Genomic DNA, 57,671 nt, shown 5'->3' with positions numbered 1-57,671 from the left:
AACGAGGGCCGGCGCATCCGTCCGCTGAAAGGTCCGTATCCCCGAAAGGGGATCTTCCCAGATCAGTAGTTCGGTTTCGGCCACAAAACCCTCGTGAAACCATGCAGTGAGAAAAGAAAAAGGCCCGCAGACACACCACGGACCCAAATTCGTGTTGAGAGACGCACCACTTACACAGTGATCGGATTCGCCACCAGATTCTATCCTGCCAGAGTTCCCAAACGCGGCTCAAGCCGCCCTCGCAGCTCGGTTTCTCAGCTTATGGACGACGGCTGGGGTCGTTACTGTTTGGCCCACCGTTGGGTTCACTCCGACGTCCCGATCCACCCGCGGTCTTTGCGCTGACAGACCCATAGACCTTCAATTTAGGCTTTTCGTAGCGCTGTGCCGTATTGGGCTTTTTCATTGTCAACTTCCTTACGTAAATCTCTGCCCGATCATATGCGCCATGCGGTCGGAAAGCAATCTCAACGACTGCGAAACACCACTATTCGGTGCGAAATCGCCGTCTCACCCGTTAAGGTTGACACCCAGCGATTCCATTCGCCGTTTTGACACTTGCATAACCGCTTAGAGAGCGGCCTGAAACGCCTCCGCGCCCCGAGAACACAGGCACGTGCCGCCAAGTCATGCGTCTTGGCTTACCGAGCCATGTCTGCCGAGCCGGCGACCCGAGCCGCCCAGATCAGCAAGTACGTGGCCTCGTCCGCCACGCCGTCAGACAGGTCAACGCTCTGGTCGCCGAGGGCTTCCGCGGCAACAGGATCAACCTGCCTCAACGCGTCGACAGGGTCAAAGAGGCCACGATTGTGCATATGCTGCAAAACCGCCCCCGTGAACGATGCGCCGAGGTGATCAAACCCTTTTCGCCACCGCACGGCATCCGGCAAGATGCCACGCATCGCGTTGCGCTGGATCCATTTGGGAAATCCGTCGCGCTGCAACTGAGAGATCGGAAGAGACAGGACAAACTGCGCGAGACGCGGATCGGAATAGGGATCTCGCGGTTCAATCGCCAACTGGCTTGCGACGCGATTGTATCGTTCGCGCGCGACTATCCCCAGCAAGCCACCGATGGTTCTGGCCCGTCGCACCTGATCGGGCTCGATGTCGACATCGCGTGCGGTCTTTTCCGCCACCAACTCCGCCCAATACCCGGTTCGCCCGAGGAATTTCGGGCTTGCAAGGCTGCGCGCGTGATCGGGTTGCCACGCGCGGTTCAAGCGTCGCGCGCGCGCGGACCGAATCCAGGTCGGCATCCAGGCCCGCCACATGTTCTGAAGGAGGGTCCGTCCGACCGGCAGGGCAAAGTGATTGGCCCAATGCTCTTTTTCAGCTTGAAGCTCCCGCCATGCGGGCAACAACCGTCCAGAGCGCAAATGCGCCGCCACCGGAGAGCCGCAGGCGAACAGCAAGTCTCCCCCGGCACCGTCGAGCACCACCTTGTGACCGGCCCGATGCGCCTTGGTGTAAACAGCGCGCAGCAAAGTCATCGGGCCATCAAACGGATCCTTGAGGGACAAGGTCTGCGCGCAGAGGTCATCGATGATGTCCTCCATGGCATCGAGCCGCACACAATCGGATGTGATTCCCCTCATCGTCAATGCCTGATGAATCATCCAGGTCTCGCGGCACTGTGCCGGGTCCGGACCCACCGCGGAGACTGTGGCCAGAGGCTCCTGACCGGATGCGATCCGTTCACGCCCGATCAGCCCGGCAATGGCGCCTGAATCCATTCCGCCGCTCAACATGCAGGCCACCGGTTTGACCCCCCGCAATCGCGGGCGCAGGCTGGCGTTCAATGCGTCCCTGAAGGCTTCGGCATAGGCGTCGTCGGACGGCAGCCGGAGCGGGTCAACAGGGGATAGCGCCCAATAGCGCGCCATCTTCAGACCGGTGCGGTCCACGCGCAACCAATGTGCCGCGGGCAATCGCCGGACCGTTTCGAAGAACGTGTCTTCCGCGTTGCGGTATTCATACTCCTCGAAAAGCAGATCCCCGATCCGGCGCACATCCAAACGGCCCGACACACTCGGCAAGAGTGGCAAGCTGTCTTCCTCGGATGAGAAGGCAAAGCCGCTGCCTGGCGCGTGACTGTAAAGGAACGGGCGCATGCCCATACGGTCGCGGGCGCAAAACAGCCCCCCTGCGCGCGGATCCCAGATGGCAAATGCGAAATCCCCTTCGAGCCGCGCGAGGCAGTCTTCTCCCCACCGCAGATACGCCGCAAGCACAAGCGCACCGTCGCCGGTGCCGCCCTCTGCCAACCCCAAAGCGGGCAAGAGCCCGTCGCGATTATCGAGACGGATATCGCCGGTGATCACGCAGCCGCTTTCCGGCTCCTTCAGGGGCATCATTTCCCGCGCGGCCTCCGGCGTCGTGATCAACCGCGTATGCCCCAGAGCGATGGGACCGTCTTGCCACTGCGCCGATCCGTCGGGGCCGCGCTGCCGCAGAGCGGCCATCACGGGCGCAAGTGCATTCTTGGGAAGGTCCTGCCCGGTCAGGTCGAGCCAGCCGCAAAGCCCGCTCATGCGGTGCTGTCCATCGGGTCTGCGCCGCGCTTGTGGGTCTCGATGATGCGCCCCTGATCAAGCTGCACCACGCGATCCGCCAAAGCGAGGCTCGCCGGGCGATGCGTGATCAGGATCACCGTGCGCCCGGCCAACGCCTTGCGCGCAGCCGACACGAAGGCCGCTTCGCCCTCCGGATCGAACATCGCTGTCGGTTCATCGAGGATCACGATCGGCGGGTTCTTGAGCAACGCCCGCGCCAGGGCGATGCGTTGCCGCTGGCCGCCCGACAGACGCACGCCACGTGGTCCGATCGGCGTGTCATAGCCCGCGGGCAATTCGGCGATGAACCCCGCCGCCTGCGCCTGCGCGGCTGCACGCGCAATCGCTGCGTCCTCGGCCTCCACATGCCCAAAGGCGATATTCTCCCGGATCGTGCCTTCAAAGAGCAAGGTTTGCTGCGGCACGACACCGATCGCGGTCCGCAGCGCCCGGAGGGTCAGCGACTGACAGTCCCGACCATCCAGCGTGATCCGGCCGGCGTCAGGCGTCAGAAATCGCAAGAGCAGATCGACCATGGTCGATTTCCCCGCGCCATTGGCGCCGGTCAAGGCTGTCACCTTGCCCGCAGGAATATGCAGGCTGAGATCGCGCAAGGTGCCGTTGCGTCCGGGATGCGAAAAAGACACGGCCTCAAAGCGGATATCGCCTTGGATATGCTCCGGCGCGATCCCCTCATCGAGCTGTTCCGGTCGCTCGTCCAAGACGTTCTGCAACCGCTCCAAAGCGCCTTGCACGCTCTGGGTGCGTCCCCAGATCGACGCCAGCGATGACAGCGGCGCCGCCAGCATGCCGGCATAGAGCAGGAGGCTGACAAGCCCGCCGATGTCCAGCGCGCCGCTGGCAACCCGGTCCTGCGACGCCCAGAGCACAACCACGATGGCGCTGGCCGCGCCCCATTGCACCACCGGCGAAACCGCCGTTTCCAGTCGCACCAGGGCGAGGTTCTGATCGCGCAGCACCCGCATCCGGTCGCGAAAGCGTTCGCGTTCGGCCTCCTCGCGCGTGAAGGCCTTGATCGCAGGGAGGATCCCGAAGTTTTCCTCGGCAAGCGAGACAACCGCCCCGTAGCGGTCGCGCGCTGCGCGCGACATCGGGCGCAGCCGCCGGGTCAGCAGTTTGGAGAGTATCACGAAAAAGGGCACCCCAAGCACCAATGGCAGCGCGAGGGACGGATCGAGCGCGATCATCACCGCCGTTGCCCCGACAAGCACCAAGAGAGACGGGACAAGACCGATCACATCTTCGGTCAGGTAATCGCCCACGTCATCCACGTCCCGTGTCAAAACCGCGATCTGTTCACCCGCCGCGCTTGACTTGAAATAAGTCAGTGGCAGCGCCTGCAGGTGCGCGTAGAGGCGGGTGCGCAGATCGGCCGTCATGCGCTCGAACGTGGAGGACAGGATAACGCCGCTGAGATAGGAGACCGCGGCCCGCACTGCGAGAAGGCAGATCAGCCCCATCGCGAGCCCGGCTGTGCCGACGGCCTGTGCCGCGGCTGCAGCTCTGTCGAGCACGCCTTCCGCGAGCGCACCCAAAAGCCATGGCGCCAGGAGGGTGAAACCGGTCTGCAACAGCAACAGCCCCAACCCAAGGGCAAACGCCCCGCGATAGGGCACCGCAAACTCAAGGATCTGACCCAGTTTCATCGCGCCTACCCCCGACGCCGCGCCATCTTGGCGGCACCGCCGAACGCCCGCCGCAGATAGAGCGTGCCAAGCCATTCGCGCCGCTGATCCTGTCCGAAATGCGCCCGCATATAGGCTTCGGGCGGAAAACCGAGCTGCTTGAGGAAAAGAAGCTTGGCTTTGGCGCCACGAGCGGCGCACCAGTTCATCCAGAGTTGCCCCCCGGCGGAGGCTGCAAAAAACCGATCGACCGGGCCATCCGGGCGAGCGGCGCCGAGCCGGTCCAGAACGGGATCGGGGATTCTTGCCCCAAGCAGGTCCCGGGCCACGCGCAGTGTCTGGTGACAGACCGACCCGAACCCCATGTCGAGCGCGCGTTCACACAACATGCGCCACTCCGCATCGGTCAGCCGTTGCGCGATCTTGACCACATCCATCAGCCAGATCAACCGCGTGTCGCTCTCATGCTCAACCCCGCTCACGGCGATGGCGCGCCCGAGATGATCAAACCGGTGATAGCAGGCCATCAGAAGCGCATCCACGAGATGCGGTCGCAAGAGACCCTCGGCACAGGCATCCAATGGCACCGCCCGGTCAAAAAGCGCCTCGCGGGTCAGTCTCTGGCTCAGAACCATGTGATTGCTGGGCCGCCAATGCAGGTCGATGACATGGTCCAGGCCGTGAGCGTCCTGTTTGGAAAAGGTCATCTCTGCAAGGCGTATCTCTCCGCCTGTGGAGGACCACGCGTCATATCCCTGCGTCAGGAGAATTTCGGTGACGGCCGCGACATCGTCCGGGACCACTAGCAGATCCGTATCGCCCCGCGCCCGGCTGGCCGGACGGTCGTAGACCGAATAGGCAAGCGCGGTGCCCTTCAGCGCCAGCGCCTTGATGCCCTTGTCGCGAAGCGCGCCCATCAACCGTCTGAGGGCGGCGTGATGGCCCAACTCCCAGAAAGCCTGACCGCGCGCGGTCTCTTGCATGCCGGCAAGCAGGGCCGTGGGAAAAACCGCATGGGCATCCGCCCGCGCAACCAGACACCCCAGCACCCCATGATATACCATCCTGTCGATCAGCCGGTCGGGATCGCATTCCGACGGGATCGGGTCAGAAACGTTCTGATCACGCAGGCAGGCCGCGATCCAGGCATCGACTCTGTCCCAGTCTGGAATGGGATGCGACACGGTGAAATCGTCCTTTCAATTTGCTGCGGGCATCCTGCCAGGTCTGCGGAATCGGCGCCCGCCAATCGGCTGCGGCACATGCGCCGTCACTATGCAGAGCGCGACAGTCACAGGCAACGGCGGCTCCGAAAGCGCTTTGCGCCATGATCCTCGCGAGCACAAGCACCTGGATGCGCCGTGGCCGCGACAGGCTGGGCCCTGCCCGCCAACCAAGCGCAGCCCGTTGCGGATTGCGACGCCATGACTGGCCCTTGGCGCGCGCCATGCGGCATGAGATGGAGCCTGTGGTCGTGCCGGAACGCCGTTCATGTAGCCGCTTTGGTGCGGGTGGCAGGATGGCGGGCAAGACGCCCCGCCAGATAAAAGATTGCACCGACGCCGCTCAAAAAATACGAATATTTTTATTCAATTTCAGACCTCTAGCATTCACGGCCTTTGTCGGACCTGCGCCTATCTCGCGACACTTTTCCGCCCCATTGCACCGCCTTTTTAGACAGGACGCGCAGGCACGAACTGGCGACCGGTTTCATGATGAAAGGAGGCGACGGAACAATGCAAGACTTGGCGGATCCCGAATTCAACGCCCCACCGCCGGTCGGAGACGAACTGCCCGCGGGAACGGTGTTGTGCCAGGGCCAGTACACGATTGTCCGCTACCTCAATTTCGGCGGTTTCGGCGTCACCTATCTCGCCCATGACAGCCTCGGCCGGAAAGTGGTCATCAAGGAGTGCTTCCCCGGTGCGATGTGCTGCCGTGCGTCCGGGACGGTGCGTTTGCGCTCCACCTCGCAAGGCATGGATTTCGACCGTGTCGTCGAACTGTTCGAGCGCGAGGCCCGCGCGCTGGCACAGCTTGAGCATCCCAACATCGTCGGGGTCCACCAGATCTTCAAGGATAACGGCACCGCTTACATGGCGATGGATTTTGTCGAAGGGCCTGACCTTTTCGATGTGCTGGAGAGCCAGCCCGAACTGCTCGAACCGAAAGAAATCCGGCGCATTCTGCATCACCTGCTCGAAGCGCTGTCTTATGTGCATCGCAACGACATGCTGCATCGTGACATATCTCCGGACAACATCCTGTTGGCGCCCGGCGGCATGCCTGTGCTGATCGATTTTGGTGCCGCGCGCGAAGATGCCGCGCGCACGACCCGCATGTTGTCGCGGGTGCACACCGTCAAGGACGGGTATTCGCCGCAGGAGTTTTACCTGATGGGCAGCACGCAACAGAAATCCAGCGATCTCTACGCGCTCGCCGCGACCGTGCATCACCTGATCGTCGGGCGTGCGCCGCCCAACAGCAACATCCGTCTCGCCGCCGTCGCCCAGGACGAGCGCGATCCGTATCAACCATTGCGCGGGCGGGTATCTGGCTATGACGACGCGTTTCTCGGGGCAATTGATACCTGTCTGGCCCTTTTTGCCAAGGATCGTCTGAGCACCGCGGAGGAATGGCTTGACGTCATCGCCGGGCGCAAGACCAGCACCGCGCCGTCGCACATGCAGGTGGAAGAGGGCGAGATCAGCGACGACCTGAAGCTGCGGATCTCGGAACTGGTTTCTGAAACGACCAACTTCATCCGGGCGGCACAGAAGGACGCGCCGCGCGACCCCGAACAGACAGAAACACCTCCCGATCCGCTTGCCGCCAAACGCGAGGCCGAGCGCCAGTATTGGGCCATCCTCAATGAAGACCCCGATGAAATCCGCGCGGAGATTGCACGGGTGCAGGCCACGCAGACAAAGCGGCGCTTTGGGTCGTCTCAGGGTTTCGGATCGCACGCCTCCGTCTTGGCCGGGTCTGACACAGAAATCCTTCTCGACCCCGAAGCCGATCACGGCGCGCCCGGCGAGCGGGGCTCCCGTTGGACCGGGTGGCTCGGCGGGCTGTTTTCGCTCCGGAAATCCCCCGACAGCCGACCCGGCGGCGCCATGCATCCAGTCAAGGAGTAACCATGTCGACGTTTCGCAACATCATCGCCCGCCGGCGCCCTTCGCGTCAGCCAGAAGAGACCGCCAAACATGGTGTTGAGCCTGTGCCGCCTATGGAAGACATCTTGCCGGATCGCATGTCACGGCTGCGCGAAGAGCGGGACGACCCGCCGCCACCGCCGCTTGAGTTGCCGAAATGGGAGCTGCAGGCCCCACCTCCGACCATGCAGTCGGGCGCGGCGACGGGTCCTGAAGGTGTGGCCCTCGACGGAATGGCCGATCTCGGAGACCGCGACCGCGGCGGGATAGACGCCGACATGGAACCTGCACGCACGCCATCGCGCCGCAAGATCTGGGATCTGGAGCCGGAGTGCGCATCCGAACCAACCCGGCCGGCAAGGCCGACAACAGAGCACGAAGCGTCCCACTCGGCGTCAACGGTCCAGCCTCCGCAAACGCGGCTGGTATCATCGCTGCATGCGCTCGGCACATCGCAGACCGACGACCTCGGAGCCGTGGCCAGAGAGGCGCTCGCCCGCGCGGGAACCCAGACCGCCGCACCCGGCATGCCCGCCGCATCGCCGCCCTTAGCGGCAGAGCCGCCAGAAGCGACCGCGCCGGGAGCGCGCAACGCAAGGGTAAAGACCCGCCTCCTCGGGTTTCATTCCGACGACCTGATACCCGATGCCTTTGCCGCAGAGCGCGCCCCGAGCGCCGCCGAGCCGGTCACCTGTCCGGTCGGATGGCTCGTGATCGTTGACGGCCCTGGGCGGGGTGCGTCCTTTGCCTTGGTCGCAGGCTTGTCGACCATTGGCCGCGGCGCAGATCAGACCATCCCGCTCAGCTTCGGCGATGACAGCATATCGCGCGATAACCATGCCTCCATTGCCTATGACGAAGAGGAAAACGAAGTCCTGATCGGGCATGGTGGAAAATCCAATCTTGTGCGCCTGAACGGCAAACCGCTCGTCTCGTCAGAGACCCTCAGCAATGGCGACCAGATCCGCGTGGGCAAGACAACGCTGCGCTACGTTGCGCTCTGCGGACCCGATTTCAGCTGGGCACAGGACGAAGACACCCCGGAGCATGACCGTGGCTGAACCGCTGGCCGATGTGGCAACGGCCGTGGCCCTTGGGCGGCGTGACCGGCAGGAAGATGCGGTAGTGGCGGATTTCGCCGATGGCGCGGAGACTGGCCTCGCGGTGTTGTCGGACGGTATGGGCGGGCATGACGATGGCGACCTCGCCTCGCGGATCATCGTGTCCGAGGTGTTCGGCGCGCTGTGCGTCTCCGGGCGGCCCGATGCGGCGCTGCGTGGCGACGTCAGCGCGCGGCTGCACGACGCGGTGCAAGCGGCGAACCGAAGCCTGCATCATCAAGTCGCCTCCGGCACCGGTCAGCCGGGCATGGGGGGCACGCTGATCACCACGGTGATCGAAAAGTCCAGCCTGCGCTGGATCTCGATCGGCGACTCCGGGCTCTATCTCTTCCGCGATGGCACCCTGACCCGGCTCAACGAAATCCACTCCCTCGCGCCGCAAATCGACAAGCTGGTGCAGCAAGGCGCGATTGATGCCGAAACCGCGCGCACGCATCCGCAACGCGCATGCCTGACGTCAGCGCTGGTTGGGTCGGCCATCGCACGGATCGATTGCCCCGCTGACCCTGTCCCCTTGTGCGGCGGAGACATCGTTCTGATGGCGAGCGACGGGCTGGACGTGTTGGAGGACCGGGACATCGCGGCGATTCTCGACCGTGGCCAAGCCAGACCAAGCCAGCATATCGCCCGTGCCCTGATCGACGCCGTTGCCGCGCGCGATGCGCCCGATCAGGACAATGTGTCGATCGTGGTCATCAAACCCGCGCTGGACGCGCCCGCGCCAATCACGGACATGTCACACCATGCCCGCCACGCCCCGCGCACGTCCCTCGCCGGACGGATCGGTGAGCGGGTCCTGCACGCACGTGACGCGATACTTGCCTCCTTTGCCAAGAAGTCAGTCCGATGAGCGAAACCGCCGACATGCTCGAAGGTCTCGACGCCTTGCGGTCCCGCGACGGGCTATCGGGACGGGTCGTCAAACGCTGCGTCAAACTGATCGAGCGGTTGCAGACGCCGGTGCGTGTCGCGGTGTTCGGCCTGCCCGGTGCAGGCAAGGCTCCGGTGCTCAATGCGCTGGTCGATGCACAGGTGCTTGCTCCCGATCACCAAGCCGCTCCGGCCCGGATCAGCCATGCGGCCGCCCCCCGGATGACGGTCACGACGGAAGCGGGAGACACGGTCTCCGGCGACGCGACGCTGCCAATCGCTCTGGGTGCGGATCTCTTGTACGCCGAGATCGGGTTGCCCTTGCCGACACTCCAACAGATGTCGCTGCTCAATGTCGTGACCGAACCATCGCCAGAAGAGTGTCGTGCCGCGTTGCTGTGGGCGGCGCAGCGCTGCGATATTGCCATCTGGTGCACGCGGACCTGGTCGGCCCCGGAACAGACCCTGTGGCAATCCGCTCCGGATGCGCTCAAGAACCACGCACTGCTGGTGGCAACAAACGCGGCGGAGGCGACACGGATCGCGCAGACCGACCAGACCGGGCTGTCGCATGGCCTTTGCGCCATCGCGATGGAGAGGGACATGGCGATGGTATCGACGGAAAGCGCCGAAATGCTTCGCCAGAAAATCGCCGCGATGATTGCCGAGGCACGCCGCGAGGACCTCGACGCCGCCTATGTCTTGCTCGCGCAACAGGGTGCGGACGAGCCGCGCCTCCAGCCTGTGTCGACCCCGGAGTCGCCGGCCCGCCCGGATTCGCCGGAGTTGCGGCTTGTGACCCGCAACGACCCTCCGGCACCGGGGTCGGCGTCCTGCGGATCTGCGCCGGACAGCGCATCGGCTTCCCCCATGCCATATGGCGCGCGTGAGGCGCTCCCGGCCATAACGCCGGAGGCGCCGGACTTGCCCGCGGCCGCGCGCGCAACGCTCTCTCGCATGCTGTTTCTCATCCGCGCCGCCGCGCGGGACCTGCTCTCGGATGCGCCCCAAGACATGTTGGAGGATGCGGCAGCATCGGCCTCACTGGTCCGGCTCGAAGAGGCTTTCGAAGCGCTTCTCGAACGCGCCGAGGACGAGCCGGCCATCCGCGACACCTGTCCCGGCGTCGTCGAGATGCTCGAGGAGGCCAACGAGTTGATGTTGCTTCTGCGGATCGAGGGCACAGCCACGGAGGCTGCCGAAGCCGCCGTCCTTTTGGCGCAGGTGCGCGACGATGTTGTCCGGGCACTGGCGGCATGACCCGATCGCCCCGCAAAGCCCACGCCTTGACCGGAATCCAGGAGTAAAATGATGCCATCCCCAGAGACGACGCCATCCGACCTTCTGACCCGGACCTACAGCGGGCTCGATCCGCTCGCCGCAAAACTCGCAGAGCTCGATGCACGTCTGGTCGACGCCTGCGCGTCGCCCAACCCTTCGATTGTCGCTAAGGCGCAGCAATTGCGCCGCAAGATCCGCGATTTCGAACCGAGCGTGACCATGATCGGACAGGTCAAGGCGGGCAAGACCACGCTTGTCAATGCCATGACCGGCTGGAACGACATGCTGCCCGCCGATGTGAACCCATGGACCTCCGTGGTCACCTCCCTGCACATGCAGCCCGGACCCCGGCGCAGCACCGCGCATGCCTCTTTCCGCTTTTTCACCGAAGAGGAATGGAGCCACCTCGTAACGCGCGGCGGCCGTATGGGCGAGCTGGCGGGACGCGCCGGTGCCGATGATGAACTCGACAAGGTGCGCGCACAGCTTGAAGCGATGCGGGAGAAGTCCCGCGACCGCCTCGGACGGCGCTTTGAAATGCTCTTGGGGCAATCGCATGATTACGAGAATTTCGATGCTGCATTGATCGAACGTTACGTGTGCATGGGGGACGATTTCTGGGAAGAGGCCGGCGGTGACCGCGACAAGGGCCGGTTTGCCGATATCACGCGCACCGCCGATCTCTGGCTCCGGCAACCCGAGTTGCCGGTGCGGCTCTGCCTGCGCGATACGCCCGGCGTCAACGACACGTTCATGATCCGCGAGCAGATCACCATCAATGCGCTGCGCGGCAGCCGCCTGTGCGTGATGGTGCTCGCAGCCAGCCAGGCGCTCACATCCGTCGACCTTGCGCTGGTGAGGATGATATCCAACGTGAAATCCCGCGACGTGATCATCTTTGTCAATCGCATCGACGAACTGTCCGATCCGGGCCGTGAAGTGCCGGAGATCCGCGAAAGCATTCGAGAAACGCTGCGCAAACATGACGGCCCCACCGATGCCGAGATCATCTTTGGCTGCGGCTACTGGGCCAGCGAGGCGATGGCGGGCGGGGTCGACTCTCTGGGGCGAGACAGCGCGGAAGCGCTGCTGAGCTGGGCACGCGCCACGTTCGGCACGCAAAGCCCCTTTGATACCGTCGAGGAGATGGTCTGGAACCTGTCCGGCATGGAAGCGCTCGGCAGCGCCATCGCGACCCGCATCGAAGCCGGAGCCGGATCACAGATCTTGCAGGAAATCGCGGTCGAGATCGGAAACCTTGATCAGAGTGTCACCGCATCAGACGCCATGGCTTCGGCTATCGCCACCGGCGGCAAAACCCTGTGCCGCCTCTCGGAAGCAGACCTCACCGATGCGCTGGACAGCATCGAACAGGCGGCACGGAGCCGGTTTCTGCACGGGCTCGCGCCCTTGCGCCATGGGCTCATGGAGCGGATCGAGACCTCGCGTCAGACCTTTGTGAACCGCGCCACCGCAGCCCTGCTCAAACATCTCGAAGCCTATGGTGAACTGGAGGTCTGGTCCTATGACCCGTGCGGTTTGCGGGTTCTTCTGCGGTCAAGCTTCCAACGGTATGTGCGCTCGGCATCCCGCCACGGATCCGACTGCCTCAACCGCGCCGCCGCGGATCTCAACGCCCTCTATGAACAGGCCTTCGCGCTGGACAGCGCACGCCCGACGCTGGAGCCGCCCCCGGTGCCCACACCGGAACCCCCGGTCGTGCTCGGGCAGACCATCGCGCTGGATCTGCGCAGCACGTGGTGGTCGCGTTTCTGGCGCCGCCGCAAGGGATACCAGTCTTGTGCCGATGATTTCGCACATCTGATCCGGCAGGAAACGCAGCCGATCCTCGACACGCTTGTGACCGATCACGCACAGGGATTCGAAGCCTCCCTGCATCACGCCCTTTCGGAGTTCCTCGCCACGAACAGGAGTATCCTGCTCGACATCGCGCGGACGCATGGCGTGCATGCAGACCCATCGGGCGTCCAAGCCGAAGCGACACAGCCCAATGTTCCCGGGGCGGACCCCGCCCCCTCGGCACCGGTCCGTCCGGTCCGCCCCGTCAGACCCAGCCCCGCAACATCCTCGCGCGCCGTTTCGGGCCCGCAAGACAGCCTGGAGGTTACCACATGAGCGCAGAACCGATGATGGCCCCCGAAACAACCATCCTTGTGAACCGCCGACCCCGCATTGCCCTTATGGGCGAGTTCAGCGCGGGCAAGAGCACATTGGCCAATCTTCTCCTTGGCCAGAGCGTCTCACCGGTCAAGGTCACGGCCACCCAATTGCCGCCGGTCTGGTATCAACACGGGCCGGAAGCGGTATGCAGGATCGACAATTCCGGCGCGGAGATCCCCATCGCATCGCAAGATCTCGATACGGTGTCGCATCGCGAAACGCAGGCCGTGCGCATCTGCCTGAACGCGGAGGTTCTCGAATTCTGCGACGTGATCGATATGCCCGGCACGTCCGACCCGAACATGCCGTCGGAGATCTGGGAAAGGATGCTGACGCGGGTGGATGGCGTGATCTGGTGCACCCCCTCGACCCAAGCCTGGCGTCAGTCGGAAGCCGCGCTCTGGCAGTGTCTGCCCGCGCGATTCCACAACCGGAGCCTGTTGCTCATCACGCGCATGGACAAGCTTCTGAGCGAAAGCGACCGCAAACGGGTTGTCGCCCGTGTCACCCGCGAGGCCGATGGGCTTTTTGACAAGGTTTTACCGATTTCCCTGACAGAAGCGATTGCCGCACGTGACAATCCTGACGTGTTGCAACGCTGCGGAGCGGATCAATTCGTCGAAAGCCTGATTGAGCTTGTTGAGTCCTTTGGCACCCCAAAGGCAGATGAGCGCCTCGATGCCTTCGGCCCTGTCGGCAAGGCTGCAAAGCCCGCGCCACCCATTGTCCCGGTGCCGACAGCGCCAAAGCCGGGTGCCGCCGCATCGGCAGATCAAAATGACGGTCCACGCAATGGAGTCGTGCCCCGACGCGTGATCCCGAAACGGATCAAACGTGCCGATGCCCGGCGCCCACCCACCTGACGAACGACGTTTTCCAAAGCAAAACTAACGCGGTTTTAACCGCCCCTGCGTCATGGTCACATCTGGCAACTTTGAAAGTCAGATGTCGACCAAGCCTCTCCAGATGTTTCGCTCTGCGCTGCCCGGCTGTGAAATAGCCGTGCTGACCGATGTATCCACCGGAACGGTTCTGGCCTGGGACGGATCCGTAAAATGGCCGCAGGAAGCGCTGGATGCGCTTTGCGCACAAGCGCGACAGGTTCTGGCTCTGGGCCAGCGCCGTGCGCCGCTCCACGAACCGCAAACTGCGGTTCTGGCAACTGCACTAGGGGTGCAGTGTTTCTTGCGCGCGGCACCGGGCGCTCAGGAGGTGCTCTGTTGCGTTCTGGCGTCCGGAAGCGACGTGGATGCCGCCCTTGACGCGGGTGCCGCCGCCTGCGCGATCCTGCTTGACGGGCCTCTGCGTGCGGAGGGCGGTGCATGAGCCACAACGATCCCATCATCGCCTTTCGTTCGGCGCTATTCGACTCCGCGGCCTTTGGCTCGGGCGAGGTCATGCCGCAAGCGATCCGCACGCCAGAAGAGGCGCACCGCTTCTTCCAGACACAGATCGCCAGAACGATGCTCGCGCGGCGGCTCGTGTTCCTGATCGACGGGGTCGAACGGTTGTGCTGCGAGGTTGCCGGGCGGCGGCTCCTGAGCGCCACGCCCTGCGCGGAAGACGATGATGACAAAAGTCTCTTGGCCTTTGACGCTCTTGATGATCCGGGGACAATCCAGCCTGCGCTGGATGCGCTTGCCGCCGAGATCGGCGGTTGGCCTGCGCAGGGGGCCACCGTGGCGGTCCGGATTGGCCCGACAGCCTTGGCCCAAGCCGCACCCAGGGGCGGCCTTTCTCCGGCACGGCTCTCGGCGGCATTCGGGTTGCAAGCCGCCCCCGCCGAACCAAGCGACGCGCTCACCGCATTCGTCGACATGGCAGGGACGGCGATCGAGGCTGCCGCCTACCTGACCGGGGACATGCTCTACGCCCTCAAAGGCGAGGAACCTCAGATCGATGCGCTTTCCGGATTTCTGGAAGACTGCCTGACGGAAATTGACGCGCTGCCAGACGACTTTTTCTGCCCGCCCGGACAGGGCGGGATGCTCGTTCTGCGGGGATCTGACGGGGACGCACCGGCCGTTGTCATCGGGGTCCTCGAAGAGTTGACCATCCTTGCGCACGCCGCGCCGCAGGCCGTATCGACCCTTGTCGCGGCATGGGCGAAGACCGCACTCAGGCAGTGATGCGCCAAGCAGCCCCGCGAGCAAGTGTTGGCCACGCGCGACGCAACCAGCGGGATACGCCACAACGCGAAGCGCTGTAGACGACATGGCAGGCGGACAACGACAGACAAGACCGCGGCGCCACATGGCACATCGCGACATGGCACATCGCGATATGGCAAAACGCGATACGGCACATTGCGATAAGGCATATGGCGGCATGGCACAACGCGATACGGCACAACGCGACACGGCACATCGCGACACGGCACATCGCGCTACGGCACACCGCCACCAGCAAACCGGCGCGCCATGCGCTTGCCACGGTTGCATCCCCATCCCGAGCCGGGTCACTCTTGGCCTGAAGCGCCAGACACGATTCCGGGACCACCGATGCACAGTGAGCCGACCCCAAACCGGCAGGCCGCGCGCCTGCGCCAGCTGCTGGATGGCAACAGGCTGATCATGATGCCGTGTTGCTTTGATGCCCTGTCGGCCCGGCTGATCCAGCAAACCGGGTTCGACCTGACGTTCCTGTCCGGCTTTTCGGCCTCGGTGAGCCGCATCGGTGCCCCTGATGTCGGCCTGATGAGCTATGCAGAGGTGCTTGATCAGGCCCGCAATGCAATGGAGCGGCTCGATATCCCCATGATGGTTGACGGTGATACCGGCTACGGCAACCCGATGAATGTGGAACGGACCGTCGAAGGCTTTGCCCGCGCGGGGTGTGCAGGCGTGATGATCGAGGATCAGGTTGCGCCGAAACGGTGCGGCCATACGCAAGGCAAGGCCGTTGTCGACCGCGAAGAAGCCTATGACCGCATCCGCGCCGCTGTTGCCGCCCGCGGCCGCCATGACATCGTGATCAAGGCGCGCACCGACGCGCGCCGCGACCATGGCCTTGCGGAAGCGATCGCGCGCGCGCAGCGTTTTGCCGAGCTGGGCGCCGATATCGTCTTCATCGAAGAACCTTTGAACCGCGAGGAGATGCGCACCATCTGTCGCGAGATGCCCGTGCCAACCCTCGCCAACATGCTCGAAGGTGGTCAGACCCCGATCCTTTCCCCGGCTGAGCTGGAAGACATGGGTTTTGCCATCGCGGCCTACCCGCTGACCTGTCTTGCCTCTGCCATGCGCGCGATGGTGTCCACGCTGACCGATCTGCGCGCCGGTCGCGACCACGGCGGGGCGTTGATGCCGTTTTCCGAATTGCGTGAAAGGGTGGGCTTCGACGCCTATTTCGAGAGCGAAGTGCGCTACAGACGCGACACAGGGCCCGGCTGATTGTCTACCGGGAGGTGATTTTCACCATGCCCGGCAAGGCTGCGCTGCATCAGGACGGTGTCAACCCATTGGCCATGCTTGAAACCGACACGCTCAAGCGTGCCGACCATCCGAAAGCCCAGCGCCTTGTGCAGCGCGATCGAGCCGTGGTTGCGCGCATTGCCAATGACCGCGATCATCTCGCGCCAAGGGCCCGCCTCACAGGCGGCAATCACGCCATCCATCAAGGCGCGCCCCGCCCCTTGCCCCCGCGCTTCGCGCCCGACATAGACGGAGCTTTCCACCGTGTGCCGGTAAGCCGGGCGAGGCCGATAGGAGCCCGCATAGGCAAAGCCAATGACTGTGCCGGACCGCTCGGCCACCAGATGCGGCAAGCCCATCGTAAGGATGTCCGCCCGGCGAGCGCCAAGTGTGGCCGCGTCCGGCGCCGTCTCTTCGAAGCTCGCCAGACCGTGACGCACTTCATGGCCGTAAATCGAGCAGATCGCATCGAGATCAGCGTGTCGCGAAGGCCTGACGAGGACGGTCATACATCACTCCGCTTGAGGTCACGCGCTGCCATCACCAGCCGCAATATGCGCCGTCGCCTCAATCTCTATCAAGGCCTGATCCTCGATCAGTTCCGAGACCACGACCACGGACATGGCCGGGAAATGCCGTCCGAAAATGCGCCGGTAGGCTGCGCCCACCTCCCTTTGATGCGCGAGGTATTCGGCCTTGTCGGTGATGAACCACGTGAGCCGCGCAACATCGGAAGCGGTTCCTCCGGCGGCTTCGACCACGGCCAGCACATTGGCCAGCGTCTGTTCCATCTGGCCGATGAAGTCGGTCGCCTCGAATTCCTGCTGCGCCGTCCAGCCGATTTGCCCGCCAACATGCAGTGTTCCGTCCGGCGCCAACATGCCGTTGGCATAGCCGCGGGCGGGCGCCCAGCCTTCGGGGTGGATGGTCTTGAGTGTCATGGCCGGTTCCTCGTCAGCTCGTTCAGCGTGCGCAGCAGCGTGTCGGGCCAGGGATGCGGTCGCATATCGGCCCCGACATGCACAAGCGTCGCCTGCGTTGTAAATCGCGCGTCCCCGTTGCAGCTGGCCGTGAGGCAATAGCCCAGGCTGGTGCGTCCGGGCGGGTCGATGGCCAGATCGAGACCAAGCACATCCCCGTGGCGGCTTGGTGCGTGAAACACCGTTTCGATCCGGACTGTCGGCACTGCGGCAGCCACATGAAGGGTTTCGAACGGCACGCCGAGCGCCTCGTCGAAAAACGCCTCGATGCAGTCATTCACCATTTCGAAAATGCGCGGATAGAAGACGATGCCGGCCGGGTCGCAATGCTTGAACAGCACCTTCTGCTCCATCCGGAAAACAACGGGCCCCATGCGTTCACCCCTTGAGCCGGAAGCGCTGGACCTTGCCGGTCGCGGTTTTGGGCAGGGTCTCGACGAAAACGATGCTGCGTGGGTATTTGTAGGGGGCAATCACCGCCTTCACATGCTCCTGAAGCGTCTTGACCATCGCGGCATCCCCGTCGAGGCCAGCGCCCAGCACCACATGCGCCTCGACGATTTCACCCCGCTCCGCGTCCGGCGCGCCGATCACCGCGCATTCAGCCACCGCATCGTGGGCGAGCAAGGCGGCCTCGACCTCCGGCCCGGCAATGTTGTAGCCCGCAGACAGGATCATGTCGTCGTTGCGGGCGGCAAAATGGAAATACCCGTCAGCATCCTGCACAAAGGTGTCGCCCGTGATGTTCCAGCCATCCACCGCATAGGCGGCTTGTTTCTCGCCGCGCAGATAGCGACAGCCCGTCGGCCCGCGCACGGCCAGCCGCCCCATTTCGCCGCGGGGCAGTTCCGTTCCATCCGGACCCACGACCTTGGCTTCGTATCCCGAAACCGGCTTGCCGGTGCAGGCCGGGCGATGATCGTCGAAGCGGTTCGAAATGAAGATGTGGAGCATCTCCGTTGCGCCGATCCCGTCGAGCATCGGTTTGCCGGTCCTTTCCTGCCACTCGTCATAGACCGGCGCGGGGAGCGTTTCTCCTGCCGAGACAGCGGCCCGCAAGGAACTGAGATCCGCGCCGTCTTCCATCGCGCGCAGCATCGCACGGTAAGCGGTTGGAGCCGTGAAACAGACCGTCGCGCGGTATTTCTCGATGATCTCGATCATGTTTGGCGGCGATGCCGTTTCAAGCAATGTCGCCGCGGCGCCAAAGCGCAGCGGGAAGATCGCAAGACCGCCGAGCCCGAAGGTAAACGCGAGAGGCGGCGATCCGACAAACACATCCGAAGGACGCACGCCCAGGACTTCCCGCGCATATCCATCGGCGATGATGAGAAGATCTCGGTGGAAATGCATCGTCGCCTTGGGATCGCCGGTGGAACCGGAGGTAAAGCCGAGCAGGGCCACGTCATCTTGCGCCGTGTCGACCGCATCGAAACTCACGGGTTTTTCAAGCGCCAGCCGGTCAAGCTCGGCATCGTGGTTCGAGGTTCCGTCAAAACCAACCACCGTTTTCAGGAAGGCGCTGTCCTTGGCGGCCAGCGCCATTTCGTCCATCAGACGCGTGTCGCAGAGCGCGAATTGGATCTCGGCCTTCTCGATGTATTTCACCAGTTCACCGGCACGCAGCATCGGCATGGTGTTGACCACCACGGCGCCCGCCTTGGTGGCCGCCAGCCAGCACGCCACCATCGCCGGGTTGTTGGCGGACCGGATCAGCACCCGGTTTCCGGGCTTGACCCCCAGATCATCGACCAGCGCATGGGCGAGCCGGTTCGTCCAGTCGGTGAGCTCCTTGTAGGTCCGCCGGCGCCCGTTGCCGATCAGCGCCGTGTTATCGCCGAACCCGCGCGCGACCATCGCATCGGTCAATTCCACAGCCGCATTCAGTCTTGCGGGATAATCGAACCCCTGCAAGAGAAGCTCCGGCCACAACTCGGGCGCGGGCAGGTTATCGCGGGCGAATGTGTCCTGATGGGCGCTTGGGTGCATGGCTCAAAGCTCCGTTCTGACGTGCCACAATTCGGGAAACAGTTCGATGTCGAGCATCCGGCGCAGGTAAGAGACCCCTGCCGTTCCACCGGTACCGCGTTTGAACCCGATGACGCGCTCGACAGTGGTCACATGGTTGAACCGCCAGCGCCGGAAGTAGTCCTCAAGATCGACCAGTTTTTCGGCCAGTTCATAAAGTGGCCAATGCGCCTGCGGGTCTTTGTAGACAGTCTCCCATAAGGCGACGACATCCGGGCGCGGCTCCCATGGCGTGTCTCGCGGCTCGCTGTCGAGTCCCGGCTCCAACGCGATGCCCTGCCTGCGCGCATAGCCAAGCGCCGCCTGGTAGAGCGACGGAACGTGCAACTCCGCTTCGAGCCGGGCCGCATCGGCCGTATGCGCATGCGGGCGGATCATCGCCCGGTTGCGGTTTCCAAGCGTGAATTCGATGAGGCGGTATTGCAGCGACTGAAAGCCCGAGGATTGCCCGAGCTGATCGCGGAAAGTCGTGTAATCCGCCGGTGTCATCGTGCGCAACACATCCCACGCCGCATTGAGCTGCTCCATGATCCGGCTGACCCGCGCCAGACGCTTCATCACCTCGGGCAGCACACCGTCGAGGATACCGGCCCGCGCCAGCGCCAGCTCATACAGCATGAGCTTCATCCAAAGCTCGGATGTCTGGTGCTGGACGATGAAGAGCATCTCGTCGGGTGCGTCGGAAATCGGGTGCTGTGCATCCAGCAAACTGCCAAGCGACAGGTAATCGCCATAAGACATGCGCCCGTCGAAAGACATCTGCGCGCCTTCCGCGCCGGGATCGACGGGATCAGCCATCCTGCGCCTCCGTGTCATGCGCCGCCATGGCCTGTCGCGCGATGATCACGCGCTGCACATCCGAGGCGCCCTCATAGATGCGCAAGGCCCTGATCTCGCGATAAAGCCGCTCTACCACGGATCCGCTGCGCACACCGTCCCCGCCATGCAATTGCACGGCCATGTCGATCACCTTCTGGGCGCCTTCCGTGGCGTGCAGCTTGGCCATCGCGGCCTCGCGCGTGACACGCGCCGCGCCCATATCCTTCGCCCAGGCGGCGCGATAGACGAGGAGAGCCGCGGCGTCGATTTCGAGCGCCATGTCGGCGATATGGCCCTGCACCATCTGCAAATCGGCAAGCGGCGCGCCCTGCACATGGCGGGCCTGCACCCGCGCGAGGCTTTCATCAAGCGCCCGCCGGGCAAACCCGAGTGCCGCGGCCGCAACCGTGGTGCGGAACACATCCAGCACCGCCATAGCGATCCCGAACCCGCGCCCGGGCGTGCCCACAAGCGCATCCTGCGGCACGCGGCAATTATCGAATTGCAACCGGGCGAGAGGATGCGGCGCGATCACCGCCAGCCGCTCGGCAACCTTGAGACCGGGTGTATCCGCCGGCACGATAAAACAGGACAGCCCCCTCGCACCCGGCGCTTCGCCCGTGCGGGCAAACACGGTATAGACATCGGCGATCCCCCCGTTGGAAATCCACGTCTTCGCCCCATCGAGCACAAAGTCGTCGCCGTCCCGCATCGCGGTCATGGTCGACGCTGCCACATCGGAGCCCGATTGCGGCTCGGTCAGGGCAAAGCCGGCGATCGCAGTGCCAGCGCGCGTGCGCGGCAGCCAGCGCGCCTTTTGTTCATCGCTGCCAAAGAGCGAAATTGCCCCGGTGCCAAGCCCCTGCATGGCAAAGGCGAAATCCGCCAAGCCGTCATGGCGCGCGAGGGTCTCGCGCGCGAGGCAGAGGCTGCGGACGTCGAGCCGCCCCTCCTCGGACGCGGTCAATTCCAGAAACCCGGCCTTGCCCAGGGCGGCCACCAGATCGCGACAGGCCGCGTCCACGTCATCATGTGCCACGGCGCCAAGCGTTGCCGCCGCCCAAGCCTCCAGCCCCTCGGCCAACGTGGCATGAGACGCCTCCAGAAACGGCCATGAGAGATAGGTCTTGTCGCTCACCGGCGCCTCCTTGCTTCCTTGATTTCCAGACACGCAAACACGCCCTCAATCTCCGCCGAAGACCGGGCGGCGCTTGTCGACAAAGGCCTCGTAAGCGCGTCTGAAATCGTTTCCCTGCATGCAAATCGCCTGCGCCTGCGCCTCGGCTTCGATCGCTTGATCGAGGCTCATGGACCATTCCTGCGCAAGCATCGTCTTGGTCATCGCATTGGCAAAGACCGGGCCATCCGCAATGCGTTTTGCAAGGGCCAACGCCTCATGTTCGAGTTTTGCAGGCTCGGCAATGGCATTGAAAAACCCCCATTGCGCGCCTTCCTCGGCACTCATCGACCGCCCCAGATAAAGCAACTCCGCCGCGCGCCCCTGCCCGATGATCCTCGGCAGGATGGCGCAGGCGCCCATGTCACATCCCGCCAGCCCAACGCGGTTGAATAGGAACGCCACCTTGGCATCCGGCGTCGCGAGGCGCAGGTCGGAGGCCATGGCCATGATGGCCCCCGCCCCCGCACAGACGCCTTCCACACCGGCGATGATGGGCTTTCCGCAACCGATCATCGCTTTGACCAGATCCCCCGTCATCCGCGTGAAGGCCAAAAGCTCCTTCATCGACATGCGGGTGAGCGGGCCGATGATGTCATGAACATCGCCGCCAGAGCTGAAATTGCCCCCATTTGGCAGGATCACCACCACCTTGACCTCGTCATCATAAACCAGATCGCGGAACCAGTCGCGCAGCTCGGCATAGCTCTCGAAGGTCAAAGGGTTCTTGCGTTCCGGCCGGTTGAGGCGCAGCCGCGCGATACCGTCATCGATGTCGCAAAGAAAATGCTGCGTATCACTGCGCATGGGCGGTCTCCTCCTTCTGCGTCTGGGCTTGGTATTCGCGATCCGTCGAAGCTCCGCGCATGGGATGCGTGATCGATTGCAGAAGCGCGGCAAACATGTCGATTTCCGATTTGTCCAGTCCCCCGAGCGTCTCGTTGAGCCAGCTCTCATGCGCCCGCGCAAGCTCCGCGAACCGTGCATGTCCCTTCGGGGTCAGGCGGGCCAGCGCCGCGCGCCGGTCGTTCGGCACCGCCACCCGTTCCGCGAGACCTTCGGCCGTCAACCGGTCCAGAATGCCTGTGATATTGCCGTTTGACACCTTCAGCGCGGCGGAAATCTCCGACATCTTCAGCCCGTCTCGGTGCCGTGCCAGCGCGCTCATCACGTCGAACCGGGGCAGAGTTGTCGCGAATTCATCCCGCAGCTTTCGGCGCAACGCCGCCTCGATCGCGCTTTGCGTCTTGAGCAGCTTGAGCCAAAGACGCAACCGGTCCTTCGACAGCCCGTCTTCGATCATGTCTCGCCTCCCGATACGCTCAGCGCGTGCCCGTTGACCATGGAGGCCCCTGCGCTTGCAAGGAAGGCAACGGCGCTCGTCACCTCCCCGGTCGAGATCATCCGCGCCATGGGATTACCGGACACGATCATCGACAGCGCCTTCTCACGCGGGATCTCAAGCCTGGCCGCGAGCCCATCCACGGCTTTCTCTGACATCGGCGTGTCGACGAAACCGGGGCAGACCGCATTGCAGGTTATCCCGCGCTTGGCGACGTCCTGTGCAACGGATCTGACAAGGCCCAGCACACCGTGTTTGGAAGCCGCATAAGCCGGGATCGTCGCTCCGCCCTGAAGCGCGGCCGTGGACGCAATGGCGATCAGGCGCCCGCCCTCCGGCATGTCACGCAGAGCGGCCCGGAAGGTCAGGAACACGCCGGTAAGATTGACCCGCAGGGTGCGCTCCCACATCTCCAGCGACGTCTCCGTGATCTTGGCCGGCCAGCCGGAACCCGCATTGGCGACAACCACGTCGAACGGAGCGGCAAACACCGCGTCAATCGCCGCCTCGTCTGTCACGTCGGCCTCGACACAGGTCATGTGAGTGCCCTTTGCGGTCTCTTCGAGCGCCGCCATTCGGCGCCCGGTGATCGTCACCGCGTCCCCTGCCTGCGCGAAGTGGCGCGCGACGTCCCGACCGATGCCGGACCCTCCGCCGGTGACAAGGACACGGCGGCTCATACCCGGATCTCCGCTTCGGCGTCCTTGTCGGCCAAACGCCAGAGCTGGTCCCGCCCGGCGAGATAGGGCAAGGGCCAGTCGGTCGCAGACCGGTCCCCGATCCGCGTGGCTTCGTGGAAGGTCCAATAAGGGTTCGCGAGATGCGGACGCCCGACGGCCACGAGATCGGCACGCCCCGCCATCAGGATGGAATTGGCATGGTCTGCCTCGAAGATATTGCCAACGGCCATGGTCGGCAGGCGCGCCTCGTTTCGGATCCGGTCCGAAAACGGCGTCTGGAACATACGCCCATAGACGGGCTTGGCCTCTGGCGTGGTCTGTCCCGCGGAAACATCGATGAGGTCGACCCCCGCCTCGCGGAACAGCGCGGCGATATCGACGGCATCTTCCGGCGTTATCCCATGGTCGCCCACCCAGTCATTGGCGGAAATCCGCACCGACATGGGCTTTGCCTCCGGCCAGGCGGCGCGCATGGCCCTTGCGATCCTCAGCGGGAAGCGCATGCGGTTCTCCAGGGCGCCGCCATGGGCGTCTTCGCGCCGGTTCGACACGGGCGAGATGAAGGACGACAGCAGGTATCCATGGGCGGCATGAAGCTCGATCATGTCGAACCCGGCCGCCTCTGCCATGTTGACCGCGCTGACAAACTGGGCCTCGACGGCATCCATATCGGCCTCGGTCATCGCGCGCGGCGTCGGGTTGTTCGGGGACCACGGGATCGCCGAAGCGCTCATGGTCTCCCAATTGTCATCCCGCAACGGCGCATCCATCCTCTCCCATCCCAGCTGTGTGGAGCCCTTGCGCCCGGAATGGCCAATCTGGCAGCAAATGCGCGCATCGGTATCGCGATGCACGAAATCGACAATGCGCCCCCATGCCTCCTGATGCTCCGGCGCGTACAGCCCCGGACATCCCGGCGTGATCCGGCCTTCGGCGGACACGCAGGTCATTTCCGTAAACACAAGCCCCGCGCCGCCTTTGGCGCGCTCGCCGTAATGCACGAGGTGCCAGTCGGTCGGACAGCCATCCACCGCCTTGTATTGCGCCATCGGGGACACAACGATGCGGTTCTTGAGCATCATGTCGCGCAGCCGATAGGGCGTCAGCATCGGCGGGCGCAACAGTGCATCCGGACCCAGGCCGGCCTGCCACATGAACCACCGTTCCGCCGAGGCAAGCCATTCCGGGTCCCGCGCGCGCAGGTTCTCGTGGCTGATCCGTTGCGACCGTGTGAGCATCGAATAGTTGAGCTGCACCGGGTCGAGATGCAGATAGCGCTCGACCTCCTCGAACCATTCCAGAGAGTTGCGCGCCGCCGATTGCAGACGCAGCACTTCGACCCGTCGCTCGTCCTGATAGCGCGCAAAGGCGGCGTCAAGCGTCGGCTCCGACGTCACGTAATCGGCCAGGGCCACGGCCGACTCCAGAGCCAGTTTCGTGCCGGACCCGATGGAAAAATGCGCGGTCGCCGCCGCATCGCCCAACAAGACGACGTTCTCGTGGTGCCATGTTTCGCACAGCACACGCGGGAACCGGATCCAGGCCGAGCCACGCAGGTGCTTTGCATTGCTCATCAGGCCGTGCCCGCCAAGATGATCGGCGAAGATGGCCTCGCAGGTCGCGATGCTCTCCTCTTGGGTCATTTCGGCAAAACCGAAATTGTCATACGTCTCTTGAGAGCACTCGACGATGAAAGTCGCCGTGTTCGCATCGAATTGATAGGCATGCGCCCAGACCCAGCCATGCTCGGTGTTCTCGAAGATGAAGGTAAAAGCATCCTTGAATGTCTGATGCGTCCCAAGCCAAACAAATTGGCACAACCGCTCGTCGATTTGCGGCTGGAAGCTGTCGGCATAGAGCATCCGGGTCTTGGAATTCAGGCCATCGCTGGCGACGACCAGATCATACTCCGCCCGATAAGCCTCGGCGCTGTCCACCTCGGTCTCGAAACGCAGATCGACGCCAAGTTCCCGGGCGCGCTCCTGCAACAGGATCAGCAGCCGCTTGCGCCCGATACCGCAAAAGCCATGCCCGCCGGAGACAAGCCGCTCGCCTTTGAAATGCAGCGCAATGTCATCCCAATAGGCAAAGTCCGCGGCGATGGCTTCGGCGCTTTGCGCGTCGTTCTTTGCCAGGTTCTGCAAGGTTTCTTCGGACAGAACCACACCCCAGCCAAACGTGTCATCGGGGCGATTGCGCTCGATCACCGTGATGTCATGGGACGGATCCCGCAGTTTCATGCTGATGGCAAAGTAGAGCCCCGCCGGCCCGCCCCCAAGAACGGCAATACGCATTGAAGCCTCGATTCCGATGTCATTGAGTCTCAGAGTGTCGGTGGCACGGATATATTTCAAGTATAAAATTTCATGCTTAAAGCTTTATCGCGATGACACACGCGAAACGGGCAACTGCAAGCCGCAACGCATCCACCCTTTGGAGCCCCGTATACGGGCTCGGCGCGGTGGACGCATGCCGCAGACGGGGTGAGGTGCCGAGGTGCGGGCGCAAATGCACGCGAATGCATGTTTGGCCCGACGGCGCGCGCCGCGCTTGCGGCGCTTACAGCGAAGCGGCGTTCCCCCAATCCGCGATAGTCACCCCCGCCACGGGACCACGATCCACCCGCCAACATCCCGCATTGCGCGTGAAATCGCGTGTCATATGGCGATGGGCCGCGATAAGGTGCAAAGGATGATACGGGCGATTGCATTGCTGGTTCTTGCTATCGGGGCGTCCATCCTTGCGACGCTCTATTTCGGCAATGAAGTGCTGATTGCGCTCGGGTTGATCCTGACGCAGTCGAAAGTCCTGCTCCAGAAGATCGTGTCGCTCAAACCGGCGCTGGTGCTTGCCTGGATCAAGGCGCACGGCATCGTCTTCTTCAAGAAAGACCTGCCCTATCGGTGGGTGTCGTCGGTGCTGGTTCCGCTCGTGCTTGGCAAAGCGCTCGCAAAACGCATCGGCCTGATTGTCGACCGGCTGACCGCTCCCATCGTTCAACAACGCGCGCTTCTGATGGCGTGGTATCGAGGGCGTTCCGGCCTTGAAAAGGGCCTTCTGACCGTCGCGCTGGTGGCCGCGACACTGGCATTATCCGTCACCACAATCGGGCTTTGGCTGATCCTTTTCTCGATCAGCCTGCCGCTTTGGCTGGTGTCGACGGCGCTCGCACTCGGCAAGGCGCTCAGTCGCACGGTTCAGAAGTCCCTCTTTCGGGCGGTGGCATTCCTGCAGCTCAAATGGGTGTCCCGGCTTCTGGTGCGGATTCTGCCCAAGCAATGGGTGGCGCGCAAGAGACGCTTCGATTTTCGCATGGCCCGCGCTGTGGTCCGACGGCGCCGCATGACGGTGGAGCAACTCGCCGCCCGAAAGGACAAGCTGCCGTTTCAGGCAGGCGTCTTCCTCGAATTTCTTCTGATCCCACCGAAGCGGGACAAGGACGGAAAGCCGGAAGGCTAAAGCGCTTCCGTCATGGCCATACCATCAAGCGCCTTTGGCGTGTCCCCGTCGCGTCGGCGCGTCCCCCCTCGCGTCGGCGCGGCATCGGCTTGGTGCGCATGGCGGAGGGCATTCCTTGAGACCAAGCCCTGCGCGCATCGCATCGGCATGACCGACGTCAACACCCGCCGGAACCGCGCTCCGGGACGGTCGGTCTCGCGCTGACATGCCAGGCAGGCGCGGCGCAGGTCAATTGCTCGCGGCGGCCTGTTTCTCCAACACGCGCGCGATCAACGCTTCAACCTGCGGACCGATCACCTCGACGATCTTTTCGACGCCCTGTGCGTTCGGGTGGATGCCGTCGGATTGCATCACCTCCCGAAGCGCCTCGGGTGCTGGCAAGGCTCCATCAACCATCAGACCGGCGAAGAAGCTGTCGAGGTAAAGCGTGCCATAGGCTTCGGCGAGTTCGGGATAAAGCGCGTCGAACGCCGCCTTGTATTCCGCGCCGTAATTTCCCGGCGCCTGCATGCCAATCAGCAAGACATCTAGATCATTCGCGTCGGCGACCTGTAAAATGCCGTCGATATTGTCACGCGCCACGTCCGGGGCGATCCCGCGCAATAGATCGTTGCCGCCAAGTGCTACGATCATCGCGTCAATCTCGGCGGTCAGCGACCATTCCACCCGCGAGAGTCCCCCCGCCGTCGTATCACCCGAGACACCGCCATTGACGATCCGCACGTCGTGACCGCGTTCGGCAAGCCATGCGCGCAGTTGCGGAACGAAGCCCTCCTGCTCGATCAGCCCGTATCCCTGGGTCAGACTGTCGCCCAACGCAAGAATGTCCACCTGCTCCGCGTCGGCCGTTGCCGGGGTGCCGAGCGCAAGCCCCATGGCCATACAAAGCGCCAACGCCTTGTTGCGCGCCCGGCGCGGCCCATATGTAGTCAAATCTCTCATCGCGGATGACCTTCTTTCATGACCAATCCCGTCCTTCACCTTAAAGATGTCACCCTCAGCCTTCAGGGCAATGCCGGCCCGGTCGAAATTCTTCACGGAATTTCGCTCGACGTGGCAAAGGGCGAAACGCTGGGCCTGATCGGGCCTTCCGGTTCCGGCAAATCCTCCTTGTTGATGGTGATGGGCGGCCTTGAAAAGGCCACCGGCGGGTCGGTCATCGCGCTGGGGCATGACCTCACGGCGCTCGATGAAGACGGGTTGGCCCGCGTGCGCCGCGATCACATGGGAGTCGTGTTCCAGTCGTTCCACCTGATCCCGACGATGACCGCGCTTGAAAACGTCGCAACACCGCTCGAGCTTGCCGGCAAGCGGGACGCGTTTGAACGGGCCGAAGCGGAGCTTGAGGCCGTCGGTCTCGCCCATCGCGCCAACCACTACCCCGCCCAGATGTCCGGCGGAGAGCAACAGCGTGTCGCCCTTGCGCGGGCGCTTGCCCCCAAGCCCCAGCTTCTGCTCGCCGATGAACCGACAGGCAATCTCGATGAGGCAAACGGCACCGCGATCATGGACCTGCTGTTCGGCCTGAGCGAAGCACAAGGTGCCACCCTTGTGCTCGTCACGCACGCACCGGAACTTGCCGCACGCTGTGACCGGGTGATCCGTCTGCGCGATGGCGCGATTGAAGGACAGGCGTTGAGGGCCGCGGAATGAGCATTGGCACCGCGGCCAAACTGGCCAGAAGAGAGCTGCGCGGCGGTTTGTCCGGGTTTCGCGTGTTCCTTGCCTGTCTCGCCTTGGGCGTGGCGGCGATCGCCGGCGTTGGCTCGGTCCGCTCCGCGATCCAGGCCGGACTTGAGGATCAGGGCGCCGTATTGCTCGGAGGCGATGCCCAAGCCCGGTTCACCTATCGGTTTGCAACCGAAGAGGAGCGCGCTTGGCTCGACGGCGTCGCGGAGGCAGTCTCCGAAGTCACGGACTTCCGCTCGATGGTCGTCGTTGACACCGCCGATGGCCCCGAACGCGCTCTGACACAGGTGAAATCCGTGGACGCCGCCTATCCGCTTCTGGGCACTGTCACTCTCGATCCGGCGATCCCCCTGCCAGACGCCTTGGCCAACCGGGGCGCCGTCATGGCGCCGGTTCTGGCCGATCGTCTCGGGCTGGAGACCGGCGACAGTTTCCGACTGGGTGAAGCCGAATTCACCCTCACCGCCAAGTTGGTGACCGAACCGGATGACGCGGGCGACGGGTTCGGCCTCGGGCCTCGCACGATCGTCCGCACAGCGGATCTCGACGGGTCCGGCCTGCTGGCATCGGGATCGGTCTTTGACACCGAATACCGTCTCCGCCTGCCGCAATCGACCGATCTTGATGCACTTGCCGCGCGGGCCCGCGCGCAATGGGAAGAAACCGGGCTCAGCTGGCGCGACTCCCGCAACGGTGCCCCCGGCATCGCGCGTTTTGTGGATCGGCTCGGCGCGTTCCTCGTTCTGGTCGGCCTGTCCGGCCTTGCCGTGGGAGGCATCGGCGTTTCCGCCGCCATTCAGGCCTACCTCGCGCGCAAGACAGCCGTGATCGCCACTCTGCGCACGCTTGGCGCCACGCGCTCCGTGATCTTCCTGACGTATTTCTTCCAAATTGGGGTCCTGGCACTGTTCGGGATCGCGATGGGCCTCGCGCTCGGTGCAGCCGTGCCGATCCTGCTCGGCCCGTTGATCTCTGCATCCCTGCCGGTTCCGGCGTTGTTCACATTGCACCCCGCGCCTTTGGCCGAAGCCGCGCTTTACGGCATTCTCACAGCGCTGGTTTTTACGCTCTGGCCGCTTGCGCGAGCCGAGGATGTGCGCGCTGCGACCCTGTTCCGCGATGCGCTGAGCACAACCGGGGCGCTGCCCGCACCGCGCTATCTGTTGGCGATCGGTGTCCTGCTCTGCCTTTTGATTGGCGCTGCCGTGCTGTTCTCCGGAAACGCGTTTCTCACGCTGTGGACGGCAGGCGGCATTCTGGGTGCGCTGGTGCTGCTTGCCGGTGCAGCGATCGCGATCCGCGCCCTTGCACGGCGCGCTAGCGGCGCCGCGCGCGGAAGGCCGGTGCTGCGTTGGGCGCTCGGGGCCATTGGCGGGCCGCGCGAAAACGCGGGCGCCGTTGTGCTGTCGCTCGGGCTGGGCCTTTCGGTGCTGGCCGCCATTGGCCAGATCGACGGCAATCTGCGCAATGCCATCAACGGCGATCTCCCCGATGTGGCACCGTCCTATTTCTTTGTGGACATCCAGCGTGACCAGATGCCCGGATACCTCGAACGGCTGGAAAACGACCCCGCCGTGAGCCGTATCGACAGCGCACCGATGCTGCGCGGGATCGTCACCCGGATCAATGGCCGCCCGGCGCGCGAAGTGGCCGGCAACCACTGGGTGGTGCGCGGGGATCGTGGCATCACCTACTCTGCAACGCCGGATGCGCGGACGACCGTTGTGGCGGGCGAATGGTGGCCAGAGGACTACAGCGGTCCGCCCCAGATCAGCTTTGCGGCCGAAGAAGCCGAAGAGCTCGGTCTTTCGCTGGGGGATGAGATCACGATCAATATTCTCGGGCGAGACATCACCGCGACAATCACCTCCTTCCGCGAAGTCGACTTCTCGACCGCCGGGATTGGCTTCATCATGACGCTCAACCCGGCGGCTCTCGCCGGTGCGCCGCATACCTTCATCTCGACGGTCTATGCCGAGCCGGAAGCCGAGGCGCAGATTCTGCGCGATCTGGCCGGGGCTTATCCGAACATCACGGCAATCCGCGTGGGCGATGCCATCGAACGGGTCTCCGAACTGCTGGCCGGGATTGGCGAAGCCGTCCGCTGGGGCGCGGCGGCGACATTGTTGACCGGGTTTCTGGTGCTGATCGGTGCGGCCGCCGCCGGCGAAGGGGCACGCCGCTACGAGGCCGCGTTGCTCAAGACCCTCGGTGCCAGCCGCGCGCGCATCCTGCAAAGCTTTGCTCTGCGCTCGATCCTGCTTGGTCTCGCGGCCGGCACAGTGGCCCTCGCAGCGGGGATCACGGGCGGCTGGGCGGTCTCGACCTTCATCATGGAGACAAGTTTCACCGTGATCTGGTCCTCCGCGCTTGGCATCATCGCCGGGGGTATCCTCGCAACCTTGTTTGCGGGGTTGGCTTTTGCGCTGCGGCCGCTCGCGGTGCGGCCCGCCCGCGTGTTGCGCGCCCGGGAATAGGCCGCAGCCTGCGCCCCTTGTATCCCCGGCGGAGCAATGGCACCTGACAGGCCACGCAACCCCGTGCCGAAGAGGCTGAGAGATGACCGATACGAACGCAGAAGCCGCCAATAGCGACCCATCCCTTCCCGTCGCCGTCACGGCACCCTTCAGCCAAGCCCAGCGCAGCCAATTGCTGACATTGGTTCGGCGCGTCGGCAAGGCCGAGATCATGCCGCATTTCCGCAATCTCGATCCCAGCCAGATCGGTACGAAATCAGGGCCACAGGATATCGTGACCCATGCCGACCGCGCCGCCGAGGCGATGCTGACCCGCGGCCTGCTCTCGATGTTCCCCAATGCGCTGATCGTCGGGGAAGAGACCATCACCGATGCCGTGCTCGACAAGATCGCGGATGCCGAGCTTGCCTTCACCATCGATCCGATTGACGGAACATGGAATTTTGCCCGCGGGCTGGCAACCTTCGGCACGATGATCTCCGTTCTGCGTTTCGGTATCCCCGTGTTCGGCCTGCTCTACGATCCGATTATGGGAGACGCCATTCTTGCCGATACGAACACGCCGAGCGAATTCCTGTCTCCGCGCCGCGTTCGTCACCGGGTCTCCACGCGACAGGGCGGCGCATCGCTCGACACGCTGACCGGGCAGGTGCCACTTGCCATGTTGCCCGCCGAGCATCGCCCCGCCGCTGCATCGCTCATGCCTGCCTTCGAGCGGGTGACCTCGCTGCGCTGCACCTGCCATGAATTCCGACTGCTGGCGCAGGGCCATATCGACTTCGTGCTGTCTGCCCGGTTGACCCCGTGGGATCACGCGCCCGGTGTCATCACCACGCAACAGGCCGGCGGGCATGTTGCCATGCTGGATGGCCGGGATTTCCGTGCGCATCATCGCGACGGATACCTGCTCTCGGCCTGCGACGAGGAAACCTGGAACCGCGTTCGGGACGCCTTCGCGTTCCTGATCACCGATCCGGACTGACCCTCAAGACGGCGTCCGCTTCTTGTCGCGGCCCGACACCAGGAACACGGCTGCCGCGCGTTTCTTTGGGCCAGAAATATCCTGCGGGGAGCGCGAGGGGTGCAAAACCCCTCGCTTCCACCATTGGATCGTCACTCGGCCGCGTCGGCGTAATCGCTCATCGGCGGACAGGTGCACACAAGGTTCCGGTCGCCAAAGACGTTGTCCACGCGGTTGACGGGCGGCCAGTATTTGTCCACGCGGAACGCACCGGGCGGGAAGCAGCCCTGCTCGCGCGAATAAGCCCTGTCCCAGTCCTTCACCAGGTCTTCCATCGTGTGCGGCGCAAATTTGAGCGGGCTTTGTGCCCGGTCCACGCGGCCTTCCTCGATATCCCGGATCTCCTCGCGGATTGCCAGCATGGCGTCACAGAACCGGTCGAGCTCCGCCTTCGTCTCGCTTTCGGTCGGCTCGATCATCAGCGTCCCGGCCACCGGCCAACTCATGGTCGGCGCATGAAACCCGCAATCGATCAGGCGCTTGGCAATATCCTCGACCGTGACCCCCGCGCTCTTCTCGAACACCCGCGTGTCAAGGATGCACTCATGCGCAACCCGTCCCTCGGCGCCACGATAGAGCACGTCATAGGCACCCTCGAGCCGCGACGCGATGTAGTTGGCATTCAGGATCGCGACCCGTGTCGCCTGCGTGAGCCCCTCCCCGCCCATCATCAGGCAATAGGCCCAGGAAATCGGCAAAAGCGATGGCGAGCCAAAGGCCGCCGCGCTCACGGGGCCGGGACCATCACCCGCAGCCAGCGGATCACCGGGCAGATGCGGCACCAGATGCGCCTTCACGCCAATCGGCCCCATGCCCGGGCCGCCCCCGCCATGCGGAATGCAGAACGTCTTGTGCAGGTTGAGATGGCTCACATCCCCACCCAGATCGCCCGGCCTGCTGAGACCCACCATCGCGTTGAGATTGGCCCCGTCGATATAGACCTGACCGCCATGGCGATGAGTGATCTCGCAGACAGCCTGCACGGTCTGTTCGAACACGCCATGGGTCGAGGGGTAGGTGATCATGCAGGCGGCAAGCCTGTCGCTATGTTTTGCGGCTTTCGCCTCGAAATCCGCGAGGTCGATGGATCCCTGCTCGTCGCAATTGACCGCGACCACCGTCCATCCCACCATTTGTGCCGAAGCCGGGTTTGTGCCATGCGCGTTGGTGGGGATCAGGCAGACATCTCGATCGCCCTGTCCACGCGCCTTCTGCCAGGCGCGAATGGTCAGAAGCCCCGCATATTCCCCCTGCGCGCCGGAATTGGGCTGCATCGAGATCGCGTCATAGCCGGTCACGGCACAGAGTTTTGCACTCAGGTCGTCGATCAACGCCGAATAGCCCCGCGCCTGATCCTTCGGCGCATAGGGGTGCATGTCGGCAAATTCGGGCCAGCTCACCGGCATCATCTCGGCGGCAGAATTGAGCTTCATGGTGCACGAACCCAGCGGGATCATGGCCCGGTCCAGAGCAAGGTCACGATCCGCAAGCCGGCGCATGTAACGCATCATCTCGGTCTCGGCGCGGTTCATATGGAAAACATCGTGCTGGAGATACTCGGTCTGGCGCAGAAGAGCGTCCGGCAGGCAGTATTCCGGCGCAAAATCCACGTCTTCGCGCACCAGCCCGAAAGCCCGCCAGACCGCTTCGATGATCTCCGGTGTCGTGCGCTCGTCGAGCGTGATGCCCACCTTGGTCTTGCCGACCCGGCGCAGGTTCAGACCCTGTTGCACAGCCGCCTGAAGCACCCCGCGCTGCAACAGGCCCACATCGACCGTCACCGTGTCAAAGAAGTGCTCCGGTTCGACCCGGAACCCGGCCTCCTGAAGCCCCTTTGCCATACGCACGGTCTTGCGGTGGATGCGCTGCGCGATCGCCCGCAACCCCTTGGGTCCATGAAACACCGCGTAAAACCCCGCCATGACGGCCAGCAAGGCCTGCGCGGTGCAGACGTTGGACGTCGCCTTTTCGCGCCTGATATGCTGCTCGCGCGTCTGCAGGCTGAGCCGGTAAGCACGGTTGCCGTGGCTGTCGATGGAGATCCCGACGATCCGTCCCGGCATCGCCCGCTTGTAGGCATCGCGGCATGCCATATAGGCCGCATGCGGACCCCCATAGCCCAATGGCACGCCAAAACGCTGGGTCGATCCGACGGCAATGTCGGCCCCCATCGCTGCCGGCTCTTTGAGAAGGCACAAGGCCATCGGGTCGGCCGCCACGATCCCCACCGCCTTCGCCGCGTGCAGCGCCGCCATCTCCGCGCTGAAATCCCGCAGATGTCCATGGGTCCCGGGATACTGGAACAACGCGCCGAACACCGCACCCGCATCCAGCGTGTCCGGCGCGCCAACAACAACCTCGATCCCAAGCGGCTCGGCGCGGGTCTTGACCACCGCAATATTCTGCGGATGACAGTTCTCATCGACAAAAAACGCCTTGGCCTTGGACTTGGCGACCCGGCTGGCCATCGTCATCGCCTCTGCACAGGCCGTTGCTTCGTCCAGAAGCGAGGCGTTGGCGATCTCCAGGCCGGTCAGGTCGCAAATCATTGTCTGATAGTTCAGCAACGCCTCGAGCCGGCCTTGGCTGATCTCGGGTTGATACGGGGTATAGGCCGTGTACCAGGCCGGGTTCTCAAAGATGTTGCGCTGGATCGCAGGCGGCGTAACCGTTCCGTGATAGCCCTGCCCGATCAGCGACGTGAGCACGCGGTTCTGCCCGGCCACCGCGCGCATGCGCTGCATCAATTCCCGCTCACTGAGCGGCTTGCCGAAATCGAGCGGCTCGCTTTGACGGATCTCTTCCGGAACGGTCTCGTCCATGAGCGCGTCCAGCCCATCGACACCAAGAGCCTGGAACATCTCCTGCATTTCCTGCGGCGACGGGCCAATGTGACGCCGGTTTGCGAAATCGTAAGGCAGGTAGTCTGTCGGCTTGTACGTCATTATCGATTTCCCTTGGGCAAGAAGGACCCTGTTTCTTTTGTCCAAAAATACTCCGGGGGACTCGTGGCTCTGCCACGAGGGGGGCTGGCCCCCTCCCCCCTGCGTCACGATGCGCCGCACCGACGGCATCGGGCGCGCGCGCTGTCGTCAGTCGGCGATGAAGGCCTTGTAGGCCGCCTCGTCCATCATGTCGTCCAGGGCGGAAAGATCCTCGACGCGAAGCTTGAAGAACCACGCCGCGCCCTCGGGGTCTTCATTGACCTTTCCGGGTTCCTCGACAATCGCCTCGTTGACCTCAACGATTTCGCCATCGACCGGCGCAAGGATATCTGAAGCGGCCTTGACCGACTCGATCACGACGACCTCGTCATCTGCCACAACCTCCGTGCCCACCTCGGGCAACTCGACAAAGACCACATCGCCCAGCTGTTCCGCGGCGTGCGCCGTGATCCCGACCACCACAACATCCCCATCGACCATCAGCCATTCATGCTCTTCGGTGAATTTCATGTCCCTGTCTCCTCGTCGTTACGTGCTGTAGATCAGCGTTTGAAACTCGGTGCCACAAAGGGCAGCGCGACCACGTCGACCGGCAGGCGTTTTCCGCGCACATCCCCGAACACACGCGTCCCCGGCTCCGCAAGGTCATCCGCGACCAGGCCCATGGCCACCGGCGCGCCAACACTGGGGCCAAATCCGCCAGACGTGACGACGCCGATCTGGGTGCCGCCCTCGGCCTGTGCGAACAATGGCACGCCCTGCCGCATCGGCGCACGCCCTTCCGGGCGCAGACCAACGCGACGACGATCCACCCCATGCGCGAGCGCTTCGAGGATCGGCTCCGCGCCGGGAAAACCACCCGCCCGCGCACCGCCCCTGCGGCGCACTTTCTGAATGGCCCAGGACAACGAGGCTTCGACCGGGTTCAATCCGTCATCCATGTCCTGCCCGTAGAGGCAAAGCCCCGCTTCGAGCCGCAGGCTGTCTCGGGCGCCAAGCCCGATCGGCGCCACCGCATCATGGGCGAGCAAACTGCGCGCCAGCGTCTCGGCCGCCTGCGCGGGTACGGAAATCTCGAACCCGTCCATCCCGGTGTAACCAGAGCGCGAAACCCAGCACTCCGCACCCGCCAGGGGCACGGTGGCCACATCCATGAACCGCATCTCCGCCACCGACGGATGATGCTCCGCCAGAACCGCCTCCGCCTCCGGCCCCTGCAGGGCGATCAACGCGCGATTTTCAAGCTGTTTGACGGTGATGCCCTTGGGCTCAAGCCCCGCGCGCAGCAGCGCGATATCGGCATCCTTGCGCGCGGCATTCACCACGAGGAACAGGTGATCGCCGCGATTTGCAATCATCAAATCGTCCTCGATCCCGCCTGTCGCGTTGGTCAGCAAGCCGTAGCGCTGCCGCCCTTCCTCAAGCCCGATCACGTCCACCGGCACGAGTGTTTCGAGGGCCTCGGCCACGCCCGCACCGCGCAGGATAACCTGGCCCATGTGGCTGACATCAAAAAGCCCCGCATGCGCGCGGCAATGCAGGTGCTCCTTCATCACGCCCATAGGGTATTGCACAGGCATGTCATATCCGGCGAACGGCACCATCTTGGCGCCCAAGGCACCATGCAGCCCGTGCAATACCGTGGATTTCAGCTCATCTGCCAACCGATGTTCCCTTCACGGCGGCCCGGTGTCGCTTCTTTCGAGAACACGCAGGCATGTCACAACGCACAGGACATCCCGTGCCGTTCCATGCCCCCTCTGTCCTTTCGCCTGAGATCGTTATCCCTTCGGCGAGCGCGGCTCCGCGCTTCTCTCCAGAGTGTCTTGCCCGCGACGGTCCCTTTGCCTGAGAGTTTCCGGGGCGGTTGCTCCTTCGGCACCGGGTCAAGCCCGGTTCTCCCATCGCGTGGCGGCGTTTTAGCCCGCGTTGCCGACCTCGGCAAGCGCTGCTTGCGCCTTGATGCTGTCGCATGTCTCCGTTGGCGCCAGGATCCGCATCAGGTCGACATTGTCACAGACCAGAGCATCGAGCGTCAGGGGATCCAGCGTCGCATAAAACGCATTAGCCGCATCGGTCAGAGCGAGACGCAACCGGCAGGCTTTCGTCAGCGGGCAGGTGTTGTCGCGATCGGCAAAGCACTCCGCCAAAGGCACCGGCGCCTCCAGAAGCCGGAACACATCGCCAATCCGGATCTCCGTCGCGGGCCGGCCCAACTCCAGCCCGCCATTTCGCCCGCGCTGGGTGTGAAGATACCCTTGTTGCGCCAGATGGTTGATAATCTGGGCCAAGTGGTTTTCAGATGCGTTGCACACCTGCGCGATTTCATGCTTTGTCACGAGGCGGCCGGGATTGGCCGCACAAAACATCAAAACGCGCATCGCGATATTGGTTCTTTTTGTCACGCGCATGCGGACTCTCCCTCGCTTGCTGACTTATAGCTTAGGCGATTTCTGAAAGCGGAGTTTGACTTACATCAACCAACGGCAACAAAATCGGGTATGAAAGACACGTATTTCTTCGGATATGGCTCATTGGTCAATGCCATGACCCATAGTTTTGCCCCTGTGCACACGGCTCGGCTCAACGGATGGACCCGCTCCTGGGTCGCCACGCGGGAGCGCCGGGTTGCCTATCTCACGGCGATTCCCTCACCTGGCGCCTCGATTGACGGGCTTATCGCGCCGGTTTCAGGGCCCGATTGGCACAGCCTCGACGAAAGGGAGCGCGCCTATGCCCGCCATGCCGTCGCAGCGCAGGTTGAAACCGGCTGCGATACTGCCCGGACCATTGCGGTCTATGCCATAGAGCCGGACAAGCGCTTGCCGCCATCACGCGATCACCCGGTCTTGCTGAGCTATCTCGACGTCGTGATCCAGGGATATCTGCATCGCTTCGGACCGGATGGCGCCGCACGTTTCTTTCAAACCACCCAAGGCTGGGATTCCCCCATCCTCGATGACAGGGCCGCTCCGCAATACCCGCGGGCCCAAACCCTCACCGCCCCGGAACAGGCCTTTGTGGACGCGCATCTGACGGCGTTGAAGGCGCGCATCATCACGGATTGAGCAAGCGCCCCTCCGGTTGGATCGTCAGTGCCTCAGCGTCGATGCATGAAGAGCGAGAGGATCCGGCCATGCCGCCGCTGAAACGGCTCTTCGTCGCTCGCTGTCTCAGGTGACGGTGACGTCGTGTTGGGGATCACACGGCGCAAAAGCCCCCAGGCCACGGCACCAAAAAGCACACCGCCAACCGCCTGCCCGATCAGAACCCCCGGCGCCCCGAGCCACCATGCGCCCAGCATGACAAGCGGGACCGTTCCAAGCGTATGCCGGCCCCAGTTGACCAGCGTGGAATAGAACGGCTTGCCGAGATTGTTGAACGCCGCGTTGCAGACAAAAAGCAGCCCGTTGAAGAAAAAGACCAGCGCGAGCGGGCCGCAGAACAAAAATACCAGGTCGCGTGTCACCCCTTCGGCATCGAACAAAGCGGCAATCGGGCCGCGCAACCCAAAAAGCAACGCGGTCATGCCGCCCACGAACAGCGCCGTGAAAAGGATCGCGGCCTGCACCGCGCCCCGCACCCGTGCGCTGTCTCCCGCTCCCGCGTTCTGCCCGATGATTGGGCCGACAGCGCCGGACAGCGCAAAGATCACCCCGAAGGCGAGGGGCGTCAGGCGTCCGACAATGGCCATGCCCGCCACAGCGGCTTCGCCAAACTCGGCCATGGCCCGTGTGACAAAAGCCTGTCCCACCGGGGTTGCCAATTGCGTCAGGATCGCCGGAACGGCAATCGCCGCCACCATCCGCAAGTCGCCAAGCATCGCGCCGAGGGACGGCCTGTCCAACCCGCCATGCTTGCGAAAAATCGGCACAAGCGCGGTCGCGGCGATCACGAGACGCGCGGCCACCGACGCCAATGCCGCCCCGGTGAGTTCCAGATCGAGCCCGAAGATCAGAATCGGGTCCAGCACCGCGTTTGTGGCCCCGCCATACAGCGTTGCCATCATGGCCCCTCTTGCATCCCCGTGTGCCCGGAGGATGGCCCCGCCCATCATGCCGACCATCAGCGCCGGCAAGGTCGGCACGATGATCTGAAGATAGAGCACGGCAAGATCCGCCGTTTCGCCCTCTGCCCCCAGCAATTCCACGATCGCACGCAGGTTGAGCCAGACGACCGCCGCAAAAACCGCACCAAACACAACACCGAGAGCCAGCGCATTGGATGCCTTGGTGCGTGCGGCTTCCTCTTCACCGGCCCCGAGTGAGCGCGCCACAAGCGCACCCGCCGCGATGGCCATGCCGATCCCGAAAGAGGTCGTGAAAAACAGAATCGCGCCCGCATAACCAATGGCGGCGGCAAGCTCTGCCTTGCCGAGCATGGCGATGAAGATCATGTCGACGAAATCGACCGCGAAAATCGCCATCAGCCCGACCGAGGCGGTCAACGACATCACCGTGACGTGGCGGAACAGGTTGCCCGTCAGGAACTTCGCTTGATCCGCCATGGTCGTCTCCCGCTGCTGCGCGCAGAAAACGCGCTGAAAAATTCACAAGGTCAAAACCTGTGTCGCCGCGCGGATCACGGCGAAGCGGCGCAGGAGCCGCCGTTTCCACAACACCGCAAAGACCAGCCTACCAACAAAAGGCGCCGCCAGTTTCCTTGTATGCCTGCAAAACCCTCCAAGGGCGAGAGGTTCACCACACCCCACAAGCGCCGGCCCCCGTCAGCACGGGGTCACCTCTGTCTGCACAAGCGCGCGCCCGGCCGGACGGGCTTGCTCCTGCCGCAAAAATGCGGACAAGAGCGCCCCCGGCACAGGACGCGATCAGCGCAAGCCGGGCTTGACCTGCAGGAGCGGCATGAGCTCCGCCATTTCCGGGCCGCGCTGGCGCCCGGTCACCGCCTTGCGCAACGGCATGAAAAGCCCCTTGCCCTTGCGCCCCGTTGCCTCCTTCACCGCGGAGGTCCACGCGCTCCAGGTGTCGTCGGTATAAGGCGGATCGCCCAGCATCTCGAAGGCCTGCTCCACGAAGGCGCGGTCGTCCTCGTCGACAAGCGGCTCTGCACCCTCGCTGAAGAGCGTCCACCACGCCGCAAGATCCTTGCGCGTGGTGATGTTTTCGCGCGTGACCTTCCAGAAGAGCGCGGCCTTGTCCGCCGGCACGCCCAGCGCTGCCACGTCTTCGGCCACCGCGTCGAGTTCCAACCCGTGCAATTTCCGCGCGGTCAGCGGATAGAGGTCATCCACATCGAATTTCGTCGGCGCGGAGCCGAATTGCGACGGATCAAACCCGTCCGCGATTTCATCGAGGCTCATGCGCAGTTCCACCGGCTGCGACGAGCCCAGCCGCGCCATCAAAGACAACAGCGCTTCGGGTTCGACACCCGCCTCGCGCAGGTCCCGCAGCGACAACGTGCCAAGCCGCTTGGAAAGCGACTCGCCCTGTGGACCGGTCAGCAACGAATGATGCGCAAATGCCGGTGGCTCACCGCCCAGCGCGCGGATCATCTGGATCTGCGTCGCGGTGTTGGTCACGTGATCGTTGCCGCGCACCACATGAGTCACGCCCATCTCCATGTCATCGACGACGGAGGCCAACGTATAGAGCACCTGCCCGTCCGCGCGGATCAAAACCGGGTCCGACACGGATGCTGCATCAATGGAAACGTCGCCCAGAATGCCATCGTCCCATGTGATCCGCTCATGATCGAGCTTGAAACGCCACACCCCATCGCCACGCTCCGCCCGCAGCGCAGCCTTTTCGTCCTCTGACAAGGCCAGCGCCGCCCGGTCGTAAACCGGCGGCTTGCCCATGTTGAGCTGTTTCTTGCGCTTGAGATCAAGCTCGGTCGGCGTCTCGAACGCCTCATAAAACCGCCCCATGCCACGCAACCGGTCGGCGGCTTCCGCGTAACGGTCAAGACGCTGGGACTGGCGCTCCATCCGGTCCCATGTCAGGCCGAGCCATTCAAGATCTTCGCGAATCGCATCGACATAGGTCTCTTTCGAGCGCTCCGGGTCTGTGTCGTCGATCCGCAGGATAAACGTGCCGCCGGACTTGCGGGCGATCAGGTGATTGAACAGCGCGGTGCGCAGGTTACCCACATGGATATAGCCGGTGGGCGATGGCGCAAATCGGGTCACGGTCATGGGCTGGGCTCTCCTTGGAGGTTGCGTGTTTTCACAGCCGCGCCGATTTGTCCAGTTCTGCCCCTTCCCCTGACCCGTGGTGCCGATCATCATCGCGGCAAAACGGAAGGCCACACAGCTCATGAGCCAAATTCTGACACTGACCTTGAATCCGGCGCTCGATCTCGCGACCGAAGCCGCCAGCGTCCTGCCCGGGCCAAAACTGCGCTGTGCCGCGGAACGCGCGGAACCGGGCGGCGGGGGCGTCAATGTCGCGCGGGCGATCAGGCACCTCGGCGGCGCGGCGCTGGCTGCTGTGGCGCTGGGGGGCGCGCGGGGCGAGGCGCTCGCGGCGCTGCTTGCGCAGGCAGGGCTGGATACCTTGCGACTTGATGGGCCGGGTGAGACGCGGCTCAGCTTTGCCGTGACAGACCGCGCGACACACGGCCAATACCGCTTTGTGCTGCCCGGCCCGGTCTGGAGTGATGCGGCTATGGATCAGGCTACAGAAACCCTGTCGGCCGCCGCTGACCCGGAAGCCATCGTGGTCTTGTCCGGCAGCATGCCGCCCGGCGCCGATACCGGGTTCTGCACCCGCATGGTGGCCGCGCTGGGCCCGGGGCGTCGGGTTGTGATCGACACCTCCGGGCCGCATCTGGCCGCTCTTGCCGCCGGTCCGCAGCCGTGTCCGGAGATCTTGCGGATGGACAGCGAAGAAGCCGAAACGCTGACAGGCCGCGCGCTTCCTTCGCGCGGGGACAGCGCAGACTTCGCCGAAGCGCTGCGTGCCGGCGGGGCCGCGCGGTATGTGATCGTAGCGAGGGGGGCCGACGGGTCGGTGATGGCGGGTCCAAATGGGCGCGTGCATGTGAGTGCCGCGGATGTCCCGGTGCAATCGAAGATCGGCGCCGGGGACAGTTTCGTGGGTGGGTTTGTGCTGGCATTGTCGCGTGGTCAGCCGGCCCGGGAGGCGCTCCGCATGGGCGCGGCAGCGGCCTCGGCAGCCTGCATGACCAAGGGGACCGAACTATGCCGCAAGAGCGATGTGGCGCGCCTGCTGCCCGACACGGTTCTGACATCGCTCTGAATTGAACCTTTGCACCGCACAGCATGCGCCGCATGTCTGGCTAGGCTCAGCCCGTGGCGCGCTGCGCGTCAGTGGCGATCTCTTTCGGCCAGACCCACGCAGCCATCAGGACCCCCGCCGCGCCAAGCCCGCTCATGACGCACAAGGCCCATCCAAAACCCAACGCCTGGCCGGCCCAGCCCGCCAGCGGGTAGGACAGAAGCCAGCATGCATGGCTGAGGGCAAACTGTGCCGCAAAGAGTGCGGCATGGGTTCCCGCTTGTCCGGAGCGGCGGATCAACCGCCCCGACGGGGTCATCACCGCAGATTGCAGCGCGCCTGCAAGCATCAGAGCGGCAAGGCCAGCCAACACCGGCGGCGGCCCCTGTAGGGCCAGCAACAGGCCCGCCACAAGCCCCAGCCCGGCCAGTCCCGCCCCCGCGCGCAGCATCACCGTTCGGTCGGCGACCCGCTCCAGCAGGGCAGGAAGTGCAAGCGCGCTGGCCATGGACCCGGCACCGAACACCGCCATGGCCAGCGCGAGACCGCTTTCGCTGCTGCCATAGACGCCGCGCACGAGAACAACCGTGTTCACCAGCACAAACGCACCCACCATCGCCACGCAAAAGTTGAGAGACAGCAATCCGCGCAGGCGCGGCGTCAGGAGATATCGACTGATCCCCGCCGTCACCCGGCGACGAAACGACCCTTCCACCGCGCGCGCCCTTGGCACCCGCGCCAGAGCGACCAGACAGGCCGAGGCCAGAAAACCGAGCGCGGTGCCCGCAAACAGACTTTCGAACGGCACAAGAAGCAAGGCCAGACCGGCAAGTGCCGGACTTGTCAAATTCTCCATGTCATAGGCCAGTCGCGACAGGGAAAGGGCACGGGTGTACTCCCCTTCATCCGGCAGGAGATCCGGCAGAACCGATTGATAGGCCGGGGTAAAGGTTGCCGACGCGGCCTGAAGCACAAACACCAAAGCGAAGACCTGCCAGAGTTCGCTGACGAAAGGCAGGCACAGGGCGGCCGCCGCCCGGACCAGATCGGCGGCTATCAGAACGGTCTTGCGCGGGGCGCGCGCCACAAGGGCCTGCGCGATCGGCGACAGCCCGACATAGGCGATCATCTTGATGGCAAAGACGGTGCCAAGCACGCCGCCTGCCCCCTCGCCCGCGATCTCGAAGGCCAGAAGCCCCAGCGCGACCGTCATCAGACCCGTTCCAGTCAGCGCGACCACTTGCGCTCCGAAAAGCCGTGCATAATCGCGATTGTGTCTCAGCGGTCCCATGGCGATCAGCCTAGGGGCGACAGCCTGCCCTTGTATAGGGTCCGGAAGGGTTTCAGCGGCCGTTCACGCGCAGCCACGCTCGCACCGGCCCTGCGTCGCGGGCGCGGCCTGCGCGGCGCGGTCTTTTCAAGCCGGCGCGGTTATGGCAGGTCGCTGCCATGCGCCTCTTTATCGCCTTGCCTCTGCCAGACGATGCCCGCGCCGCCGTCACGGCGCTGCAAAGCCGCCTGCCCGACGGGCGGCCAGTGCCGGAGGAACAGCTGCATATCACGCTCGTTTTTCTCGGCGAACAACACGGCGATGCGGCAGAGGCCTGTCACGAAGCGCTCGAAACCCTCATGCTGCCCGCGTTTGACATCCGCCTGACCGGCCCGGTGCTTTTCGGCGGTCGGCACGGACGCGCGCTGGGGCTTCATGCCGATGGCGGCGCGCCTCTGGTGGCGCTGCATGACCGTATCCGATCCCGCCTGCATGGCGCAGGGGTCGACGTTGAAAGACGTCGGTTCCGACCGCATCTGACACTCGCGCGTCTGCGGGCGGGAACGGACCCCGCTGCGGGATACGAGACGTTGATCGGACATGACCTGCCGCCATTTGCGGCGGAACGCTTTTTGCTTGTCCATTCGACCCTCCGCCCCGAAGGTGCGCTGCATGAGACACTGGCCGAGTATCCGCTGGGGCTTTGCTCCGCATGACCTGACCATCCACGCCGGTCCCCTTGCCACGGGCCGCACCCCCGCTCGGGCGGTCATGATGTGGGCGTGGACCGGCGGCACCAACACCGGGGACCCGTGCCCGTGACCACGACAGACACCTCGTCCTCACGCTTTGAAACCGTTGCGCGCGCCACGGTGAGCGGCTTCCCCGAACCCTTTGCGGGGGCGGCGCGGCACGTTCTCTTGCGCGTCGAGGACATGCCCCCGGCGGAAATCCTGGCGGAGTTCGAGATGGACGACCCGCTCGAATTGACCGGGCTTTATGATGGCATTCCAATGACGGAAAAGAGCGTTTCGGACCCGTCTCCCTTTCCGGATACGGTCTGGCTGTTCCGGCAACCCATCCTGGCCGAATGGCGGGACAGGGGGGACGTTACACTCGACGAGTTGATCGCGCATGTGACCGTGCACGAATTTGCGCATCACTTCGGCTGGTCGGATGACGACATCGCCACCATTGACCGTTGGTGGGAATAACCGGCGGCCGCGAGCGGTCAACGCCCGGTCCGACGCTCAGCCAGGCGTGTCACCCATCGCCTCGCGCCAGTGCAGACGGCACAGGCTGACATACGTCTCGTTGCCGCCAATCTGGATCTGCGCCCCGTCGCGCAACACCGCCCCATCGTGCCCTTGCCGCACCACCATCGTTGCCTTCTTGCCGCAATGGCAAATCGTGCGGACTTCGCGCATCTCGTCCGCCAGTGCCAGAAGCGCGGCGGAGCCCGGAAACAGTTCACCCCGAAAGTCGACACGCAGACCGTAGCACATGATCGGCACGCCAAGGTCATCCACCGCCCGGGCGAGTTGCCATACCTGCTTGGCGGTCAGGAACTGCGCCTCATCGATGAACACACAGGCCACCGCCCCCTGTTCGAGCCGCGCAGCGATCTTGGCAAACAGGTCCGCATCCGTCTCGAAGCCGTCTGCCTCCCGGCCCAGCCCGATCCGGGACCCGATACGCCCCTGACCCGCACGCGTGTCGAGCGCGGCGGTCATGAGATAAGTCTCCATCCCGCGTTCGTTGTAGTTATGCGCGGCCTGCAAGAGCAGGGTCGATTTGCCCGCGTTCATCGTGGAGTAATGAAAATAGAGCTTGGCCATGGCGCGCTGATGCCCCAGACGCGAGGCTGAAGGCAAGGGCTCGGCGTCGGGAAACGTGGCATTTGTCGGGTTGCAGACAATAGCGCGGCACCGGAGCTCACAAGGGGGTTGGAACTCCGGCGCCGCAACAGGCCTGCAAGCACTTTGCCCGGATTTTGGACAAAACCCGCCAGACCCTGTTCTCCGGGGAGAAAACGGAGCCTGGCGGGGCCACAACACCGCCAGCGGTGTGGGCAAGCCGGTGCCCGTCTCGCTGCGGGCTTGAAAAGAGACATGACATTGCGCTGCCCGACCTTTAAGGGGAATATCGGCGCCCGGTTCCCGCTGGGGCATGCGCCGGCGGAAAAGCGAAGCAAGATGCAAGGGATGGCATGTCGACAGTCGGGCGGTATCTCAAGAAACACACCGAAGCCTTGGTCAAGGATATCGGGGTCGAAGCAGCCTGTGAGTTGACGGGCAAATCCAAGGCAACGCTTGGCCGCTATTATTCGGATTACGACGAGCACGCGGACAGGTTCATGCCGATCGACGCGGTGGCTGCTCTCGAAGAGGCGTCGAGCTATCCACATGTCACTTCGGCGCTGGCCGAACTCAAGGGCATCTCGCTGCAATTCGATGAACGGCGCCGCAATGAGAAAACGAGCGGTGGCGTGAATGCCGATGTGATTGCCCTGTCACAGAGATTTGCGATGCTGATGGCAGAATATCATCAATCCATTGCAGATGGCGTGATCACGGCCAATGAGGCCAAGCGGCTCCTCAAGGAAACGCTCACGATCCAGCAAGTGCTGATCGACATGAAGCTGCACCTCGAAGACGAGACGCAATAACGCACCGGACAGTCCGGGCCAGATCCGCACGAAACGCATCGCGATCAAGGCAGCAACCGCGAGCCTTGATGCGTTCTTTTTCGGATGGCACCATGTTGCCATTCTCGGAAAGGAGTTTTCATGCAGGACGATTTTGACGCTCAGGGCGCGGACGATCCCGGCCCCGCGGACGCCGCCCAGCCACCCTTTCTCACCGATCCCTATGAATTGCGGCAGCGCATACAGCAGCAGGGCCTGCCAATGCTCCATGCCATGCGGGACATCATGCGGCAGGTTCCTCCGGACCAGATGACCCTGTCGCCCTTCGGTGCAAAGGGTCTGGCAGAAGATGCGATGGGTGCCATGGCAGCGGATGCGCGCGCCTTTCTCGAAGAGCTGCCCGATCCCTTTCAGACCCCCGACGATCTGGACAGCATCGGCCTCGCCATTGCCACAAGCCGGCAAGACCGTGAGGAAAAACGCGAAGATCCGCGCCTTGGAAAGCTCATCTCGGTCTGGGCCGCATGGTTTGGCGGGTTCGCCCCAACCGGTCGCGACATGGGCAAACCCGTTGTCGTGCATGTGCCAATTTTTGATTACGTGGTCGATCCGTGGGTGGAAAAGGCGCTGACCGTGCAGGTGGATGCCGAGAACGAAACCGCGGGGAAAGCGTCTTTCGCGCTCAAGATCCGGGGCGTGGGGCTCTCAGGCTCCAGAAACTACGCGATCACCGATACGCGCTCCGGCGCACCGCGCGATCACAGCTTTCAGGTGGCTGTCCCCGTGTCTCTCACGCTGACGGAATATGAAGGGCCGATGCGGGGCGCCTATGTCTATACTGCCTGGCCAGGCGCACCGGAACCGCCGCGCACGCAACGCCCCCCGGACGCGCCGAATGGTGATGCGAGCTATGTGCACGTCACACCACCAGAAACCGCAAAGCCGCAGGTCGTTCCCTTTCTCAACAACGACGCTTTGGCGGAACCGACAACTCGCGCGATCAAGCGCGGGCATAGCCTGTCGGTTTCCGTGCCTTTCAAGATCGAGGATTGGCTTGAACTGGGGATCGACTGCGAGGCCACCGCGCGCATGGATATCGCGGTGACCGCCACCAAGAAAAAAGCTGATGCGCTCATGAAGCGGCAATTCAGGCTCGATGGGTTCAGGAAACCAACCATGATGGCCAAATGGGAGGTCTTTCCGGCCTCCTAGCCTCCGGCTCATCTGGATCCGGTGCGCATGTGCTGACCGGCAGCGCTGAACGGGCAGGTTCTGACCGACATCAGCGTGGCGCGGGTTGGAGGCCCAAGGCGATCCGTGCCGCGCCAAGACACCGGCGCAAACGTCAGATCAGGCGCCCCCAGAGATCGTATTCTCCCGCTTCATCCACCTCGACGGTCACGATATCGCCCGGCGTCAACGCTTCGAAGCCTTCGTCGATGAAGAGGTTGCCATCAATTTCCGGCGCGTCGCTCTGGGTTCGGCATGTGGCGCCATCGTCTTCGACGCTGTCCACGATCACCGGAATGCGGCGTCCGACCTTCGCTTCAAGCTTGGCTTCCGAAATGGCCTGCGCTTTCTGCATGAACCGCGCCCAGCGCTCCTGCTTGATTTCGTCGGGCACGTGATCAGGCAGCGCATTCGACCGCGCGCCATCCACGTTTTCATATTGGAAGCACCCCACACGATCGAGTTGCGCTTCGTCCATCCAGTCCAGCAGGACCTGGAATTCCTCTTCCGTCTCGCCGGGGTATCCAACGATGAAGGTGGAGCGCAGGGTGATATCCGGACACGCTGCGCGCCAAGCCGCGATCTCGTCGAGCGTGCGTTCGGCAGCCGCCGGTCGGGCCATACGGCGCAATGTGTCTGGATGCGCGTGCTGGAACGGGATGTCGAGGTAGGGCAAGACGCCGCCATCCGCCATCATCGGGATCAGGTCCCGCACATGCGGATATGGATAGACGTAGTGCAGCCGGATCCACGCCCCGAGCGACCCCAAATCCCGCGCCAGGTCCAGGATCGGGAATTTCGCCTCCCGATCCTTCCAGTCAGTCCCGTAGGCGGAGGTGTCCTGACTGATCACCAGAAGCTCGCGCACTCCGGCTTCAACCAGCTTTTCCGCCTCGCGCATCACCGCCCTGTGCGGACGCGAGGCGAGCCGACCGCGCATATCGGGGATGATGCAGAATTTGCATTTGTGGTTACAGCCCTCTGAAATCTTGAGATAGCTGTAGTGGCGTGGCGTCAGGCTGACGCCGGTCGCGGGCAAAAGGTCGATGAACGGGTCGGGAGCCGGGGGCACCGCCTTGTGCACCGCATCGAGAACCTGCTCGTATTGATGCGGTCCCGTCACCGCAAGCACCTTGGGGTGCGCTCCCGTGATGTAGTCGGGCTCCGCGCCCAAACAGCCGGTGACGATCACGCGGCCATTTTCGGCCAGAGCCTCACCGATGGCATCGAGGCTTTCCGCCTTGGCGCTGTCAAGAAAGCCGCAGGTGTTCACGATCACCGCATCGGCGCCGCTGTAGTCGGGCGAGATGCCATAGCCTTCGGCGCGCAACCGGGTCAGGATCCGCTCGCTGTCCACAAGGGCCTTGGGGCAGCCAAGGCTGACCATGCCGATCGTGGGCTGGCCGACGCGCGGACCGTCCATCGTGATTTTCGGAGCCGGGGCGAGGTCAGGACGGATATTTGGAGGATTCTGCGACATGGCTTGGGCTATACGCGCTGCCGCGCCGCACGAAAAGAGGCAAGCGCGATGCTGCCGGCGACCGGCCGCGTAGTCACATGCGAGATGAGACTGCGTGCGGTCCGTGAAGTCTGATTGCCATGTGTTGCCCTGATGCGGGGTCGGCATACCGGAGACCGCCCGGTGGCCTGCACGCATCCCGGTTCGGGTGCGACAGGCCAGGCGGCCGTTCAGCGGCGGCGATCACGCCGCGAGGACATGGGCTGGAACGCCACGCCCACATGGGCTTCGCAATAGGGCTTGCCCTGTTGCGTCGGCAAGCCGCAAAACCAGAAATCCGGCGTTGCGGGGTCGCCAACCGGCCATTTGCAGGTGCGTTCGGTCAGCTCCATGAGGCCCAGCTTCTTGGCTTTCTTTTCGATCTCGTTCACCCGGGCCAGCGCCTCGGGGCTGATCTCGTTGGCCGAGGGCTGCGGCGGCAGCGGCTGGCCTGCCGGAATGATTTGCTTGCGCGCGGGTGACGTGGCGGGCGGTTGCGCGGACTGGGTCTGCAATTCCGGGCGCGGTTCGGGCGTCGGGGCCGCGGCGGGCGGCGCTGCGGCCGGTTTCGACGGCTTGGCCTTGGGTTCCGCCTTCGGCTTGGCTTCGCTCTTTGCCGGTGACGCGGCGGTTGCGGCGCCGGAGCCCGCACGGTTCGAAAGCCCGAGACGGTGGACCTTGCCGATCACCGCATTGCGTGTCACGCCACCAAGCTCCTTGGCGATCTGGCTGGCGGACTGGCCTTCGCCCCACATCTTCTTGAGCAGCTCGACGCGTTCATCGGTCCAGGACATCGGTGTTCCTTTTGGATAAGCCGGCGCGACATGGCCGACGATCTGATCGAAAAAGGCGACCCCGGTTGCGGGCCGCCTCAACATTCCGGGTTAGCGCCCTATTCTAATCATCCATTTCTGAGTTACAAGGCGCGGCAAAGGCCGCAAGCGCCGAAAGGATCAATACTGGCATGAGTGAAACACCCCAATTGAGTGATGACCCCGCCACGCGCACCGGCTTCGCCCCGGGAGATCGCCGGTTTGGACGGGTTAACTGGCTCGGCCTCTATACCTTGGCCGCGCGCGAGATCATGCGCTTCACCAATGTCTGGACGCAGACGCTTCTTGCGCCTCTGGTCACCGCGGGGCTGTTCATGGTGATCTTTACCATCGCGATCGGCCCAAGGCGCGGAGATGTCATGGGCGTGGATTTCACCACCTTCATCGCCCCCGGCATCCTGATGATGACCGTGATCCAGAACGCCTTCGCCAACACCTCCTCTTCGATCGTGATCTCAAAGGTGCAGGGCAATATCGTCGATACGCTCATGCCGCCGCTGTCGGGAGGCGAATTGGTGCTGGGATATCTCGCCGGTGGCGTGGCACGCGGCGTTCTTGTGGCGATTGCCATCACGCTGGCGTTCTGGCTGTTTCTCGGGATCGTCCCGGCACATCCTCTGGTGATGCTGGCCTTTGTGGTGCTTGGCGCCGCGTTCCTGTCGTCGCTTGGCATGGTCGCGGGGATCTTTGCCAACAAGTTCGACCAGATGGCGGCGATCACCAATTTCATCGTCACGCCGCTCGCCTTCCTGTCGGGCACCTTCTACTCGGTCGAGGCACTGCCCGAAGGTCTCTACCAGATCACGCATCTGAACCCGGTCTTCTACCTGATCGACGGGGCGCGCTTTGGCATGATCGGGGTGTCGGACAGCCCGCCGTTGCTCGGCTTTGCGGTGGCGAGCGCGGCGACGGCGGCTGTATGTGCGCTGGCGTTGTGGTTCTTCCGGACGGGGTATCGGCTCAAGGCCTGACCCGGACCTGCCCGCCGGATCGAGGGGGCGTTCTGCTGTTCCACCGCGGCCGCCGCCCCCCTTTTGGACCCGTGGACGCAAAATCCGCGCGGCGCTTCAGACGCCGTGCCACCCCCCCGCACGCCAAGCCGCGATCCGGCCAAAGGAGGACCGGACCGCTGGCCAGACCCGCTCAGCGGACCTGCGCCGCCCCTTCGGCAAGCGCGCCCAGCTTGGCATAGGCAATTTCCGGATCGACCGCGCCGAATCCGGCGAAGGTTCCGAATCCGCAATCGGACCCGGCAATCACCCGGTCGTGGCCGACGATATCGACGAAGCGCTCGATTCGTTGCGCCACAAGGTCGGGATGCTCGACAAAGTTGGTCGTCGTGTCGACCACGCCCGGCACCAGCACCTTGTCTGCCGGGATATCCGCAGCGCGGTCGCGGAACACGGTCCATTCATGGCCATGCCGCGGATTGGATGTCTCGAACAGGGTGTAGCGCGCCTTGGCGGACATCAGCGTGTCGAACATCGTTGCCATCGGAATGTCACAGATATGCGGGCCCTCGTAATTGCCCCAGCAAATGTGGATCCGCACTTGCTCTTCCGGCACATCGGACAGGGCATGGTTGAGCGCCTCGACATGGCTCGCCGCGACCTTCAAGAACTCCGCGTCGCTCAGATCCGTAAAGAGCATGTGCCGTGACAGCGCGAGATCGGGGCAATCGAGTTGCAGATCCAGCCCGGAGGCGACGATGGTTTCGTACTCCTCCTTCATCGCATCGGCGAGCGCGGCAAGATACGCCTCCCGCGTCTTGTAGAAATCGTTCTGCAAGAACAGCGAAATGACACCCGGCGAGGCGGCGTTCATGAAACCGCGCTCGGCGCCATGCTCGGCCATCGCGGCCTTGAGGTTGGCAATGTCCTTCTGCAACTCGCCCTGCCCCTTGGACTTGACCTCTCCGACACACATGGGACGAGCGTATTGCGGTGTGCCGCCATCATCGGCGAGGCGCTTCAGAAAGCTCGGGAAGCGCTTGAGGTCCGCGGGCGCGTTGCGCGGGCTGTCGCCATCAAACCCGGTGTAGCGATCCTTGACATAGGTGGCATAGCTGATCTTGGAGGTCTCGCCATCGGATACGATATCGATGCCCGCCGCGCGTTGCTTGCGCACCGTTTCCGATACCGCGGCGGTCATCGCCGCATCGAATGCGGCCGGGTCATAGGGTTTTCCATGCTCGCGCGCAAAGATGAAATCGACCACCTCCTGCGTGCGGGGGAGTGATCCGACATGGGTGATCTGAATGGTCATGGTCTTTCCTTTGTCCTTGCCCTTGTTCTTGCGCAGCCCGCCCCGTGAGCCGGCCTATCCCGCTTTCGAGTGTGCTTTGTCGGCGTCTGGCCAACGCGCCGCGCACCGATGGTCGAGTGTTTCTTGCTTTGGGTTGGCGATCAAGAGGTCAGAGCTTGATGCCCATGAGGATCGAATGGCCGGCGCAATCCGGATCGTCGGCCAGAAAGGCGCTCATCCGCATCCCGGCCTTCTCGAGGCTTGCGGCGTAGTCGGCCGGTGACAGGCTGGCATGATACACGGTCTCGCCCTGCACCGTGCCGGTGACCTCGCCCGCCATTGGCCCGACCGTCACCATAAGCACACCGCCCGGCCCAAGGTGCTTTGCCAGACGCGGCAGGCAGGCGCGTTGTTCATCCGGTGTCAGGTGGAAGAAGCTGTTCCAGCCGACAATGCCGTCGAAGCGCTCCGGCAGATCCAGAAACCGCATGTCGCCCTGCCGCCAATCACCATCCGGCCAACGCCGCCGCGCAATGTCGAGCATCGCCCCGGCGTAATCGACACCCGTGAGCCGGAAGCCCTCGCCGATAAGCCATGCAGAGATCGGCTGACCGCTGCCGCACCCCAGATCGAGCACCCGGCCACCGCGCGGCAAATCGCGGGCAAAACGCGCAAGCCAGCGCGCCTCGAAGAACGCCCGGCTGCGATGCCGGTCAAACCCTTCCGCGTGACGCTCGTAAACCGCCCGTGTCTCCTCCGGCAGACCGGGATGGCCCAGCGCCGTGCCGGGAGGGTCGCTTTGCGACCCGCTCATCCGGTCCATGTCGCCCCGGCCGGATCGCCGGTTGCAACCACGTGGTAAAGCGCCGCGTCCCCGGTCATCGCGGGATAGGCCGTGTGCGCGAGCCCCTCCGGAACGCTCATCGTGTCGCCCGGTGCCAAGACCGTTTCGCCGCCATCCCAGACGACGCGCCAATGGCCGGTCACGGGCATCAGCACCGAGGGGTGATCATGGCTGTGCATCGCCTCGGTCGAGGACCCGCGCGTCATGAAGGCCACCTCGAATCCGGGTTTGTCGCGCAGCACGCCGGTCTCGCCGATCACCAGCACCGGCTTGCGATCCGCGAGCGCGTGCAGGTCCCAGTAGCGCGCCACATATCCCGGGACCACGTCTGTTGTGCTCGGTTCGGGATACCCCGCCAGATCCGCTTCGCTCAAAAGCGGCATCGGACCAACATCGTTGGGCAGCGCCTCGCCCTTCTTGGTGTCGTAAAGGCGGCCGTTTTCACCCAGAACAAGCCCGTGTGCGCCCGCCTCCTCGATCACCTGCGGCGCCCAGATCACACCGCCCCCCGCATCATCGCCGCCGAGGACGGCCATGATCATCCCGTAGTCTTCGCCGATATTCTCGAATCCGCGAAAGATCCCCGTGGGAATGTTGAAGATGTCGCCTTTTTCCAGCACGACCTCGCCCGCATCGCCGTGGCGCCCCCAGAAGAAGCGCCAGCGCCCGGACAGCACAAAGAACACCTCCGCCGTTCGGTGACTGTGCAGCGAGTTGCGGCATTTCGGCGGCTGACCGGCCGCTCCGATGTTGAAGCCATGCGGGATCGCGATGTGCACATGCTGGTCCGGGCTTTCCGACACGCCGCCACCGATGATCGTGAAGTTTTCCTTCTGGTCCGATCCGGGGGTGTGCGCGTCGATAAACGCGGTCTTGCAGGGTTTGAGTTCGCCATAGCGGACGATGCGGGACTGCATGTCGGCGGGGGTCATGGGGTCTTGCTCCTTGGTTGGCCCTCATCCGCCCGTTGGGCGGCCTCGGATAAAATGTCGTCGGCGCCGATCCGGATCACCCCGGCGCGCGGGTCTGTCTCGCCGGCTAAACGGCGCCTGTCTTGAGCAGGATCTGCTTCCACACGGACGTCTCGTCGAACAGTGTATACTCGCGCCGAAGCCGCGGCCGGGCGGCCCCAAGGGTGCCAAACTCGGCATGGGTAATCCCGAGCACATAGACCTCCGCACCGGTGGGCCGCCCGAAGGCGCCCCAGCCGTCATGCCTGCCATGCAGGCTCCAGCGCACGGCCGCACGCGGCGGCATATGCGGGTCTTCGCGCCCGATGACATGCTCCACGGTGAAGGTGGCCGACGGGAACGCGGCGCGCAGCCCCATCCAGAAGCGATCCGCCGGAGCCCAGCCATGCCCGGTGACCGCGCCGGGATATTCCAGATGCGCGGCACGATCATACTCGCCTTCGATCGCGGCCATATCCGCGCCCATGATGCGGGAAATCAAATCCGCCAGCGTCGCGCCCCAGGGGTTGTCATTGCCGCGCCCGGTATAGGGGCCGGGTTGATCCACCTCCGGGCTGAGGGGCTTCACGCAGGCATCCGGCCCCCCTTCCCGCGCAATGAGATCCCGCGCATAATCCGCCGGGTCCCACCCCATCTGTCGCACGATCGCGCCCTGGTCGCGGATCAGCCATTCGTCGTCGATCACGTTGTTTCTGGCGTGGCAATCGGCAAGGATCCGGTATTGCAGCGGCTTTCCGGTCGCCTTGCCATAGACCCCGTCGCCAAGATGTGTCGCGGTCGAAATGATCCGGTGCGAACTCAGCATGCCCTCTTCCGGCGTGCCGGACCAGATCACGTCCTCCCCCAGAAGCTGCCGGTCCGGGAACTCCGCCAATGTGGCCATGGTTGCTCCGATGACCGTTTCATTGCCAACCACCACCGAGCCGGGAGACCGCACAACGATATCGGGCGCATAGTAGCGATGCAGCGTGGCAATGCCGCGATCTTCCCAGATTTCCTTGGTGATCCCGATGATGTAATCGGGAAAATCCGCGAATTTTGCATCAAAGCCAGTCATCGGGCTGGCGTTTCCGGATGTCGCATCGGTCGTCATGTCAGGGGGTCCAGTCGTTGGGAATACGGGCGGAGCCGCGCAGAACCAGCGGGCTCTCGATAAACAGCTCAAGTGTTGGAGCATCCGGATTCTCGATCTGCTCGAGAAGAAGCTCCACAGTTTTCTCCACCATCAGGTTTGCACGCTGCCGCACGGTGGTCAGGTCATAAGCGGCCCAACCGGCCGTGGGCACATCGTCGAAGCCGACAACGGACACGTCATCTGGCACGGACAGGCCAAGCTCCGTGCGCAGCACGTCCATCACGCCGAAAGCCATATAGTCATTCGCCACAAAAACCGCGTCCGGCCGGTCCGGGCCGGAAAACATGCTGCGCGCCGCATCACGCGCCTGTTCCATGACAAAGTTGCCGACCGCGCGCGCGTGCAGCGTCATGCCTGCGGCGCTCAGCGCCTCACGGAACCCAAGCTCGCGCTCGATCTGGGTGGAGGCGCCCTCCCAGCCCGCAATATGCGCGATCCGCTTGTGACCGCCGGCAACCAGCAATTCCCCGACCCGACGCCCACCCGCGCGGTTGTTCGACATCACGGCGGAGGAGCCGTGCCCCTCCTGCGTCCGGTTGAAGAAAACCACCGGGACGCCGGCGGCCTTGCATCGCTGCGCGAGATCCGAGCTCAACGCAACCGAGGCCGCGATGATGCCGTCGACCTGATAATCGAGGATTTCCTCGACAACCGTGTCGATGTTCTTGGCCGTCTGTGACGCCATGAAAATCAACACGTGATATCCTTGGGTCTGCAAGGCGTTGGACAGTTTTTCAAGCGCGGCGGGATAGAAGTGGTTCTCCAGATACGCCACCACAAGTCCGATGATGCGGCTGCGCCCAGAGACCATCGCTCGGGCCAGAACATTCGGACGGTAACCAAGTTCCGCGGCGGCCTTGCGCACCTTGGCCGCCGTGGCAGGCGATGCCGAGGCGCCGGGCGTGAAAACACGGCTTACCGCGGATTGGCTGACCCCGGCACGGCGGGCGACCTCGGCAGATGTGATCCGACCGCTCACGAAGCGCCTCCATGGCCATCAGCACACGCCGGGCTGCGCTCCGCGCCGTCGTGATCGCAGGTGGTCGAAGGCTCTGTCCGTGGTCCGACGGGCCTCGCCGTCAATGCGCAGATCCGACAGGTCATTCCGCCGTCCAGCCGCCATCCACAAGGATCGCGCTGCCCGTGATCATCGCGGCCGCATCGGACGCGAGAAAGACCGCCACGCCCATCAGGTCCTCGACCTCACCCGCCCGTCCAAGCTTGATCTTGTCCTCGATCCAGGCCCGCCGCTCGGGGTTTTCAAATGTCGGCCGCGTCAGATCGGTGAGCACGAAGGTCGGACAGATCGTGTTGATCCGGATGCCGGCCTTGCCCCATTCGATGGCCATCGCCTTGGTGAAGCCCTCAACCGCGTGCTTGGTGGCGCAATACACACCCCGATCAATCCCGCCCACATGGGCCATCTGCGAGGAGATGGTGATGAGTGATCCCGGCTTGCCCGCTGCAAACAGCCCCTTGGCCACCGCCTGAGCGAGGAAATAAGCCCCCTTCACGTTCAGATCGGTGACGATGTCGTAATCCGCCTCCCGGGTCTCCAACGCCGGAGAATGCCGCGCAAGGCCGGCCGAATTGAGCAATATGTCAAACGGGCCTGCCGAGGCGACGGAGGCTGCGGTGGCCTCGACATCCGCCACATCCATCGCCATGGCGTCCGCCTCACAGCCTTCCGCACGCAAGGCGTCCGCCAACGCCTGAAGCGCCTCGATCCGTCGCGCGGCGAGCGTGACATGCGCCCCGGCCCGCGCCAGCGCAACCGCACAGCCCAGCCCGATCCCGGAGGAGGCCCCAGCCACAAGGGCGCGCCGGCCGTCGAGGCGGAAAGACGGGGTCTTCGGCAGGGACATCGTCATCGCTCACTTCCCTCCCGGAACGGTGATCGGCGCAACGGTGCGCGCCTTGTTGAATTCCCGCATGCGGCCCAACACGTCGACGCCCACCTGCCGGTAGAAATCCAGCAGATCGACCAGAACCCAGTTTTCCCGGATCAGCCCCTCTTCCACGCGCCAGAAATCCAGACTGCGCAGCAAGACCTCGCGCCCCGTCGGAGCAACACCCATCCAGCCGTCACCCGACAGCGTCAGCCGCATGTTCGGCCAACCGGTCTCGGCGGCATACTGACCCTGCCCGATCCAGTGCGACATCAGGTCCCCCATCGCGTCGAGCTTGCGGTCCGGCATGGCGCGCAGGAACGGGATCTGGTGCCAATTGCGAAACCCGGGCACCCCGCGCGCGGTGCCGATGCCCGCGGGCCCATACCAATTGAAGCGCGGATGCCAATACGTGTCGAGTTTCATCACCTCCGGGCCGCCTTCCGACGGATACCGGCAAAGGTCGGTGAGCATCGCAATCACCAGATCCACCGCCGCCTGCCCGTCACCTTCGATCGCCAACCCGTCCTGCGTCATCGGCGCCGGTGTGGCGAGGAACTTGCCAAGCTGCGGCGCCATCGGCCAGGCACCGGCCTGCATCATCAGTTCCGGAATGTCCCAGATAGCCTGCATTTCGGTGACAATGCCCGCCTCAATCCGGAAGAACTCATGATACCGCATATGCGCCAGATGTCCGGTCGGGGGGATGTCGAGGAACGGCGCCGTGAAGGTGCCCATATATTGCCCCATGCAGCCAATCCAGTGCTGGCCCTGCGGGGTCATCCCCTCGACAACGATCATGTCGCGGCGTTCAAGATCCGGCATCGCGCGCAGCAGGGGCCCCAGACAGGCGTCCCACCACCCGGAGCCGCCGCTCTGATCGTCAAACGGATGACACAGGCGCAAAGGCGCATCCGCCGCAAAGGCCGCCTGCACCGCGGCCGCACCCGTCTCGGCTTCCACCGCGCGCAAGGCCGCGCACATGTCATCGAATTTCGCCCTGTCCACGACGCTCATCATCCCAGTTTCTTCTGTCCGGAAATACCTCCGGGGGTGCGGGGGCAGCGCCCCC

The 57,671-nt window shown here is 64.0% G+C and carries 52 protein-coding genes and 1 riboswitch (1 of these 53 running past the window's edge); of the genes, 20 read left to right on the top strand and 32 right to left on the bottom strand.

The window, feature by feature from the left end; all coding sequences use genetic code 11:
* The 4 genes from J1C49_RS14455 to J1C49_RS14440 form a co-directional block, all read right to left on the bottom strand.
* Positions 1-84 carry the beginning of a hypothetical protein gene (locus J1C49_RS14455; RefSeq protein WP_227446541.1) on the bottom strand. 777 nt of this gene lie to the left of the window's left edge, so only the first 84 of its 861 coding nucleotides appear in the window; it begins with the start codon at positions 82-84; its stop codon lies off the left edge, out of view.
* 557 nt (positions 85-641) lie between these two features.
* Positions 642-2,534, bottom strand: coding sequence for an asparagine synthase-related protein (locus J1C49_RS14450; protein ID WP_227446540.1), 1,893 nt, complete (start codon positions 2,532-2,534; stop codon positions 642-644).
* Complete coding sequence (locus J1C49_RS14445; RefSeq protein WP_227446539.1) at positions 2,531-4,222, bottom strand: ABC transporter ATP-binding protein; 1,692 nt, start codon at positions 4,220-4,222, stop codon at positions 2,531-2,533. The genes J1C49_RS14450 and J1C49_RS14445 overlap by 4 nt, the downstream gene beginning before the upstream one ends.
* Positions 4,223-4,227: 5 nt before the next feature.
* The gene (locus J1C49_RS14440) at positions 4,228-5,385 is read right to left on the bottom strand and encodes a nucleotidyltransferase family protein (protein ID WP_227446538.1); all 1,158 of its coding nucleotides are present in this window, start codon (positions 5,383-5,385) and stop codon (positions 4,228-4,230) included.
* 552 nt (positions 5,386-5,937) lie between these two features.
* On the opposite strand from J1C49_RS14440, the gene J1C49_RS14435 reads away from it, so the two are divergent.
* The 9 genes from J1C49_RS14435 (at position 5,938) to J1C49_RS14395 (ending at position 16,201) form a co-directional block, all read left to right on the top strand.
* Positions 5,938-7,338: a serine/threonine-protein kinase gene (locus tag J1C49_RS14435; RefSeq protein WP_227446537.1), complete on the top strand. Its 1,401-nt coding sequence runs from the start codon at positions 5,938-5,940 to the stop codon at positions 7,336-7,338.
* A 2-nt stretch (positions 7,339-7,340) separates the two neighbouring features.
* Positions 7,341-8,417 (top strand): FHA domain-containing protein, encoded by a 1,077-nt coding sequence (locus tag J1C49_RS14430; protein WP_227446536.1) that lies wholly within the window; start codon positions 7,341-7,343, stop codon positions 8,415-8,417.
* Positions 8,410-9,327, top strand: a complete 918-nt coding sequence (locus J1C49_RS14425; protein ID WP_227446535.1) for a protein phosphatase 2C domain-containing protein — start codon at positions 8,410-8,412, stop codon at positions 9,325-9,327. The genes J1C49_RS14430 and J1C49_RS14425 overlap by 8 nt, the downstream gene beginning before the upstream one ends.
* The gene (locus J1C49_RS14420) at positions 9,324-10,607 is read left to right on the top strand and encodes a hypothetical protein (protein ID WP_227446534.1); all 1,284 of its coding nucleotides are present in this window, start codon (positions 9,324-9,326) and stop codon (positions 10,605-10,607) included. The genes J1C49_RS14425 and J1C49_RS14420 overlap by 4 nt, the downstream gene beginning before the upstream one ends.
* A 51-nt stretch (positions 10,608-10,658) precedes the next feature.
* Positions 10,659-12,764: a dynamin family protein gene (locus J1C49_RS14415; protein WP_227446533.1), complete on the top strand. Its 2,106-nt coding sequence runs from the start codon at positions 10,659-10,661 to the stop codon at positions 12,762-12,764.
* Entirely contained in the window at positions 12,761-13,672 is a 912-nt protein-coding gene (locus J1C49_RS14410; RefSeq protein ID WP_227446532.1) for a dynamin family protein, read from the top strand. Before J1C49_RS14415 ends, J1C49_RS14410 begins: the two co-directional genes overlap by 4 nt.
* 82 nt (positions 13,673-13,754) lie before the next feature.
* Complete coding sequence (locus tag J1C49_RS14405; protein ID WP_227446531.1) at positions 13,755-14,135, top strand: hypothetical protein; 381 nt, start codon at positions 13,755-13,757, stop codon at positions 14,133-14,135.
* Positions 14,132-14,938, top strand: coding sequence for a hypothetical protein (locus tag J1C49_RS14400; RefSeq protein ID WP_227446530.1), 807 nt, complete (start codon positions 14,132-14,134; stop codon positions 14,936-14,938). Before J1C49_RS14405 ends, J1C49_RS14400 begins: the two co-directional genes overlap by 4 nt.
* 372 nt (positions 14,939-15,310) lie before the next feature.
* Entirely contained in the window at positions 15,311-16,201 is an 891-nt protein-coding gene (locus tag J1C49_RS14395) for an oxaloacetate decarboxylase (RefSeq protein ID WP_227446529.1), read from the top strand.
* Here the strand turns inward: J1C49_RS14395 and J1C49_RS14390 are convergent.
* From J1C49_RS14390 to J1C49_RS14345, 10 genes are read right to left on the bottom strand one after another with little or no spacing between them, the layout of a single operon-like run.
* Positions 16,174-16,731 (bottom strand): GNAT family N-acetyltransferase, encoded by a 558-nt coding sequence (locus tag J1C49_RS14390; protein WP_227446528.1) that lies wholly within the window; start codon positions 16,729-16,731, stop codon positions 16,174-16,176. The two genes, J1C49_RS14395 and J1C49_RS14390, sit on opposite strands and share 28 nt — an antisense overlap.
* Before the next feature lie 18 nt (positions 16,732-16,749).
* Complete coding sequence (locus tag J1C49_RS14385; RefSeq protein ID WP_227446527.1) at positions 16,750-17,163, bottom strand: RidA family protein; 414 nt, start codon at positions 17,161-17,163, stop codon at positions 16,750-16,752.
* Positions 17,160-17,576, bottom strand: a complete 417-nt coding sequence (locus J1C49_RS14380) for a thioesterase family protein (protein ID WP_227446526.1) — start codon at positions 17,574-17,576, stop codon at positions 17,160-17,162. The genes J1C49_RS14385 and J1C49_RS14380 overlap by 4 nt, the downstream gene beginning before the upstream one ends.
* Positions 17,577-17,580: 4 nt before the next feature.
* Positions 17,581-19,191, bottom strand: coding sequence for an AMP-binding protein (locus tag J1C49_RS14375; RefSeq protein ID WP_227446525.1), 1,611 nt, complete (start codon positions 19,189-19,191; stop codon positions 17,581-17,583).
* A 3-nt stretch (positions 19,192-19,194) separates the two neighbouring features.
* Positions 19,195-20,028: a tryptophan 2,3-dioxygenase gene (locus tag J1C49_RS14370; RefSeq protein WP_227446524.1), complete on the bottom strand. Its 834-nt coding sequence runs from the start codon at positions 20,026-20,028 to the stop codon at positions 19,195-19,197.
* Positions 20,021-21,187 carry an acyl-CoA dehydrogenase family protein gene (locus J1C49_RS14365; RefSeq protein ID WP_227446523.1) on the bottom strand — a complete coding sequence of 389 codons (1,167 nt, stop codon included), beginning with the start codon at positions 21,185-21,187 and terminating at the stop codon, positions 20,021-20,023. The genes J1C49_RS14370 and J1C49_RS14365 overlap by 8 nt, the downstream gene beginning before the upstream one ends.
* A gap of 45 nt (positions 21,188-21,232) precedes the next feature.
* Positions 21,233-22,033 carry an enoyl-CoA hydratase family protein gene (locus J1C49_RS14360; protein ID WP_255670733.1) on the bottom strand — a complete coding sequence of 267 codons (801 nt, stop codon included), beginning with the start codon at positions 22,031-22,033 and terminating at the stop codon, positions 21,233-21,235.
* Entirely contained in the window at positions 22,023-22,529 is a 507-nt protein-coding gene (locus J1C49_RS14355) for a MarR family winged helix-turn-helix transcriptional regulator (RefSeq protein WP_227446522.1), read from the bottom strand. Before J1C49_RS14355 ends, J1C49_RS14360 begins: the two co-directional genes overlap by 11 nt.
* Complete coding sequence (locus J1C49_RS14350; protein ID WP_227446521.1) at positions 22,526-23,248, bottom strand: SDR family NAD(P)-dependent oxidoreductase; 723 nt, start codon at positions 23,246-23,248, stop codon at positions 22,526-22,528. Before J1C49_RS14350 ends, J1C49_RS14355 begins: the two co-directional genes overlap by 4 nt.
* Positions 23,245-25,542 (bottom strand): bifunctional salicylyl-CoA 5-hydroxylase/oxidoreductase, encoded by a 2,298-nt coding sequence (locus J1C49_RS14345; RefSeq protein WP_227446520.1) that lies wholly within the window; start codon positions 25,540-25,542, stop codon positions 23,245-23,247. Before J1C49_RS14345 ends, J1C49_RS14350 begins: the two co-directional genes overlap by 4 nt.
* A gap of 397 nt (positions 25,543-25,939) precedes the next feature.
* Between J1C49_RS14345 and J1C49_RS14340 the strand changes: the two genes are divergently transcribed.
* Entirely contained in the window at positions 25,940-26,707 is a 768-nt protein-coding gene (locus J1C49_RS14340) for a hypothetical protein (RefSeq protein WP_227446519.1), read from the top strand.
* A gap of 228 nt (positions 26,708-26,935) precedes the next feature.
* On the opposite strand, the gene J1C49_RS14335 is transcribed toward J1C49_RS14340, so the two are convergent.
* Positions 26,936-27,649, bottom strand: coding sequence for an arylesterase (locus J1C49_RS14335; protein WP_370639418.1), 714 nt, complete (start codon positions 27,647-27,649; stop codon positions 26,936-26,938).
* A gap of 18 nt (positions 27,650-27,667) precedes the next feature.
* Between J1C49_RS14335 and J1C49_RS14330 the strand changes: the two genes are divergently transcribed.
* From J1C49_RS14330 to J1C49_RS14320, 3 genes are all read left to right on the top strand, one after another.
* Positions 27,668-28,360: an ABC transporter ATP-binding protein gene (locus tag J1C49_RS14330; protein WP_227446518.1), complete on the top strand. Its 693-nt coding sequence runs from the start codon at positions 27,668-27,670 to the stop codon at positions 28,358-28,360.
* Entirely contained in the window at positions 28,357-30,873 is a 2,517-nt protein-coding gene (locus tag J1C49_RS14325) for an ABC transporter permease (protein WP_227446517.1), read from the top strand. Before J1C49_RS14330 ends, J1C49_RS14325 begins: the two co-directional genes overlap by 4 nt.
* A gap of 82 nt (positions 30,874-30,955) precedes the next feature.
* Positions 30,956-31,855 carry an inositol monophosphatase gene (locus tag J1C49_RS14320; protein WP_227446516.1) on the top strand — a complete coding sequence of 300 codons (900 nt, stop codon included), beginning with the start codon at positions 30,956-30,958 and terminating at the stop codon, positions 31,853-31,855.
* A 131-nt stretch (positions 31,856-31,986) separates the two neighbouring features.
* Here the strand turns inward: J1C49_RS14320 and gcvP are convergent, their stop codons facing one another.
* The 4 genes from gcvP to J1C49_RS14300 form a co-directional block, all read right to left on the bottom strand.
* Positions 31,987-34,839 carry an aminomethyl-transferring glycine dehydrogenase gene (gene gcvP / locus J1C49_RS14315; protein WP_227446515.1) on the bottom strand — a complete coding sequence of 951 codons (2,853 nt, stop codon included), beginning with the start codon at positions 34,837-34,839 and terminating at the stop codon, positions 31,987-31,989.
* A gap of 147 nt (positions 34,840-34,986) precedes the next feature.
* The gene (gene gcvH, locus J1C49_RS14310) at positions 34,987-35,349 is read right to left on the bottom strand and encodes a glycine cleavage system protein GcvH (RefSeq protein ID WP_227446514.1); all 363 of its coding nucleotides are present in this window, start codon (positions 35,347-35,349) and stop codon (positions 34,987-34,989) included.
* Between the two features lie 32 nt (positions 35,350-35,381).
* Positions 35,382-36,503, bottom strand: a complete 1,122-nt coding sequence (gene gcvT / locus J1C49_RS14305; protein WP_227446513.1) for a glycine cleavage system aminomethyltransferase GcvT — start codon at positions 36,501-36,503, stop codon at positions 35,382-35,384.
* A 162-nt stretch (positions 36,504-36,665) separates the two neighbouring features.
* Positions 36,666-36,753: riboswitch (glycine riboswitch) on the bottom strand.
* Positions 36,754-36,758: 5 nt separating this feature from the next.
* Complete coding sequence (locus J1C49_RS14300; protein ID WP_227446512.1) at positions 36,759-37,250, bottom strand: Rrf2 family transcriptional regulator; 492 nt, start codon at positions 37,248-37,250, stop codon at positions 36,759-36,761.
* A gap of 90 nt (positions 37,251-37,340) precedes the next feature.
* On the opposite strand from J1C49_RS14300, the gene J1C49_RS14295 reads away from it, so the two are divergent.
* Positions 37,341-37,907 (top strand): gamma-glutamylcyclotransferase family protein, encoded by a 567-nt coding sequence (locus J1C49_RS14295; protein WP_227446511.1) that lies wholly within the window; start codon positions 37,341-37,343, stop codon positions 37,905-37,907.
* 32 nt (positions 37,908-37,939) lie between these two features.
* On the opposite strand, the gene J1C49_RS14290 is transcribed toward J1C49_RS14295, so the two are convergent.
* Positions 37,940-39,346, bottom strand: a complete 1,407-nt coding sequence (locus J1C49_RS14290) for an MATE family efflux transporter (RefSeq protein WP_227446510.1) — start codon at positions 39,344-39,346, stop codon at positions 37,940-37,942.
* Between the two features lie 321 nt (positions 39,347-39,667).
* On the bottom strand, positions 39,668-40,993 hold the full coding sequence (gene gltX / locus J1C49_RS14285) for a glutamate--tRNA ligase (protein WP_227446509.1): 1,326 nt from the start codon (positions 40,991-40,993) through the stop codon (positions 39,668-39,670).
* A 121-nt stretch (positions 40,994-41,114) separates the two neighbouring features.
* On the opposite strand from gltX, the gene J1C49_RS14280 reads away from it, so the two are divergent.
* Entirely contained in the window at positions 41,115-42,059 is a 945-nt protein-coding gene (locus tag J1C49_RS14280) for a 1-phosphofructokinase family hexose kinase (protein ID WP_227446508.1), read from the top strand.
* A 46-nt stretch (positions 42,060-42,105) separates the two neighbouring features.
* Here J1C49_RS14280 and J1C49_RS14275 read toward each other — a convergent pair whose 3' ends face one another.
* Entirely contained in the window at positions 42,106-43,329 is a 1,224-nt protein-coding gene (locus J1C49_RS14275; RefSeq protein ID WP_227446507.1) for an MFS transporter, read from the bottom strand.
* Between the two features lie 158 nt (positions 43,330-43,487).
* On the opposite strand from J1C49_RS14275, the gene thpR reads away from it, so the two are divergent.
* Together thpR and J1C49_RS14265 are read left to right on the top strand one after the other, a co-directional pair.
* Positions 43,488-44,024 carry an RNA 2',3'-cyclic phosphodiesterase gene (thpR, locus tag J1C49_RS14270; RefSeq protein WP_227446506.1) on the top strand — a complete coding sequence of 179 codons (537 nt, stop codon included), beginning with the start codon at positions 43,488-43,490 and terminating at the stop codon, positions 44,022-44,024.
* 102 nt (positions 44,025-44,126) lie between these two features.
* A complete protein-coding gene (locus J1C49_RS14265) occupies positions 44,127-44,522 on the top strand; it encodes a metallopeptidase family protein (protein ID WP_227446505.1) in 396 nt (131 codons plus the stop codon).
* A 36-nt stretch (positions 44,523-44,558) separates the two neighbouring features.
* On the opposite strand, the gene J1C49_RS14260 is transcribed toward J1C49_RS14265, so the two are convergent.
* A complete protein-coding gene (locus J1C49_RS14260; RefSeq protein WP_227446504.1) occupies positions 44,559-45,146 on the bottom strand; it encodes a thymidine kinase in 588 nt (195 codons plus the stop codon).
* A gap of 371 nt (positions 45,147-45,517) precedes the next feature.
* Between J1C49_RS14260 and J1C49_RS14255 the strand changes: the two genes are divergently transcribed.
* Together J1C49_RS14255 and J1C49_RS14250 are read left to right on the top strand one after the other, a co-directional pair.
* Complete coding sequence (locus J1C49_RS14255) at positions 45,518-45,976, top strand: hypothetical protein (protein WP_227446503.1); 459 nt, start codon at positions 45,518-45,520, stop codon at positions 45,974-45,976.
* Positions 45,977-46,096: 120 nt separating this feature from the next.
* Positions 46,097-47,167 carry a hypothetical protein gene (locus J1C49_RS14250; RefSeq protein ID WP_227446502.1) on the top strand — a complete coding sequence of 357 codons (1,071 nt, stop codon included), beginning with the start codon at positions 46,097-46,099 and terminating at the stop codon, positions 47,165-47,167.
* Between the two features lie 133 nt (positions 47,168-47,300).
* Here J1C49_RS14250 and rimO read toward each other — a convergent pair whose 3' ends face one another.
* Positions 47,301-48,665 carry a 30S ribosomal protein S12 methylthiotransferase RimO gene (gene rimO / locus J1C49_RS14245; protein WP_227446501.1) on the bottom strand — a complete coding sequence of 455 codons (1,365 nt, stop codon included), beginning with the start codon at positions 48,663-48,665 and terminating at the stop codon, positions 47,301-47,303.
* Positions 48,666-48,874: 209 nt separating this feature from the next.
* Positions 48,875-49,477 (bottom strand): GcrA family cell cycle regulator, encoded by a 603-nt coding sequence (locus J1C49_RS14240; RefSeq protein WP_227446500.1) that lies wholly within the window; start codon positions 49,475-49,477, stop codon positions 48,875-48,877.
* A 170-nt stretch (positions 49,478-49,647) separates the two neighbouring features.
* On the opposite strand from J1C49_RS14240, the gene J1C49_RS14235 reads away from it, so the two are divergent.
* Complete coding sequence (locus J1C49_RS14235; protein WP_227446499.1) at positions 49,648-50,487, top strand: ABC transporter permease; 840 nt, start codon at positions 49,648-49,650, stop codon at positions 50,485-50,487.
* A gap of 172 nt (positions 50,488-50,659) precedes the next feature.
* Here the strand turns inward: J1C49_RS14235 and J1C49_RS14230 are convergent, their stop codons facing one another.
* The 7 genes from J1C49_RS14230 to J1C49_RS14200 form a co-directional block, all read right to left on the bottom strand.
* Positions 50,660-51,781: a cobalamin-independent methionine synthase II family protein gene (locus tag J1C49_RS14230; protein WP_227446498.1), complete on the bottom strand. Its 1,122-nt coding sequence runs from the start codon at positions 51,779-51,781 to the stop codon at positions 50,660-50,662.
* Positions 51,782-51,929: 148 nt separating this feature from the next.
* Positions 51,930-52,583: a trans-aconitate 2-methyltransferase gene (locus J1C49_RS14225; protein WP_227446497.1), complete on the bottom strand. Its 654-nt coding sequence runs from the start codon at positions 52,581-52,583 to the stop codon at positions 51,930-51,932.
* Complete coding sequence (locus tag J1C49_RS14220) at positions 52,571-53,536, bottom strand: cupin domain-containing protein (protein WP_227446496.1); 966 nt, start codon at positions 53,534-53,536, stop codon at positions 52,571-52,573. Before J1C49_RS14220 ends, J1C49_RS14225 begins: the two co-directional genes overlap by 13 nt.
* Positions 53,537-53,642: 106 nt before the next feature.
* A complete protein-coding gene (locus J1C49_RS14215) occupies positions 53,643-54,632 on the bottom strand; it encodes an ester cyclase (RefSeq protein WP_227446557.1) in 990 nt (329 codons plus the stop codon).
* A 37-nt stretch (positions 54,633-54,669) separates the two neighbouring features.
* Entirely contained in the window at positions 54,670-55,689 is a 1,020-nt protein-coding gene (locus tag J1C49_RS14210) for a LacI family DNA-binding transcriptional regulator (RefSeq protein ID WP_227446495.1), read from the bottom strand.
* A 121-nt stretch (positions 55,690-55,810) separates the two neighbouring features.
* On the bottom strand, positions 55,811-56,575 hold the full coding sequence (locus J1C49_RS14205) for an SDR family NAD(P)-dependent oxidoreductase (RefSeq protein WP_227446556.1): 765 nt from the start codon (positions 56,573-56,575) through the stop codon (positions 55,811-55,813).
* Between the two features lie 9 nt (positions 56,576-56,584).
* Entirely contained in the window at positions 56,585-57,583 is a 999-nt protein-coding gene (locus tag J1C49_RS14200) for an ester cyclase (protein ID WP_370639419.1), read from the bottom strand.
* Positions 57,584-57,671: the final 88 nt, after the last annotated feature.

Origin of the sequence: Cognatishimia sp. F0-27, from assembly GCF_020667845.1 — a bacterium.
In the GTDB taxonomy this organism is placed as follows: Bacteria; Pseudomonadota; Alphaproteobacteria; order Rhodobacterales; family Rhodobacteraceae; genus JAFMPQ01.
This window is presented reverse-complemented; position numbering and strand designations above follow the sequence as displayed.

Coding starts and splice junctions, on each gene's coding strand:
- J1C49_RS14450 (WP_227446540.1), bottom strand. CDS start 2,534: ATGAGCGGGCTTTGCGGCTGGCTCGACCTGACCGGGCAGGACCTTCCC.
- J1C49_RS14445 (WP_227446539.1), bottom strand. CDS start 4,222: ATGAAACTGGGTCAGATCCTTGAGTTTGCGGTGCCCTATCGCGGGGCG.
- J1C49_RS14435 (WP_227446537.1), top strand. CDS start 5,938: ATGCAAGACTTGGCGGATCCCGAATTCAACGCCCCACCGCCGGTCGGA.
- J1C49_RS14430 (WP_227446536.1), top strand. CDS start 7,341: ATGTCGACGTTTCGCAACATCATCGCCCGCCGGCGCCCTTCGCGTCAG.
- J1C49_RS14420 (WP_227446534.1), top strand. CDS start 9,324: ATGAGCGAAACCGCCGACATGCTCGAAGGTCTCGACGCCTTGCGGTCC.
- J1C49_RS14415 (WP_227446533.1), top strand. CDS start 10,659: ATGCCATCCCCAGAGACGACGCCATCCGACCTTCTGACCCGGACCTAC.
- J1C49_RS14410 (WP_227446532.1), top strand. CDS start 12,761: ATGAGCGCAGAACCGATGATGGCCCCCGAAACAACCATCCTTGTGAAC.
- J1C49_RS14405 (WP_227446531.1), top strand. CDS start 13,755: ATGTCGACCAAGCCTCTCCAGATGTTTCGCTCTGCGCTGCCCGGCTGT.
- J1C49_RS14400 (WP_227446530.1), top strand. CDS start 14,132: ATGAGCCACAACGATCCCATCATCGCCTTTCGTTCGGCGCTATTCGAC.
- J1C49_RS14395 (WP_227446529.1), top strand. CDS start 15,311: ATGCACAGTGAGCCGACCCCAAACCGGCAGGCCGCGCGCCTGCGCCAG.
- J1C49_RS14390 (WP_227446528.1), bottom strand. CDS start 16,731: ATGACCGTCCTCGTCAGGCCTTCGCGACACGCTGATCTCGATGCGATC.
- J1C49_RS14385 (WP_227446527.1), bottom strand. CDS start 17,163: ATGACACTCAAGACCATCCACCCCGAAGGCTGGGCGCCCGCCCGCGGC.
- J1C49_RS14380 (WP_227446526.1), bottom strand. CDS start 17,576: ATGGGGCCCGTTGTTTTCCGGATGGAGCAGAAGGTGCTGTTCAAGCAT.
- J1C49_RS14375 (WP_227446525.1), bottom strand. CDS start 19,191: ATGCACCCAAGCGCCCATCAGGACACATTCGCCCGCGATAACCTGCCC.
- J1C49_RS14370 (WP_227446524.1), bottom strand. CDS start 20,028: ATGGCTGATCCCGTCGATCCCGGCGCGGAAGGCGCGCAGATGTCTTTC.
- J1C49_RS14360 (WP_255670733.1), bottom strand. CDS start 22,033: ATGCGCAGTGATACGCAGCATTTTCTTTGCGACATCGATGACGGTATC.
- J1C49_RS14355 (WP_227446522.1), bottom strand. CDS start 22,529: ATGATCGAAGACGGGCTGTCGAAGGACCGGTTGCGTCTTTGGCTCAAG.
- J1C49_RS14350 (WP_227446521.1), bottom strand. CDS start 23,248: ATGAGCCGCCGTGTCCTTGTCACCGGCGGAGGGTCCGGCATCGGTCGG.
- J1C49_RS14345 (WP_227446520.1), bottom strand. CDS start 25,542: ATGCGTATTGCCGTTCTTGGGGGCGGGCCGGCGGGGCTCTACTTTGCC.
- J1C49_RS14340 (WP_227446519.1), top strand. CDS start 25,940: ATGATACGGGCGATTGCATTGCTGGTTCTTGCTATCGGGGCGTCCATC.
- J1C49_RS14335 (WP_370639418.1), bottom strand. CDS start 27,649: ATGAGAGATTTGACTACATATGGGCCGCGCCGGGCGCGCAACAAGGCG.
- J1C49_RS14330 (WP_227446518.1), top strand. CDS start 27,668: ATGACCAATCCCGTCCTTCACCTTAAAGATGTCACCCTCAGCCTTCAG.
- J1C49_RS14325 (WP_227446517.1), top strand. CDS start 28,357: ATGAGCATTGGCACCGCGGCCAAACTGGCCAGAAGAGAGCTGCGCGGC.
- J1C49_RS14320 (WP_227446516.1), top strand. CDS start 30,956: ATGACCGATACGAACGCAGAAGCCGCCAATAGCGACCCATCCCTTCCC.
- gcvP (WP_227446515.1), bottom strand. CDS start 34,839: ATGACGTACAAGCCGACAGACTACCTGCCTTACGATTTCGCAAACCGG.
- gcvH (WP_227446514.1), bottom strand. CDS start 35,349: ATGAAATTCACCGAAGAGCATGAATGGCTGATGGTCGATGGGGATGTT.
- J1C49_RS14300 (WP_227446512.1), bottom strand. CDS start 37,250: ATGCGCGTGACAAAAAGAACCAATATCGCGATGCGCGTTTTGATGTTT.
- J1C49_RS14295 (WP_227446511.1), top strand. CDS start 37,341: ATGAAAGACACGTATTTCTTCGGATATGGCTCATTGGTCAATGCCATG.
- J1C49_RS14290 (WP_227446510.1), bottom strand. CDS start 39,346: ATGGCGGATCAAGCGAAGTTCCTGACGGGCAACCTGTTCCGCCACGTC.
- gltX (WP_227446509.1), bottom strand. CDS start 40,993: ATGACCGTGACCCGATTTGCGCCATCGCCCACCGGCTATATCCATGTG.
- J1C49_RS14280 (WP_227446508.1), top strand. CDS start 41,115: ATGAGCCAAATTCTGACACTGACCTTGAATCCGGCGCTCGATCTCGCG.
- J1C49_RS14275 (WP_227446507.1), bottom strand. CDS start 43,329: ATGGGACCGCTGAGACACAATCGCGATTATGCACGGCTTTTCGGAGCG.
- thpR (WP_227446506.1), top strand. CDS start 43,488: ATGCGCCTCTTTATCGCCTTGCCTCTGCCAGACGATGCCCGCGCCGCC.
- J1C49_RS14260 (WP_227446504.1), bottom strand. CDS start 45,146: ATGGCCAAGCTCTATTTTCATTACTCCACGATGAACGCGGGCAAATCG.
- J1C49_RS14255 (WP_227446503.1), top strand. CDS start 45,518: ATGTCGACAGTCGGGCGGTATCTCAAGAAACACACCGAAGCCTTGGTC.
- J1C49_RS14250 (WP_227446502.1), top strand. CDS start 46,097: ATGCAGGACGATTTTGACGCTCAGGGCGCGGACGATCCCGGCCCCGCG.
- rimO (WP_227446501.1), bottom strand. CDS start 48,665: ATGTCGCAGAATCCTCCAAATATCCGTCCTGACCTCGCCCCGGCTCCG.
- J1C49_RS14240 (WP_227446500.1), bottom strand. CDS start 49,477: ATGTCCTGGACCGATGAACGCGTCGAGCTGCTCAAGAAGATGTGGGGC.
- J1C49_RS14235 (WP_227446499.1), top strand. CDS start 49,648: ATGAGTGAAACACCCCAATTGAGTGATGACCCCGCCACGCGCACCGGC.
- J1C49_RS14230 (WP_227446498.1), bottom strand. CDS start 51,781: ATGACCATTCAGATCACCCATGTCGGATCACTCCCCCGCACGCAGGAG.
- J1C49_RS14225 (WP_227446497.1), bottom strand. CDS start 52,583: ATGGACCGGATGAGCGGGTCGCAAAGCGACCCTCCCGGCACGGCGCTG.
- J1C49_RS14220 (WP_227446496.1), bottom strand. CDS start 53,536: ATGACCCCCGCCGACATGCAGTCCCGCATCGTCCGCTATGGCGAACTC.
- J1C49_RS14215 (WP_227446557.1), bottom strand. CDS start 54,632: ATGACTGGCTTTGATGCAAAATTCGCGGATTTTCCCGATTACATCATC.
- J1C49_RS14205 (WP_227446556.1), bottom strand. CDS start 56,575: ATGTCCCTGCCGAAGACCCCGTCTTTCCGCCTCGACGGCCGGCGCGCC.
- J1C49_RS14200 (WP_370639419.1), bottom strand. CDS start 57,583: ATGTGCGCGGCCTTGCGCGCGGTGGAAGCCGAGACGGGTGCGGCCGCG.